48 protein-coding genes (2 of these 48 cut by a window edge) are annotated in these 57671 nt (G+C 70.2%); 32 read left to right on the top strand and 16 right to left on the bottom strand.

Annotation, left to right across the window (positions count from 1 at the left end; genetic code table 11):
* From ACFO6V_RS26195 to ACFO6V_RS26185, 3 genes are all read right to left on the bottom strand, one after another.
* Window positions 1-513, bottom strand: partial view of an alpha-amylase gene (locus tag ACFO6V_RS26195; RefSeq protein WP_377141575.1) — the beginning only. Its footprint begins 927 nt before the window's first position; 513 of the gene's 1440 nt are visible here — the first part of the coding sequence; the start codon lies at window positions 511-513; the stop codon falls past the left edge of the window.
* Between the two features lie 150 nt (window positions 514-663).
* Window positions 664-852 carry a PspC domain-containing protein gene (locus ACFO6V_RS26190; RefSeq protein WP_116677359.1) on the bottom strand — a complete coding sequence of 63 codons (189 nt, stop codon included), beginning with the start codon at window positions 850-852 and terminating at the stop codon, window positions 664-666.
* Window position 853: 1 nt separating this feature from the next.
* Window positions 854-1051 carry a PspC domain-containing protein gene (locus ACFO6V_RS26185; RefSeq protein ID WP_377141573.1) on the bottom strand — a complete coding sequence of 66 codons (198 nt, stop codon included), beginning with the start codon at window positions 1049-1051 and terminating at the stop codon, window positions 854-856.
* 285 nt (window positions 1052-1336) lie between these two features.
* Here ACFO6V_RS26185 and ACFO6V_RS26180 point away from each other — a divergent pair, with 285 nt between their 5' ends.
* On the top strand, window positions 1337-3676 hold the full coding sequence (locus ACFO6V_RS26180) for a hypothetical protein (RefSeq protein ID WP_377141570.1): 2340 nt from the start codon (window positions 1337-1339) through the stop codon (window positions 3674-3676).
* 58 nt (window positions 3677-3734) lie between these two features.
* Here the strand turns inward: ACFO6V_RS26180 and ACFO6V_RS26175 are convergent, their stop codons facing one another.
* Window positions 3735-8498: a DUF3418 domain-containing protein gene (locus tag ACFO6V_RS26175; protein ID WP_377141567.1), complete on the bottom strand. Its 4764-nt coding sequence runs from the start codon at window positions 8496-8498 to the stop codon at window positions 3735-3737.
* 108 nt (window positions 8499-8606) lie between these two features.
* Entirely contained in the window at window positions 8607-10133 is a 1527-nt protein-coding gene (locus ACFO6V_RS26170; RefSeq protein ID WP_377141564.1) for a glycoside hydrolase family 76 protein, read from the bottom strand.
* A 338-nt stretch (window positions 10134-10471) separates the two neighbouring features.
* On the opposite strand from ACFO6V_RS26170, the gene ACFO6V_RS26165 reads away from it, so the two are divergent.
* Both ACFO6V_RS26165 and ACFO6V_RS26160 read left to right on the top strand, forming a co-directional pair.
* On the top strand, window positions 10472-10933 hold the full coding sequence (locus ACFO6V_RS26165) for a hypothetical protein (RefSeq protein ID WP_377141562.1): 462 nt from the start codon (window positions 10472-10474) through the stop codon (window positions 10931-10933).
* The gene (locus tag ACFO6V_RS26160) at window positions 10930-11496 is read left to right on the top strand and encodes a hypothetical protein (RefSeq protein ID WP_377141559.1); all 567 of its coding nucleotides are present in this window, start codon (window positions 10930-10932) and stop codon (window positions 11494-11496) included. Before ACFO6V_RS26165 ends, ACFO6V_RS26160 begins: the two co-directional genes overlap by 4 nt.
* A gap of 25 nt (window positions 11497-11521) precedes the next feature.
* Here the strand turns inward: ACFO6V_RS26160 and ACFO6V_RS26155 are convergent, their stop codons facing one another.
* The 3 genes from ACFO6V_RS26155 to ACFO6V_RS26145 all read right to left on the bottom strand — a co-directional run bounded on the left by ACFO6V_RS26155 (window position 11522) and on the right by ACFO6V_RS26145 (window position 13390).
* A complete protein-coding gene (locus ACFO6V_RS26155; RefSeq protein ID WP_377141556.1) occupies window positions 11522-12199 on the bottom strand; it encodes an HNH endonuclease family protein in 678 nt (225 codons plus the stop codon).
* Between the two features lie 235 nt (window positions 12200-12434).
* Window positions 12435-12920 carry a hypothetical protein gene (locus ACFO6V_RS26150; protein WP_377141553.1) on the bottom strand — a complete coding sequence of 162 codons (486 nt, stop codon included), beginning with the start codon at window positions 12918-12920 and terminating at the stop codon, window positions 12435-12437.
* 200 nt (window positions 12921-13120) lie between these two features.
* Window positions 13121-13390: a hypothetical protein gene (locus ACFO6V_RS26145; protein WP_377141551.1), complete on the bottom strand. Its 270-nt coding sequence runs from the start codon at window positions 13388-13390 to the stop codon at window positions 13121-13123.
* A gap of 314 nt (window positions 13391-13704) precedes the next feature.
* Between ACFO6V_RS26145 and ACFO6V_RS26140 the strand changes: the two genes are divergently transcribed.
* From ACFO6V_RS26140 to ACFO6V_RS26095, 10 genes are all read left to right on the top strand, one after another.
* Entirely contained in the window at window positions 13705-15582 is a 1878-nt protein-coding gene (locus tag ACFO6V_RS26140; protein ID WP_377141548.1) for a D-alanyl-D-alanine carboxypeptidase family protein, read from the top strand.
* Window positions 15579-15908 (top strand): DUF2087 domain-containing protein, encoded by a 330-nt coding sequence (locus ACFO6V_RS26135; protein WP_377141545.1) that lies wholly within the window; start codon window positions 15579-15581, stop codon window positions 15906-15908. The genes ACFO6V_RS26140 and ACFO6V_RS26135 overlap by 4 nt, the downstream gene beginning before the upstream one ends.
* A gap of 71 nt (window positions 15909-15979) precedes the next feature.
* Window positions 15980-16447, top strand: coding sequence for an aminoacyl-tRNA deacylase (locus ACFO6V_RS26130; protein ID WP_116677347.1), 468 nt, complete (start codon window positions 15980-15982; stop codon window positions 16445-16447).
* A 381-nt stretch (window positions 16448-16828) separates the two neighbouring features.
* Window positions 16829-17119 carry an STAS domain-containing protein gene (locus tag ACFO6V_RS26125; RefSeq protein WP_377141542.1) on the top strand — a complete coding sequence of 97 codons (291 nt, stop codon included), beginning with the start codon at window positions 16829-16831 and terminating at the stop codon, window positions 17117-17119.
* A 63-nt stretch (window positions 17120-17182) separates the two neighbouring features.
* Window positions 17183-18457: a D-arabinono-1,4-lactone oxidase gene (locus ACFO6V_RS26120; protein WP_377141540.1), complete on the top strand. Its 1275-nt coding sequence runs from the start codon at window positions 17183-17185 to the stop codon at window positions 18455-18457.
* 43 nt (window positions 18458-18500) lie between these two features.
* Window positions 18501-20063 (top strand): sodium-dependent transporter, encoded by a 1563-nt coding sequence (locus ACFO6V_RS26115; protein WP_377141537.1) that lies wholly within the window; start codon window positions 18501-18503, stop codon window positions 20061-20063.
* A complete protein-coding gene (locus ACFO6V_RS26110) occupies window positions 20060-20236 on the top strand; it encodes a methionine/alanine import family NSS transporter small subunit (protein WP_377141535.1) in 177 nt (58 codons plus the stop codon). The genes ACFO6V_RS26115 and ACFO6V_RS26110 overlap by 4 nt, the downstream gene beginning before the upstream one ends.
* 277 nt (window positions 20237-20513) lie before the next feature.
* Window positions 20514-21440, top strand: coding sequence for an ABC transporter substrate-binding protein (locus tag ACFO6V_RS26105; RefSeq protein ID WP_377141532.1), 927 nt, complete (start codon window positions 20514-20516; stop codon window positions 21438-21440).
* A 31-nt stretch (window positions 21441-21471) separates the two neighbouring features.
* On the top strand, window positions 21472-22446 hold the full coding sequence (locus ACFO6V_RS26100) for an amino acid ABC transporter permease (protein ID WP_377141529.1): 975 nt from the start codon (window positions 21472-21474) through the stop codon (window positions 22444-22446).
* A gap of 44 nt (window positions 22447-22490) precedes the next feature.
* Window positions 22491-23258 (top strand): amino acid ABC transporter ATP-binding protein, encoded by a 768-nt coding sequence (locus ACFO6V_RS26095; protein ID WP_377141908.1) that lies wholly within the window; start codon window positions 22491-22493, stop codon window positions 23256-23258.
* Window positions 23259-23320: 62 nt separating this feature from the next.
* Here the strand turns inward: ACFO6V_RS26095 and ACFO6V_RS26090 are convergent, their stop codons facing one another.
* Window positions 23321-24364 (bottom strand): sensor histidine kinase, encoded by a 1044-nt coding sequence (locus ACFO6V_RS26090; protein WP_377141526.1) that lies wholly within the window; start codon window positions 24362-24364, stop codon window positions 23321-23323.
* Window positions 24361-25140, bottom strand: coding sequence for a response regulator transcription factor (locus ACFO6V_RS26085; protein WP_377141523.1), 780 nt, complete (start codon window positions 25138-25140; stop codon window positions 24361-24363). Before ACFO6V_RS26085 ends, ACFO6V_RS26090 begins: the two co-directional genes overlap by 4 nt.
* A 203-nt stretch (window positions 25141-25343) precedes the next feature.
* Between ACFO6V_RS26085 and ACFO6V_RS26080 the strand changes: the two genes are divergently transcribed.
* The 4 genes from ACFO6V_RS26080 (at window position 25344) to ACFO6V_RS26065 (ending at window position 29683) form a co-directional block, all read left to right on the top strand.
* Entirely contained in the window at window positions 25344-25919 is a 576-nt protein-coding gene (locus ACFO6V_RS26080; protein ID WP_377141520.1) for a SigE family RNA polymerase sigma factor, read from the top strand.
* Window positions 25916-27328 (top strand): hypothetical protein, encoded by a 1413-nt coding sequence (locus ACFO6V_RS26075; RefSeq protein WP_377141517.1) that lies wholly within the window; start codon window positions 25916-25918, stop codon window positions 27326-27328. Before ACFO6V_RS26080 ends, ACFO6V_RS26075 begins: the two co-directional genes overlap by 4 nt.
* Window positions 27329-27560: 232 nt before the next feature.
* Window positions 27561-28343, top strand: a complete 783-nt coding sequence (locus ACFO6V_RS26070) for a SigE family RNA polymerase sigma factor (protein WP_377141514.1) — start codon at window positions 27561-27563, stop codon at window positions 28341-28343.
* Window positions 28344-28345: 2 nt separating this feature from the next.
* Window positions 28346-29683, top strand: a complete 1338-nt coding sequence (locus tag ACFO6V_RS26065) for a hypothetical protein (protein ID WP_377141511.1) — start codon at window positions 28346-28348, stop codon at window positions 29681-29683.
* Window positions 29684-29843: 160 nt separating this feature from the next.
* Here ACFO6V_RS26065 and ACFO6V_RS26060 read toward each other — a convergent pair whose 3' ends face one another.
* Complete coding sequence (locus ACFO6V_RS26060; protein WP_377141509.1) at window positions 29844-30785, bottom strand: excalibur calcium-binding domain-containing protein; 942 nt, start codon at window positions 30783-30785, stop codon at window positions 29844-29846.
* 562 nt (window positions 30786-31347) lie between these two features.
* On the opposite strand from ACFO6V_RS26060, the gene ACFO6V_RS26055 reads away from it, so the two are divergent.
* Window positions 31348-35178 (top strand): TM0106 family RecB-like putative nuclease, encoded by a 3831-nt coding sequence (locus tag ACFO6V_RS26055; RefSeq protein WP_377141507.1) that lies wholly within the window; start codon window positions 31348-31350, stop codon window positions 35176-35178.
* Window positions 35179-35281: 103 nt separating this feature from the next.
* Here ACFO6V_RS26055 and ACFO6V_RS26050 read toward each other — a convergent pair whose 3' ends face one another.
* Complete coding sequence (locus ACFO6V_RS26050) at window positions 35282-36025, bottom strand: hypothetical protein (RefSeq protein ID WP_377141505.1); 744 nt, start codon at window positions 36023-36025, stop codon at window positions 35282-35284.
* 190 nt (window positions 36026-36215) lie between these two features.
* The gene (locus ACFO6V_RS26045) at window positions 36216-36419 is read right to left on the bottom strand and encodes a cold-shock protein (RefSeq protein ID WP_116677330.1); all 204 of its coding nucleotides are present in this window, start codon (window positions 36417-36419) and stop codon (window positions 36216-36218) included.
* 246 nt (window positions 36420-36665) lie between these two features.
* On the opposite strand from ACFO6V_RS26045, the gene ACFO6V_RS26040 reads away from it, so the two are divergent.
* The 8 genes from ACFO6V_RS26040 (at window position 36666) to ACFO6V_RS26005 (ending at window position 46188) form a co-directional block, all read left to right on the top strand.
* A complete protein-coding gene (locus ACFO6V_RS26040; protein ID WP_377141503.1) occupies window positions 36666-37520 on the top strand; it encodes an aldo/keto reductase in 855 nt (284 codons plus the stop codon).
* Between the two features lie 256 nt (window positions 37521-37776).
* The gene (locus ACFO6V_RS26035; RefSeq protein ID WP_377141501.1) at window positions 37777-39054 is read left to right on the top strand and encodes an ABC transporter substrate-binding protein; all 1278 of its coding nucleotides are present in this window, start codon (window positions 37777-37779) and stop codon (window positions 39052-39054) included.
* Between the two features lie 379 nt (window positions 39055-39433).
* Complete coding sequence (locus tag ACFO6V_RS26030) at window positions 39434-40837, top strand: branched-chain amino acid ABC transporter permease (protein WP_377141499.1); 1404 nt, start codon at window positions 39434-39436, stop codon at window positions 40835-40837.
* A gap of 13 nt (window positions 40838-40850) precedes the next feature.
* Window positions 40851-41837: a branched-chain amino acid ABC transporter permease gene (locus ACFO6V_RS26025; RefSeq protein WP_377141497.1), complete on the top strand. Its 987-nt coding sequence runs from the start codon at window positions 40851-40853 to the stop codon at window positions 41835-41837.
* Window positions 41827-42873, top strand: a complete 1047-nt coding sequence (locus ACFO6V_RS26020; RefSeq protein ID WP_377141494.1) for an ABC transporter ATP-binding protein — start codon at window positions 41827-41829, stop codon at window positions 42871-42873. The genes ACFO6V_RS26025 and ACFO6V_RS26020 overlap by 11 nt, the downstream gene beginning before the upstream one ends.
* Window positions 42870-43634: an ABC transporter ATP-binding protein gene (locus ACFO6V_RS26015; protein WP_377141492.1), complete on the top strand. Its 765-nt coding sequence runs from the start codon at window positions 42870-42872 to the stop codon at window positions 43632-43634. Before ACFO6V_RS26020 ends, ACFO6V_RS26015 begins: the two co-directional genes overlap by 4 nt.
* Window positions 43635-43730: 96 nt before the next feature.
* On the top strand, window positions 43731-44834 hold the full coding sequence (locus ACFO6V_RS26010) for a threonine aldolase family protein (protein ID WP_377141490.1): 1104 nt from the start codon (window positions 43731-43733) through the stop codon (window positions 44832-44834).
* Window positions 44835-44895: 61 nt separating this feature from the next.
* Window positions 44896-46188: a glycoside hydrolase family 3 N-terminal domain-containing protein gene (locus ACFO6V_RS26005; protein ID WP_377141488.1), complete on the top strand. Its 1293-nt coding sequence runs from the start codon at window positions 44896-44898 to the stop codon at window positions 46186-46188.
* A gap of 89 nt (window positions 46189-46277) precedes the next feature.
* Here the strand turns inward: ACFO6V_RS26005 and ACFO6V_RS26000 are convergent, their stop codons facing one another.
* Window positions 46278-48662, bottom strand: a complete 2385-nt coding sequence (locus ACFO6V_RS26000; RefSeq protein WP_377141486.1) for a S9 family peptidase — start codon at window positions 48660-48662, stop codon at window positions 46278-46280.
* A 90-nt stretch (window positions 48663-48752) separates the two neighbouring features.
* Complete coding sequence (locus tag ACFO6V_RS25995; protein WP_377141483.1) at window positions 48753-50051, bottom strand: endonuclease/exonuclease/phosphatase family protein; 1299 nt, start codon at window positions 50049-50051, stop codon at window positions 48753-48755.
* A 226-nt stretch (window positions 50052-50277) separates the two neighbouring features.
* Between ACFO6V_RS25995 and ACFO6V_RS25990 the strand changes: the two genes are divergently transcribed.
* Complete coding sequence (locus ACFO6V_RS25990; RefSeq protein ID WP_377141481.1) at window positions 50278-50817, top strand: septum formation family protein; 540 nt, start codon at window positions 50278-50280, stop codon at window positions 50815-50817.
* Between the two features lie 19 nt (window positions 50818-50836).
* Here ACFO6V_RS25990 and ACFO6V_RS25985 read toward each other — a convergent pair whose 3' ends face one another.
* Window positions 50837-52045, bottom strand: coding sequence for an MFS transporter (locus tag ACFO6V_RS25985; protein ID WP_377141479.1), 1209 nt, complete (start codon window positions 52043-52045; stop codon window positions 50837-50839).
* Window positions 52046-52301: 256 nt separating this feature from the next.
* Here ACFO6V_RS25985 and ACFO6V_RS25980 point away from each other — a divergent pair, with 256 nt between their 5' ends.
* The 5 genes from ACFO6V_RS25980 to ACFO6V_RS25960 form a co-directional block, all read left to right on the top strand.
* Complete coding sequence (locus tag ACFO6V_RS25980; RefSeq protein WP_377141476.1) at window positions 52302-54608, top strand: immune inhibitor A domain-containing protein; 2307 nt, start codon at window positions 52302-52304, stop codon at window positions 54606-54608.
* 124 nt (window positions 54609-54732) lie between these two features.
* Entirely contained in the window at window positions 54733-55713 is a 981-nt protein-coding gene (locus ACFO6V_RS25975; protein WP_377141473.1) for a Gfo/Idh/MocA family protein, read from the top strand.
* 270 nt (window positions 55714-55983) lie between these two features.
* Window positions 55984-56277: a thiamine-binding protein gene (locus tag ACFO6V_RS25970; RefSeq protein ID WP_377141470.1), complete on the top strand. Its 294-nt coding sequence runs from the start codon at window positions 55984-55986 to the stop codon at window positions 56275-56277.
* Entirely contained in the window at window positions 56274-57047 is a 774-nt protein-coding gene (locus tag ACFO6V_RS25965; protein WP_377141468.1) for an ABC transporter permease, read from the top strand. The genes ACFO6V_RS25970 and ACFO6V_RS25965 overlap by 4 nt, the downstream gene beginning before the upstream one ends.
* A protein-coding gene (locus ACFO6V_RS25960) for an ABC transporter substrate-binding protein (protein WP_377141465.1) crosses the window boundary here: on the top strand, window positions 57044-57671 show its 5' portion. 419 nt of this gene lie beyond the right edge of the window; only the first 628 of its 1047 coding nucleotides appear in the window; the start codon lies at window positions 57044-57046; its stop codon lies beyond the right edge, outside the window. Before ACFO6V_RS25965 ends, ACFO6V_RS25960 begins: the two co-directional genes overlap by 4 nt.

Here is a 57671-nt window from a genome sequence, read left to right as displayed (position 1 = left end):
GTCGGTGCGGCAGTCGTTGAAGTCCTGATACCCGTACGTGCCGGTGAAGTTGTCGTCCGAGTAGGGGGTTCCCGCCACGCCGGTCCCCGACCGGCCGGCGCCCGCCATGTGGTTCACGACGGCGTCCGCGATCACGCCCACACCGGCGGCGTCGCAGGCGGCGACCATGTTCGCGAACTCGGCGCGGGTGCCCAGCTTGGACTCGATCCGGTAGCTGACGGGCTGGTACGACGTCCACCACTGGGAGCCACGGACGTGCTCCATGGGCGGGGAGACCTGCACGTAGCCGAACCCGGCCGGGCCGATCACGTTCGTGCACTCCGCGGCGACGGAGTCCCAGGTCCACTGGAACAGGTTGAGGATGACGTCGCCGTCACCGTGCGCGGGAGTCGCAGCCCGGGCGGGTTCGACGGCGGGGGTGGCCGTGGTGGCGACCAGGCCAAGGGTGAGTGCGGCGGCGAAGGTCGTCAGGGTGGCGAGCAATCGTCGGGGCGCGTTCGGACGGCGCGTCATTGCGGCTCCTTGCGGCGTGGTCCCGGGCTGAGGCACGTGCGGCGCTGCACGGCCGTTTCCGGATCTTGCTGCAAGCGTTGCAGAGCATTCCGCGACACGCCAGAGGCCCGGGTGAAAGACCCGGGCCCGGCGTGTCGGAGGTGTGGACGCTCAGTCCTCGTTGGGCATGAGGATCCAGAACGCGATGTACGCGAGAAACTGCGGCCCCGGGATGAGGAACGAGGCGACGGTGAGGATCCGCACCAGCGTGGGATCCCAACCGAATCGGCGCGCGATACCGGCGCAGACGCCGGCGATCATGCGTCCCTGACGGGGACGAGAGAGTGTCTGTGTGGTCATGTCAGGCCGCCTGGCGCTCGTTCGGGATGAAGATCCAGCCGATCACGTAGGCCAGGACCTGAGGTCCCGGGATGAGGATCGACGCGACGGCGACGATGCGCACCGTCGTGGGATTCCAGCCGAAGCGGCGGGCGATACCGGCGCAGACGCCGCCGATCATGCGGCCCTGACGAGGACGGAAAAGTGTAGGTGTGCTCATGTCATCGACGGTAGTTCCGCCGTGGGTCCAGGGCTATCCGGTAATCCCCCGGCCTGTCCCTGATCAAGCCCAGGAAAAAACCAGGGACATGTGACCTGGGAAGCCCTGGTCGGGATGTCTGACCGGGCGCTGAGCGCGCCACGTCGATCCGCGAAAGGTGCGGGTGAAGTGCGGCGGAATGTGCCGGGGGCGTGCAAGACCCGCCTTAATCTTGGTCCGCTCGTTCGACGACCGGGGGTCGCTGTGGTGGTACGTCTTTCTTTCTTCGCGCGTGGCCCGGCCGTCATGGCTCGCGCCACCGCGGCACTCGCGGGCGGTGCGCTCGTCGCGTCGGTGCTGGTTCCGGTGGGCCCAGCGTTCGCTGGCATGGCGGACCTGCCGGCCGCGTCCAGCATCACCGTGGGTGGCCAGGTCTGTGGAACAGAACCGGTCGAGGTAACCCTCGATCGGGAGGGCTCCACGTCGTTGAAGTTCGGCGCGGTGTTCGACGGCGCCGACGTCACGGGTGCCGTGGCCGTCACCACTGATGCGGCGGGTGTCGAGCGGAGCCACCGCACCTACGAGCTGATCGGCGGTGTGTTGGACGGCAGTACTGGGTCGTCAGATCTCACCGACGATGCGGTCAACACGCTCACGATCCGGGCTCGGAACGAGGACGGGACGACTGGCCCCGCGGTGGCGTGCTCTTTCCTGCTGCACCGCGGACCGTCCGCCGTGCTCTCGGTGTTTCCCGTGCTCGGCGCCGAGACCGTCTATGTCTCCGATGGCAGTCGACGAGGTGGCGTCGGTGTGCCCGGCGCGTTCGCCGTGGCATCTCCTCGGACTCCGGACGCGGTCTCGTTCGCTTACGGCTACTCGATGGACCTCCGCTTCGAGCCTGAGTGGCGGACCGTACCCGCGACGGAGAACGCCGTGATTCCGTTCGTCCCGACCAGGGAGGGCGAGCAGTATCTCCGGGTGGCCGAGGTCGACTCGACGGGACTGATCGGTCAGGCGACGAGCGTGCGCGTCCGGGTGGCGGCAGACGGCGCGGCCCAGACGGTGCCGCCCGCCGTCACCGTCAGGAGGCTGGGCGACGGTCTGCCGGACGACGACCTGGCGCCTTTCCGATTCACCCTCACCGAAGACCTGCTGCCCTGGGGCAGTGGCGCCGGTCAGGTCGCGCTCTACGACGGCACTACCGAGCTCGCCCGGGTGGCATTCGACAACCGGACGGAGGACGTGCTCGTGCGGCGGAGCCTGGCCGGGGGTGGCTATCGCGATCTCCGCCTCGAGTACGTGCAGTTCCCCGGCGCGGTGACCCTGACTGACACCGCACAGTTCTGCCTCTCGTCCTGCCCGTTCACCGGCGGCAGCGCAACAGTGAAGTCGTGGTGGTCCAGTGGCCAGACCGACCCGAGCTACAACAGCGCCTACTGGGCGGTATCCCAGGGATTCTCTCCGACTCCGGCGTCGTACACGTATCAGTGGCTGCGCGACGGGGTCGCGATCGCGAACGCGACTGCCCAGAAATACCTCAGCTCGCCGGCCGACGTCGGACGCCGTGTCTCCGTGCGGATCACGGCGCACGGACCGTCCATGAGCCCGAGGTCGGTCACCTCGACACCATTCACCGTCCGGGCCCGGGACACGATGCACGTCGAGTACGGACTGAGCGCGATCGGCCACCCGTGGGAGAGCAACTACTGCTACTGCGGCGCCTCGGACGGGCAGAGCGCGGGTCTTCCGGGCAGCGGTCAGACGGTGCAGGCGCTGATCGCCGACCCGTTCTCGGAGTCGTACGGCGCAGGCACGAGCCCGCCGACCGAGACCGACGAGATGCCCTGGCCGTTCTGGTTCGAGACAGAGGGCTACGTCGCGGGCCGTGGCTGGGTGGGGCAGAAGTACAGGGACAGCACCCCGTATGTCGGCACCATCGGCGAGAGGCGTCGCCTGGAAGCGTTCCGGATCAAGCCCGGCGGCCCCCACGCGTCCTTCTACGACGTCTGGTACCGCGCCTATGTGCCCAGGTATGGCTGGCTCGGCTGGGCCAAGAACGGCGAGACCTCTGGCACCACGGGATTTGGTTACCCCATGGAAGACGTCCAGATTCGTGTGCTGCCGAAGGGCCAGGTGCCGGCGGCGTCGGTGTCCGGAAACGCGCCGTACTACTCCAAGGGAACGCAGCAGGCCGTGCAGGTCTCGGCCTATCTGCGTCCATCGGGCTGGCGGACGGCGGCGATGGGTGGGTCCACGGCGGGCCTGACCTCGACGTCCCATCGTCTCAACGCGGTGAGGCTGAACCTCGTCGATGCCCCCTACTCCGGCGGCGTCCAGGTGTCGGCCAAGGTCGAGGGCGACGGCTGGCGACCGTACGTGAGCACGGACAGGGTCGCGGGCACGTACCACCGCACCAACCGGACCGCCGCGTACCGGATGCGCCTCACCGGCGAGATGGCGGAGCAGTACGACATCTACTACCGGGTGCACGTGGCGGGCACCGGCTGGCTCGGCTGGGCAAGGAACAACGGAGCCGCCGGCACGGCGTCATACGCGTATCGCAACACGGCCGTCCAGGTGGTGCTGATGAAGAAGGGCGGGCGCCCACTGATGAGCGGTTACGGCCGGGTGGCCTACCTGGGCTGACCGACCGACGGAGGGGCCGGCCGGGCGTCCGTGGCCGGCCCCTCCGCATCTCCCGGGTTCACCAGCCGTTCGGCACCAGTACCTTGCGGATGCGCTTCTCGCTGACCGTGCCGTCCGTACCCAGCTGCTGCGCGAAGAACGAGACCCGCAGCTCTTCCAGCAGCCAGCGCACGTCCGCCAGCTCTGCGGCGCGTGCGGCGTCGGGCGAGCCCGCCGCGTAGGTGGCGAGCGCCTTCTCGTATGCCGCGGTCACGTCGCCGATCCGCCAGGCGAGGTCGGAGTCGCGTGCCGGGTTCTCCGCCGCCTTCGTCAGGCGGTGCGAGTCCGCGCGCAGATAACGCGCGAGGTGTGGCAGCCGCCGGGGCGGCGTCGCCGACACGAACCCGTCGTGGATGAGGCTCGCGCGATGCTCGCGAAGGTCCTGCAGCGTGTTCAGGAGTGCGAGGCTGCCCGACGCGCGGATCTCGGCCTCGAGCGTCCGGCTCGCCGACAGCGCGGCGACCACATGCCCGACGACGCGGTACACCTCGTCCTCCAGGTGCCGACGCACGAACGCAAGCGCGTCCGAGTAGGCAGCGGCAGACCGCACGGAAGCAGCATCCGGCCCACCCGGCGGAGTGTCATACCGCGCCGAGTCAGCACCCGAGGTCAACGACACAACGGCCGCCAGCTGCAGGTCAGCGACCAGCGCCTCGGTATTCGGATACGGCGACGCCGCCATCGTGAGCGACTGCGTCCCGGTCCACCGCGACGTCACACGCCCGGTACCGAGCGCAGCCTCGGACACCAGCAACCGCCGAACCCCCGCAGCATGCACAGACGCCTGAGCAGTCTCGTCGGCCAGGATCCGCAGCGCGACCCCCACGGACCGAGCCTGCCCCTTCACCTTGGGAGCAACCTCCTCCACCAGCGCCGGGAACCCGCGCACGACCACCCCGGCCCCCACATCGGTAGACACGGAGAGCGGCAACCCCCCGCCGTCCGCCAACCCAGAAGGCCAAGACGTCAGCCCAACCTGCTCCCCAACAACCGCACCAGCCTCAGCACCCCCGCCAACCACCCCACCACTGGAGCTGCGCGCCCCCACCTCGGAAGGTGACGGCACTACGGAGGGCGCGGAAGGCGAAGACCCTCGCGCGGACGTATTCCTTCCCGAAGTGGAGGGCCCCCCGGGGCCCGTGAACGCGTCCGCGCGAGGGACTTCGCCTTCCGCGCCCGCCCCAGCCGAAGCACCAGATGCAGCCCGAGCCTCAGCAAGAGCCGCCCCAACAGCCCCCCGCACCGCCGACCGCACAGCAGCTTCAGCGCGACCCGCCAACTTCCGCTGCAGCAACAACAGATCCTTGGACTCGTCCAGCACGATCGCCGACGCGTCCCGCCCGCGCCCGCGCTCCTCGACGACCCGGAACGTCACCCGGAGATGCCCAGGAAGGCGAGAGACCCGCTCCTCGTCCCAGACCTCCGGCGGCACCAGCACGTCGCGGAGCGCCCGGACCGCCCGCGTGAACGCGGAGACGTACGACTCCGCCATGTCGCCGGCCCGGACGATGTCCTCCCAGGCCGGGCACTCCTCACGGATCCACGCGACGACGTCGCGCGCGACGTCCGGCGCCGGCACGAGCTCGCGCCGCACCGCCTTGGGCAGCGACTTGATGGTCGCGACGGTCAGCTCCTCAAGGAGCCCGGGCACCATCCAGTCGAACCCGTCCGGCACGACGCGCGCGAGCACCGCGATGGGGATGTGCACGGTGACGCCGTCGGCGTCGGACCCGGGCTGGAACTGGTAGGTGAGCGGCAGGGAGAGCTCGCCCTGGGGCCACCTCTCGGGGAACGCGGACGTATCGACCGACGCGTCGCCCACCAGCTGTTCCATCGTGAAGGTGAGCAGGTCCGGCGTCTCCTTGCGGGCCCGCGACCACCAGCGGTCGAAGTGCGCCGCGGACACCACGGAGTCGGGGACGCGCTCGTCGTAAAACGCGAACAGGTCGTCCTCGTCCGCGACCAGGCCGCGCTGCCGGGAGCGGGCCTCGAGCTCGCCGGCCTCCTCGAGGAGCGCGCGGTTGTCGTGGAAGAACCGGTGGTGCGTGGTCCACTCGCCCTCGACGAGGGCATGCCGCACGAACATCTCGCGCGCCGCCTCGGGATCGACCTTCGCGTAGAGCACGCGCCGGTCGGACACGATGGGCACCCCGTACAGCAGCACCTTCTCGGTGCACATCGCCGCACCCTGCTTGCTGGACCAGTGCGGTTCCGAGTAGGTGCGCTTCGCGAGCGGACCGGCGAGGTCCTCGGCCCACTCCGGCTGGATCCGGGCGACGTCGCGCGCCCACAGGCGGCTGGTCTCGACGAGCTCGCCCGCCATGATCCACACCGGCGGCTTCTTGGACAGGGGAGACCCGGGGAAGATGGCGAACCGCGCCCCGCGCGCGCCGATGTACTCGTTCCGCGCCTGCTTCTTGGCACGCTTGAGTGCGATCTCCCGCTGCGCACCCCGGAGGTGCGCGACGGCGGACGCCTTCACCTCACCGCTGTCCTGCATCCCGAGCTGCGACAGCAGCCCGGCGAGCAGCGACCGGTGAATCGTGTCGTCGTCCCAGGTCTGGCGGTACGACGGCGTCGCTTGGTCGGGTTCGGCGGAGGGCGGCGATACTGCTGCGCCGCCTCGCTCACGGGCCCCAGGGGGCCCTCCGCTACGGCTTGACGGCGGCGCAGCAGTATCGCCGCCCTCCGCCTCTGCGGTTCGGTCGCCATCGTTCTGCGAGACCTGGGCGGGGTTGGCCGCGGGGCGGTGGCGGGGCTGGAAGGACATCTCTATGCCCAGCGGTCGCGACATCTCGCGGAGCTGGGCGACGACGTCCTGCCACTCGCGGATGCGCAGGAAGTTCAGGTACTCCGACTTGCACAGGCGCCGGAAGGCCGAGCTGCCCATCTGGTGCTGCTGCTCCCGGACGTACTCCCACAGGTTCAGGTACGTGAGGAAGTCGGAGCGCGGGTCGGCGAACCGGGCGTGCAGCTGGTCGGCCTGCGCACGCTGCTCCGCCGGGCGCTCGCGGGGGTCCTGGATCGACAGCGCGGCGGCGATGATCGCCACCTCGCGGGCGACGCCGTGCCGCGAGCCCTCGATGACCATGCGGGCCAGCCGCGGGTCCATCGGGAGCTGGGCGAGCGTGCGGCCCACCTCGGTGAGCCGCGTGACGTCGTCGACCTCCTCCAGCGCACCCAGCTCCGTGAGCAGCTGGACGCCGTCGCGGATCGCCCGCGTGTCCGGGGGCTCGACGAAGGGGAAGCGGGCGACGTCGTCGGGCGTGCTGACCACGCCTACCGAGATCATCTGCAGCAGCACGGACGCCAGCGACGTACGCAGGATCTCGGGCTCGGTGAACTCAGGGCGCCCGTTGAAGTCCTCCTCCGAGTAGAGGCGGATCGCGATGCCGTCGGCGACACGGCCGGACCGGCCGCTGCGCTGGTTGGCCGAGGCCTGCGAGACCGGCTCGATCGGCAGCCGCTGGACCTTGGTCTGCTTGGAGTACCGGCTGATGCGGGCCGTGCCGGGGTCGACCACGTAGTGGATGCCGGGGACGGTCAGCGAGGTCTCGGCGACGTTGGTCGCCAGCACTATGCGCCGCGACGCGTGCTGCTGGAAGACCCGGTGCTGCTCCGCGCTCGACAGTCGCGCGTACAGCGGCAGGATCTCGACGTGCTGCGGATGCTTCGGGTCCCGGACGCGCTCCTTGAGATGGCCGGCGAGCCCGTCAGCGGTGTCGTGGATCTCGCGTTCCCCCGAGAGGAACACGAGGATGTCGCCGTTGCCCTCGCGCAGCAGCTCGTCGCAGGCCTCGACGATGCCGGTGACGAGGTCCTTCTCCTCGCGCGCGTTCTTCGGCGCCCGGGCGCTGCCCCCTGGTCGGGCGCCACCCGCCGGTCGAGCGCCACGCGCGGGCTCGACCCGTGAGGCATCGGCCCCCGACGGGTCCTCGTCCGGCGACAGCGGCTGGTAGCGGATCTCGACGGGGAACGTCCGGCCGGAGACCTCGACGATCGGCGCCAGCTCGGGGAGCACGTCGGTGACGTACGCGGGCGCGCCGCCCCGCTCGGCCAGGGCCGCGGGGGAGAAGTGCGCGGCGAACCGCTCCGAGTCGATGGTGGCCGACGTGATGATCAGCTTGAGGTCGGGCCGCTGGGGGAGCAGCCGCGACAGGTAGCCGAGCAGGAAGTCGATGTTCAGGGACCGCTCGTGCGCCTCGTCGATGATGATCGTGTCGTAGGCGAGCAGCTGCGGGTCGCGCTGGATCTGGGCGAGCAGGATGCCGTCGGTCATGACCTTGACCAGCGTGTCCTCGCTGGACTGGTCGGTGAACCGGACCTGGTAGCCCACCACGCCGCCGAGCTCCGTACCGAGCTCCTCCGCGATGCGTTCGGCGACCGTACGGGCCGCGAGCCGCCGGGGCTGGGTGTGCCCGATCTGGCCCTGCCGCCCGCGGCCCAGCTCGAGCGCGATCTTCGGGATCTGGGTGGTCTTGCCGGAGCCGGTCTCGCCGGCCACGATCACCACCTGGTTGTCGCGGATCGCCGCGGCGATGTCCTCGCGGCGCGCGGAGACGGGCAGCTGCGCGGGGTAGGTGATGGGCGGCACCTCGACGGCGGCACGCTTGGCGGCCGCCGCTTCGAGCTGGGCGGTGGAGACGCGCTGCGGTCCGCCGCGGCGGGGTCGCCGGTTCTGCTTGTCCGCCTGCTTGCCCGGCCCACGGCGGCGGTTCCGGCCTCCGCCCGCGCGGCCGCGATCGCCGTCGGACACCGGGGTGGAAGAAGGCTCGGTACTCACAACCCCCCATTCTCCCAGGAACGGCAAGGTCATTTGCCACCGGGCACCCGCAACGTGTCAGACGCACAGGTCACTCGGGTGGCCTGCCCGTCTGACACGTCGTGGGTCCTAGCTCGCCTGCGCCGCGTTGAGCAGGTCGAGCGCGCCGTGCTGGCAGCCGTGTCCCGAGCTCACCAGGACCCGCGGGCCGTTCCAGTGCGGACCGTACATGTTGAGCGAGTCCCGGTCGTTGGCGTACGCGGTGTCGGCCTGCCGGTCGAGGTACGCGCTGTACGGCCGGTCGCCCAGTGCTGCGTTCAGCTTGCCCAGGCCGCGGACGTAGGCGCCCTTGAAGGAGGCGCCGTCGCTGTCGCAGTCGTCGCCCTCGTTCACCTCGCGTAGTACCCCGCCCGGATTCAGATACGTGGACGACGTCGAGGCGTTCGCCAGGCTCCGGGCGGTGGTGAGCAGCGTCGCGTCGCCGGTGGCCCGGTGCAGCTCGGCCAGGGCACCCAGGATGACGCCCTGGTTGTACGTCCACGTCGGCTGACCGTTGTTGGCGCACGAGTCGTTCAGCCCGTCGTTGACCAGGTTGCCGGAGTTGATCATGCCGCTGGCGCGGAACCAGTCCCAGCCCTCCCGGGCGCGCTGCAGGTAGGTGGTGTCACCGGGGATGCGGTTGTGCAGCGCCGCGTTGAGCTGGATGTACAGCTCGTTGGTGATGGCGTTCTTGTACGCGATGCCGGTGTTCCACTGGACGCCGCCGCCGCACTTGGACGTCCAGTAGGCGCGCATGTGGTCGGCGTCGGCCCGGGCAGTGTTCAGGTACCGGCTGTCGCCGGTCAGGTCGTAGGCGGCGATCCAGGCGAGGCCCCACCAGCCGGTGTCGTCCAGGTACTCGTTGCGGAACTGGCCGTCGCGCGCGTTGACGTTCTTGTCGTAGGTCTGTGCGATCACGTACCGGTAGCTGCCCATCCCGCTGATCCGGGCGTTGTCGATGACGGCGGTCAGCGCGTTCGCACCCGTCCACCAGCCGTTGGTCTCGAACAGGCCGGTGTTGCGGTCCCACAGCATCATCAGCGCGGTGGCGGCCGCCGTCGAGCGGCTCCCGGCGTTGCGGTCGTTACGTGCCCAGCCGGTGCAGGCGATCTCCGGCCGGTCGCCCGCCTTGCCGCAGACGCGGAGGGCGCCTATCCCTAAGTTGTTCCAGTCGTCCACGTTGTACATCTGGGTGCGCCAGCCCGCGCTGCCCGCGGGGATCGTGGTGGCGCCGAGCCTGCTGCCCGAGGCCCACGTCCGGCCGCCGTCGAAGGACCGGTCGAGCCAGACCTCGTCGCCCGCCCGGCCGCCCTCGATGGAGCCCCAGCCCATGACATCGGGGTCGGAGATGTGGAGCCGGAGCGTCCGGCCGTGGACGACGGCGCTCACCGGCGTGCGGTCGCCCGCGGCGAGCCCGGGGTCCCGGGCATCGCAGTAGATGTCGCAGATGACGGCGTCCGGCGCGACCGCCACTCGGGGCGCGGCATCGGCCCGCGTGACCGGGGTGAGCGGCACGGCCAGGAGGCAGGCAAGGGCCAGGGCCGTCGCCGAGCCGACGGCCCGGCGGCTGCCGACACGTCGGCGTGGATGGTCGGAGGGTACTGACAGCGGTGTCATCGAAACTCCCTGTGCTCGTCCTTGCTTCGTCTTTGGAGTGGTGGAGCGATGGAGCGATCAGACGCGGCACGACCCGAGTCGCGGCCCGACAAGATTCACCCGGAACGGACAGCAGGTCAATGGTGTCGGCGGCCCGGTGGCAGACCGGCGCTCGCAGGATGGGGATGGCTCCCCATATCGCGACGGGCGCCGCCTCCGTAGGCTTTCGAGATTCCTGTGACGTGCACCGGGATGCCCGAGGGGAGCGGTATGACTGACAGGTTGACGGTCGGCGAGGACGCGGTGCCGACGGCGCAGCGGATGGTGCGTGCGGGCGCTCGGGCCGGAGGCACGGAGGCATGAGTCCCGAGACCATCGCACGCTCGGTACAGCAGCTCAACGCGGCAGGAGTTACCTGGCCGACGACGCACCGGGTGGCCGTCACGGTGCGGCTGGCCGGGCTCGCCGACGTCATAGCGCTGGGCGACGGGGTGCTCGAAGGGCCGGAGGCGGCGCGGGCGGCGTTCGGGCACGTGCTGCGCACCGCGGGAAAGGACGCCGACCCTGCCGCGGCGCTCCGCGAGATCTCCAAGGTCCAGCGGGTCCTGTCGGTGATGGAGCAGGCGCCGCCGGATGTGCTGGTCCCGTCCCGCACGCGGGCCGAGGTCGGCGCGCTGGTGGAGCCGGTCGCGGCGTCGGCGACCCAGACCCCGGCGACCCAGACCACAGCGAGCCCGGTCCCCGATCCGACGGCGACGTCGGGCCCACGGGCGCTACCGGTCCGCCCCGTGCGGCGGGCAGACACCGACGGGCCGGCATGACGAACTCTGAGCTCGCCGCTCTGTGCGAGAGCCGGATCAACGGCCCGAGCCGCATCCGTCAGACATTCGAGCACAGCGAGGCGCCCGAGCACGTCGGGGGCCTGATCGACGACCTGCGGATCACGGCGTCCGACTGGGACACGGCAGTGAGCCGCCCGCCGGACGGGGACCCCGTGGCGCTCCGGGTCGGCGCCCGGACCGTCCGGGACGGGGTGCCGGGTTTCGGGGCGGTGGCCGATGCGCTCGAGTCCTACGCCTCGGCCCTCGAGTCGGGGCAGGCCAGGCACGGTGCGGGGCTGGCGCGGCTCCGGTCTGCCCGGCAGGGCGCGGCAGGCCTCGCCGCGGCTGGTGACGCGGACGGGGACGCGGACGCGGACGCCGACCCGGAACGAACGGAACCCGCCTCCTCGGCCGCGATCGCCGTGCTCGACGTCGCCTGCGCGGGCTACGCCGCCTGCCAGGACGCCTACGAGGCGGCGCGCGACGCCGAGGAGGCGCTCTACGTGGCACTGTCCTACGTCCGTGTCAGACCCTCAGGTCACCCGAGTGACCTGAGGGTCTGACAGCACGGGCGGCGGACGGGTCCGTTCAGGACGAGCAGGTGTTGAGCAGCGGCTGCAGCGCCGACTTCTCCGCGGCATCCACGGTGAGGCTCCAGCGGTACTTCGTGCGGATCCACATCTTCGCGTAGGCGCAGTGCGAGCTGGCGAGCGGCGGGACCCACTCGGCGGGGTCGTTGTCGCTCTTCGAGACGTTCACATTGTCCGTGACGGCGATCAGCTGCGGGCCGGTGAGGTCGTTCGCGAAGTCCTGCCGGCGGCTCGTCGTCCACCCGCTGGCGCCCGAATGCCAGGCCTCGGACAGTGCCACCACGTGGTCGATGTCGATGTCCCCGGGCGCTGTCTCCGTCTTGCCGTCCCACTCGCTGTACCAGCTGCCCGACGTCGGGTAACAGTCGCTGCCGACCTCTACGCCGTCGCCGTCGCGCTGCAGGACGGTCTCGCGGGTGGTGCAGCCGTTGACGGTGATCCAGTGCGGGAACAGGGTGCGGTCGTACGGGGTGGGCGCGCTCTCCGCCCGCACCGTGAGCGCGTTGAGCTCGGACTGCGCCACCGTCTTGGTGGGCAGTCCCGGCGGGTAGGCGCCTGCCTGCTGCGGGAACGCCACCATCAGCAGCGCGACGAGGGCCAGCGCCGTGACCGCGGCGATCAGGTGGCGTGGGCGAAGTTCTCGCCGAGGTTCGTGCTGGACGACGAGCTGCGACATGGGCAGACCTTTCGCGAGACCGATCAGGGCGCGTTCATCGTCGACGTGGGCGGTGTCATCCAAATGACCGCGATGTGACGGTTAGCGAAATTTCACCCGATCTGTCGTCATGGTCCGTCATGTCGCTCCACGACGCAGGGTCCGTCTCCACCCGGCCGCTCGCCGCGGGTCTGGGGAGACCGGGCGAGGGGGCCAGGCGGAGGCGGACCCTGAGGGGTCGAGCGGCTCAGGCAGCTCAGCCGGCGCTCAGCACGCCCAGGTAGTAGCCGAGGCCGACCAGGGCGAGGGCGCCGAGCGTCTCGATGATGGCGAGCGCGAGGCCCCAGCGAGCGAGCCACAGGTCGAAGCCCTCCTTGCCGGCGCGGGCGACGGCTATCGCGTTCAGGATGACGCCGATGACCGGCAGGGCTGCCAGGAAGAAGGTGAGGAGGCTGAAGACCGCGGTCTGCGGGTCCTCTTCCTCGACTGCGGCAGCCGGCGCGGCGACGGCGGTCTCGGCGGCCACGGGGGTCGCTGCGGCCACGGCTGCCTCGGTGACGGCCTCGGCAGGGGACGTCGCGGCAGCGGTCTCGACGGCGGCCGTCTCGGCTGCGGGGGCCTCTGCCTTCGCCTCGGACGTCGCCTCCGGCGCGGCAGGCTCGGTCTCCACGACCTCGGTGGCGGTGGCTGCCGCGATCTGGTCGACAGCGGCCTCGGGAGTCGTGGTGTCGGGCGTGGTCATGTCGGTAGTGCTCCCCTGGTTGCAGGTTTTAGGAAATGTCAGGCCATATTGTGGAGTATCCGAATGGTCTTGGATAGACCGGTATCAGCCATACAAGCAGCAGAGGCCGCCGCTCCTTCGGGAACGGCAGCCTCCGCGCTGCTGGTTGCGCAAGGTTGCGCTGCCGGGCACGTCGCGGCGCCCGGGTCGGTCTCGGCGGGTCAGGCCGCCTGGAGGGTGAGCGCTGCATAGCCGGCGAGGCCGAACAGCACGACGTACAGCACCGTGAAGACGATCGAGAGGCCCAGGCCCCACTTCGAGAGCTTGCTGTCGAGGCCCGCCTTGCCGGCCTTCGAGGTCGCGATCGCCGAGACGACGATCCCGATCGGGGGCGCGACGAACGCGAGGATGAAGCCCACGATCGCCAGGGTGTTGGCCTTCGGGTCCTGGACCGTGCCCTGGTCGGCGGGGGCGCTCGTGGTCTCGCTCATGAGGGACTTTCCTTTCACGGCCACTGTTCCGGCCGTTCGACTGCGGACGCAGGTGCGCCCGTTGGGACGCGGGCCAGTGTGAGGCATCACGAGATGTCCACGAAAGGTTTCATTGCGCCGTACGCCCGAATCGTTACCCTTGGCGATCATGGGGTGTCATCCATCCCAGGGTCCGCGCCTGACCCTGGGGACCGGTTCACCCTGGGCGGCCGATAATTACGCCGCTCGAGTTCACCTGGGCGTGATAGGCCTGTACAAGGACCCAGACGCACGTACCGCACCACTGAGTGGCGCACCGACCGAGGGGGCGACGCGTGAACGACGAGGCGAAGAAGCCAAGTCCGCACGACTCCCGCGCGGGTCTGCGCAAGTACCTCCGGACCGCCTGGACCGGTGCGGTCGCCGCCGTCATCGCGGTGGGTGTGCTGTTCTCCGCTTCCGCGAGCGTCCCCGCCTCGCACCTTGCCGGTGGGAACGGCGGCGAGCTGCCCATCAGGCTCTACGGGCTGCTGCAGAGCGTCACGGTCGGTGAGACCGAGACCGCCCCCGACGGCGTCACGCTCGCCCAGATCGTCGCCGTCCTCGAGCGGGCCGAGGAGCAGGCGCAGGAACAGGGGCCCAGCTTCAGCCCCACGATCGCGCAGGCTGCCGCCGAGCTCGGGATGCTCTACACGACGTACCAGATGCAGCAGCTGGCCTTCGGCGAGAACAACAAGGGCCTCCGCATCGAGGACGCGCCGGTGGCGCGCCACGCCCAGGAGGACGCAGAGGATCCGGCCGCGGATGCCGACGACGAGAGCGGCGAGCAGAGCGACGACGAGCAGGACGACGACGAGCGCGAGCCCGAGGAGCGCCCGGGGCTGGGGACCGACGACGGGACGGCCCCGCCCGCCGTGCAGGTGTCGAACGAGCACGCGTCGGCGACCCACTCGCACGACGAGGACCCGACGGCCGGCTACGTCACCTACGACGAGGTGGTGATCGCTGCGGTACGGCTCGCGAACATGCTGGACCCGTCGGTGCCCAACGCGCTCGTCGAGGTGGACGGACCCGGGCAGCGCCAGGGCTTCTCGCTGCGCGAGAGCTTGCTCGACGTCGTGAGCATGTTCGGCGGGACCACCAGCGGTTACGCGAACGGCCGCATCCCGACCGAAGTGCTGTGCCCCCTGGAGTTCGCGTCCGGCCACATGCTGCGCTGTGACGCGGCAGAACGGCTGACGGCGCTCAGCGCGTTGTTCGAGCAGGAGTTCGGCTACCCGATCCCGATCACCGACTCCTACCGCTCCTACGAGGCCCAGGTCACCCTGGCCGGTATCAAGCCGCACCTCGCCGCGATCCCCGGTACGTCGAACCACGGCTGGGGCATCGCGGTGGACCTCGGCAACCCGATCGCCGGTGGTCGCTCACCGGAGTACGTCTGGCTGCGTCTGCACGGCCCGGACTACGGCTGGGACAACCCGTCGTGGGCCCAGCTCGACGGGTCGAAGCCGGAGCCGTGGCACTTCGAGTTCTTCGCTGCCGGCTCGATCCCGAACCGCGCGATCGACCCGTCCGACGTCGGTACCTGGGTGCCGTCGGACGACACGACCCCGCGCTACAAGCCCGCGCTCGACCCGAAGCCGGGCAACGGCTCCGACGACGGCGAGAACAAGCCGCCGGCCTCGAAGCCCGACCGGCCGGGCGACAACCCGCCGTCGCAGAAGCCGCCGAAGCCGACGCCCAAGCCGACGCCGACGCCCACCCCGAAGCCGACGCCCACCCCGAAGCCGACGCCCACGCCGTCGGCGACGCCCACGCCCACGCCGACGCCGACTCCGACCCCGAGCCCGACGGAACCGACACCGACCCCGACCCCGTCGCCGTCCTCGCCGAGCCCGTCACCGAGCCCGTCGCCGTCGGTCCCGACGTGCCCGGGCGGCGAACCCGAACCGGGGCCGAGCGCTTCGCCCGAGCCGAGCGTCAGCCCCGAGCCGACGCCCGCGCCGAGCACCGGGGCCGAGGAACCGGCGGACGACCCGTGTGCGCCCGAGGAGGATTCGGAGGCCGGCAAGGCCACCGAGACCACTGAGACCGCCGGGTCCACGGACGCGAGCGGCGACGGGACCCCGGCCACGGTGACGGCGGCCGCTCTGTCGGCGACCCGTCCCGAGCGGCTCAGCCTGGTCAGGCGGCGAGGACCGATCGCTACATGACGGCGGAGCAGCCCCCGGGCGACCGGGGCGCCGCAGCTCCTCCGGGAGGCCCTGCCGGCGACCCCCAGCGGTTCCTGCGGTCCGGGCGGCTCGAGTCGATGCCGCGGAAGTGGCGCGACAAGGTGGCGGTGACGCGCTATCTGGCGTCGCGGGTCCTGCCCACCCTGCTGGAGCCGGTGACGGAACGTGAGCTGACCGACCGGCTGCACGAGGTCGCGCACGACCCGGTGGGCATGCGGCGTGCGATGGTCGACCACGGTCTGGTGCAGCGCACCCGGGACGGGGCCGAGTACTGGCGTACCGAACGGACCGAGTACGACCTCTGAGTTGCCCCCGGGCGAAGTCTTGACCATATTGCGAGACAACGAAGACTCGTCTTTTCGGGATAGGAAATTTCATGAGCGAAGAACGTGCCGTCGCGGCGCTCGAGGCGGCGGGCATCCCGTTCGAGATGACGCGACACGGTCAGGTCGCTAGCCTCGCTGAGGCCGCTGCCGCGCGCGGGGTCGAGCCGGCGAAGCTGATCAAGACGATCGTGGTCCGCCGGGCGGACGAGGACTACCTGTTCGTGCTCGTCCCGGGTGACCGGCAGATCTCGTGGCCCAAGCTGCGTGCGCTGCTCGGCGTCTCCCGGCTCTCGATGCCGAGCAAGGACGTGGCTTTCGAGGTCACGGGCTATGAGAGGGGAACCATCACACCGTTCGGGTCGTTCCACAGGTGGCCCGTCGTCGCGGACTCCCGGCTCAGCGAGCCGGGGCCGGTGTCGATCGGCGGAGGCGCTCACGGTGTGGGTGCCACGGTTGACGCCGTTGATCTCACGACGGCGCTCGACGCCACGGTTGCGGACGTGACCGACCCGGTCTGAGGGGTTCTCGGGCCGGGATCGAGCAGGCCCGCGAGGGTGCGGAGGCCAGCAGTTCGCTTCCGTGCAACGTGACCGTAACGCCTGGGGGGTGGACGGAAGCCATGTGCCGGGTGAACACTCGCCCTAGGCAATTCTTGCCCCTCCCGACCAAGGAGCGGTCAGAGAGAACCAAGAAGAGTCCAAGTCGCCAGTGCAAGGTCGCCAGTGCAAGGTCGCCGTTGAAAGTCGGTTGGTAAGTCAGTGTCTAACGAAGTCGAGGCCCGACCAATGCAGGACGGAGCGAATGACCCCATGGACCCTCTCCCGTCAGACTCAGCGCAGGACATGGTTCCCGGTCGCCCGGGATCCGGTATCGCTTGCCGGAACACCTACGAGGGCACGGTGCTGACCCTCTGGGGTGACATCGACGCGCTGCTGCGCGAGAACGCGAGCGCGGCGATGGCCACGCTCGCAGCACGACCCGATCCCGACCCCGTCATCGTCGACGCGCGGGATGTCACGTTCATCGACTCCTCCGGGGTGGCCTTCATCCTCCAGGTGTTCGTGCTCGGTGAGGAGACGGGTTCGCCCGTACTGCTCCGTGAGCCGTCTGCCGTGGTGATGGAGGTCCTGGACATGGTCGGCATCAGTCAACGGATTCCGGTGGTCCGCAGCGCTGCGGCCAGCGCCTGAGCCGGAACGGAACCCATCTGGTCGGTCGCGTCCGATCAGTCGAAGGAGTGGCACCCTTGTCCGGTGAAGAACTGGGCAGCGAACCTCACCTACTCCTCCGAGCGCATCGAACGCCCCAGGACCCTCGCGGAGCTCGCCGGCATCGTCGCCGGTGAGCCCCGCGTCCGGGCCCTTGGCTCGCGTCACTCGTTCTGCGACGTCGCCGACACGACGGGCGTGCACGTCCAGCTCGACCTGCTCGACGACGGCAGGCCGCCCCTCGAGGTAGACCCGGGGACGGGCGTCGCGTCGGTCCGTGCGGGCCTGCGCTACGGCGAGGTCGCGGCCGGCCTGCACGCCGAGGGCCGCGCCCTGGGGGCCATGGCCTCGCTGCCCCACATCTCGGTGGCCGGTGCGGTCGCCACGGGTACCCACGGCTCGGGTGACGGGACGCGCTCGCTCGCGGGCGACGTCGTCGGGGTGGAGCTCATGACCGCCTCTGGCGAGGTGCTGATCCTGCGCCGCGGCGACGCCGACTTCCCCGGCTCCGTGGTGGCGCTCGGTGCCCTCGGCATCGTGACGCGCGTGGAGCTGGCGACGGCACCGACGTTCGACGTGCGCCAGGACGTCTTCACCGGCCTGCCCTGGGACGCGTTGTTCGAGAACCTCGACGCCGTCATGGGCAGCGCGTACTCCGTCAGCATCTTCACGAGCTGGTTCGAGCCGGACGTCCGGATGGTCTGGTGCAAGTCGAAGGTCTCGACGGGCTCGACCCGCGGCGAGACCGGCGGCGAGGCACCCACGCTCCTGGTCGAGCTGGGGGCCGCGCCGGCGACCGAGCCGATGCACCCCCTGCCGGACGTCGCGGCGGTCGCCTGCACCGAGCAGGGCGGGGTGCCGGGGCCCTGGTTCGAGCGGCTGCCGCACTTCCGGCTCGACTTCACGCCGTCGCTGGGCGAGGAGCTGCAGTCGGAGTACCTCCTGCCGCGTGCGGCAGGGCCCGACGCCGTCCGCGCGCTGCGGGCGCTCGGGGACCGGATCGGGCCGCTGCTGCTGACCTCGGAGATCCGCACGATCGCCGGCGACGACCAGTGGCTCAGCACCACCGGGGAGGACAGCATCGCGTTCCACTTCACGTGGCGGCAGGACTGGCCGGCCGTCCGGGCGCTGCTGCCCGAGCTGGAGGCGGCGCTCCTGCCGCTGGGCGCACGCCCGCACTGGGGCAAGCTGTTCACGGTCCCTGTGGCCGACCTCCCTGGCCTGTACCCGCACTTCGAGGACTTCGCGGACCTGGCCGCGCGCCTCGATCCGACGGGCAAGTTCCGCGGCGGATACGTCGAGGAGCTGCTCGCCCGATGAGCCCGATTTCGCGTTCGAGCCGATTTTCTCGGAGGATCAACGTATGAGCGACGCGCAGAGAGCAACCGCGGAGCCCGAGACGCGGGAGGAGTTCAGCGGACAGCTGGGATTCATCCTGTCCGCTATCGGCTCCGCTGTCGGGCTGGGGAACATCTGGCGCTTCCCGGGGGTGGCATACGAGAACGGTGGGGGCGCGTTCATGGTGCCCTACCTGGTGGCGCTGCTGACGGCCGGTATCCCGATCCTGTTGCTGGACTACGCGATCGGGCACCGATTCCGTGGCGCGGCACCGCTGGCCTTTCGCCGGCTGAAGCGCTGGCTGGAGGGCCTCGGCTGGTTCCAGGTCATGATCTGCTTCGTGATCGCCGTCTACTACGCGGTGATCATCGCCTGGGCGCTCAGCTACTTCGTGTACTCGTTCGACCTGAGCTGGGGTGACGACACCGCCGGCTTCTTCACCGGCAGCTACCTCCAGCTGGCCGACGTCGGCGGCGCCGACCCGTGGTTCACCCTCGACTTCGTGTCGGCGGTGCTGATCCCGCTGGTCCTCGTGTGGGTGGCGACGATCGTCGTGCTGGCCGCCGGCGTGGCGAAGGGGGTGGAGAAGGTCAACTTCATCTTCATCCCGCTGCTGTTCGTCGCCTTCGGCGCCCTCGTCATCCGGTCCCTGACGCTGCCCGGTGCTACCGACGGGCTCAACGCGCTGTTCACCCCGGACTGGGGCGCGATCGCCGATCCGGCCGTGTGGATCGCCGCCTACGGTCAGATCTTCTTCTCGCTGTCCATCGCGTTCGGGATCATGATCACCTACGCCTCCTACCGGAAGCGCCGCGCCAACCTGACCTCGCCGGGTCTGGTGGTCGCGTTCGCCAACTCCGGTTTCGAGGTCTTTGCGGGCATCGGCGTGTTCGCCGCGCTCGGTTTCCTCGCGAACCAGCAGGCACTGGCAATCGCCGAGCTCGAGGGCATCTCCGGCCCGATCCTGGCGTTCGTCACCTTCCCGGCCATCGTGTCCCAGATGCCGGCCGGGCCGCTCTTCGGCGCACTGTTCTTCGGTTCCCTGGTGATGGCCGGATTCACGTCGCTGATCTCGATCCTGCAGGTCGTCTCGGCGTCCTTCCAGGAGAAGTTCGGCTGGACGCGCGTGCAGGCCGTGATCCGGATCGGCGTCGTGGCGGCGGTGATCTCGGTGGTGGGCTTCTCGACGACCACCGGCCTGATCGCACTCGACACCGTCGACAACTGGGCGAACAACATCGGCATCGTCGCCTCCGCCGTGGTGACCACCGTGGTCGTCGGGTGGATCCTGCGGCGTACCGGGGAGATGCGGTTCCACCTGAACTCGGTCTCCACGCTCCAGGTGGGCCGCTGGTGGTCCTTCTGCATCATCGTGCTCGGGCCAGTGGTGCTCACCTACATGCTCGTCTCGCGCATCGTCAGCCTGATCCAGGACGGGTACGAGGGCTACGCGGAGACCTACCTCGGCGTAGCCGGATGGGGCACCGTCGTCGTCCTCCTGGTCGGGGCCGCAGTACTCACCCTGATGCGGTGGCGGGTCGAGCCCGACAAGTTCGATGCGTGGCCCACCTACGGAGGTAAGTCATGACCGGCGAAGCAATCGCACTCCTGGTCGTCTCGCTCGTCATCGTGTGGGGCGGGCTCGTCGCGAGCATCATCGCCCTCGCCAGGCGGCCCGAGCGGACCGAATGGCCGCACGGCTGGCAGCACGAGGGCGGTCCGGAGGATCGGCCGGACGAGCCCGTCGAGCACGACACCTGATCGGCACCCGGCAAGTCGGCCAGCGGCCGGCTTGCCGGGGTCTTTACGCAGGCCAGACGACATGGACGTGGATTAATCGTTAACGAGCCGCGCAAAACATCACAATGTGACATCGGTCTCGATCTTCCGGGTTTACGCCAGGAGGGCGTCACGGTTAGGTGAGACTCGCACACGAGGCGCCCAGTGCGCCGTCGGGTCCTCTGCTCCCCTGATGACGGAGATCTGCCGGGTCGTAGCGCCTCGTGACACACCAACGATCCGACCCAGGAGACCCCTGATGCGCAGGCTTCCCGCCTTCACTGCTGCCACGGCACTTACCGCTGCCGCCCTCGTCCTCACCGCATGCACCGACGCGTCACAGCAGACCGCTGGTGGTGCCGCGAGCGACGAGGCCAGTGCCGAGGCATCGTTCGACCCGTCGGCCATCGAGGCCGACGCGGAGATCGCCGCGATGCTCCCGAAGGAGATCGCCGACAAGGGCACGCTGTCCGTCGGCTCCGACACGGCGTACGCGCCGGCCGAGTTCATCGACGTGGACGGCAAGACGCCCGTCGGGTTCGACATCGACACGATCAACGCCGTGGCCGCGGTGCTCGGCCTCGAGGCCGACGTCCAGACGGCCGCGTTCGACGGGATCATCCCCGCCATCGGCTCCAAGTACGACGTGGGCATCTCGGCGTTCACCATCACGGACGAGCGCACCGCCGCGGCCAACATGATCAGCTACGCCGTCGCCGGCTCGCAGTTCGGCGTCGCCGCGGACAACACCGAGGGCTTCGACCCCGAGAACCTGTGCGGCGCCACCATCGGCGTGCAGACCTCGACCATCCAGGACGAGGAGCTCACCGAGGCCGCCAAGGACTGCGAGGACGAGGGCGAGGAGCCCATCGACGTCGTGCGCTACGAGTCGCAGGCCGACGTCACCACCAACCTCGTGGGCGGCAAGCTCCAGGCCATGTACGCCGACTCGCCGATCACGGCCTACGCCGTCGAGCAGACCTCCGGCGAGGTCGAGACCATCGGCGAGATCAACGACGCGGCGCCGTACGGCATCGTCGTCGCGCAGGACGACGACGAGCTGACCGAGGCCGTGCAGGCCGCGCTGCAGAAGCTCATCGACGACGGCACGCTCGAGGAGATCTTCGCCGGCTGGGGCAGCGAGGGCGTCGTCGTGGACGAGGCCGAGCTCAACCCCGCCGAGTGACCAGCGCCCCCGGACAGAGAAGAGGGGCGAGATGAGCTCCAGCAAGATTCTGGCATCGGGTAACGACCCGGTGCCCAACCGGATCCGTGCGCGGCCGGTGCCGCGACCCGGCCGCTTCGTCGCGGCGGCGGTCGTGCTGGTGCTGGCTGCCATGGCGGCCAACGCCCTGATCACGAACGACAACTTCCGCTGGGACGTGGTCTGGCTCTACCTGCGGGACACCCTCGTCGTCCGCAGCGTCATGTGGACGCTGATCCTCACGTTCGGGTCCATGGCCATCGCCGTGGTCCTGGCGGTGACGCTCGCGATGATGCGCCGGTCGGACAACCCGGTGATGCGCTGGGTGAGCTGGCTCTGGATCTGGTTCTTCCGCGGCACGCCGATCTACACGCAGCTCATCTTCTGGGGGCTGCTCGCCGTTCTGTATCCGCGGCTGTCGCTGGGCATCCCGTTCGGTCCGGAGTTCTTCTCGTTCCGTACCGAGGACGTCCTCACGGTCTTCTGGCTGGCGCTGTTCGGCCTGGCGTTCAACGAGTCGGCGTACCTCGCCGAGATCATGCGTGCGGGGCTGACGTCCGTGGACCCGGGCCAGGCCGAGGCCGCCAAGGCGCTCGGGATGAAGGACGGCAAGATCATGCGCCGCGTGATCCTGCCGCAGGCCATGCGCGTGATCGTGCCCCCGACGGGCAACGAGACCATCTCGATGCTGAAGACGACCTCCCTGGTGGTCGCCGTCCCGCTCACCCTCGAGCTGACGTACGCGACCTCCGCCATGGGCAACCGGCAGTTCCTGACCATCCCGTTCCTGGTCATCGCCGCGATCTGGTACCTGCTCATCACCTCGATCCTGATGGTGGGCCAGCACTACCTGGAGCAGTACTACGGGCGCGGGTTCGGCACCGCCACCGGGCGGCGCGGGCGTGGCAAGGGCCCCGGCGGCCGGCAGGCCGCGATCGCGGCCGCAGGAACCGTGAAGGAAGACGTCAACAGGGAGGTCACGCCATGAGCGTCGGCGCAGACTCCACGACCGCTCCGGCGGACGCCACGGACATGGTCTCCGTACGTGCGGTGCACAAGGTGTTCGGCCACGGCCACGACGCCGTGCACGTCCTGAAGGGCGTCGACCTCGACGTCGCGCGGGGCGAGGTCACGGTGATCCTCGGCCCGTCCGGGTCCGGCAAGTCCACCCTCCTGCGCTGCATCAACGAGCTGGAGGAGATCACGGGCGGCTCTGTCATCGTCGGCGGTGACCTCATGGGCTACCGCAAGGACGCCAAGGGGACCCTCCACAGGCTGCACCCGAAGGCGGTCGCGAAGCAGCGCTCGCGCATCGGGATGGTCTTCCAGCGGTTCCACCTGTTCCCGCACATGACGGCGCTCGAGAACATCATGGAAGCGCCCGTGCAGGTCCGGGGGATGTCGAAGAAGGCGGCGAAGGACCGCGCGCTCGAGCTCATCGAGCGTGTGGGCCTGACCGACCGGATGGACCACTACCCGGCGCAGCTCTCGGGTGGCCAGCAGCAGCGGGTCGCGATCGCCCGGGCGCTCGCGATGGACCCGGAGCTCATGCTGTTCGACGAGCCGACGTCGGCCCTCGACCCCGAGCTGGTGGGCGAGGTGCTGTCGGTGATGCAGGACCTGGCGAAGTCCGGCATGACGATGATCGTGGTGACGCACGAGATCGGGTTCGCCCGTGAGGTGGCCGACCACGTCGTCTTCATGGACGACGGCGTGATCGTAGAAAGCGGTCCGCCGACGGAGGTCCTGGACAACCCGAAGGAAGACCGAACGCAGGACTTCCTCTCCCACGTCCTCTGACCCACCGTTGAGTGCTGGATATTCGCCCTGGAAACGCGCTTTCGAGGGCGAATATCCAGCACTCAACGAGCGGTCGGGAGGTGGAGGGTGAAGCGGCAGCCGCGCGACGTGTTGGCGGCCGACGCCGTTCCGCCGTGGGCCTCGGCCACTCCACGAACTATGGAGAGGCCGAGGCCCGCGCCGCCTCCCGGCACGTTCCCCCGTTCCGGGGTGCGCGCCCCGGAGCTGCGCCAGCCCGCCTCGAAGACGCGGTCGAGGTCCGCCTCGGGGATGCCGCCGCACTCGTCCTCCACGGTGATCGTCACGGTGCCCGGCGCCTCCGCGCTGGCGGCCGCGCTTCCCGCGCAGGTCACGGCCACCCGGACCGTGCCGCCCGGCGCCGTGTGCCGGATCGCGTTCACCAGCAGGTTCTCCAGCGCGCGTCCGACCTGCTGCGCGTCGAGCGAGGTCACCACCGGGTCTGTGACGTCCCACGCCAGCCGCACCCCTCCGGAGTCGGCAAGGGGCTGGGCGGCCGCTATCGCGTCGGAGGCTAGGTCGGCGACGGCCACCGGCTCGCGCCGCAGCGTCGCCGTGGGGGACTGGAGGCGGGAGAGGGCGAGCAGGTCGTCGACCATCGCGGCCATCCGCCGGTTCTCGGCGAGGATCCGGGGCACGTGCTCGTCCACCGGGCCGACGCCGTCCTCCAGCGCCTCCGCCAGCGCCCGCACCGCTGCCAGGGGCGTGCGCAGGTCGTGCGACACCCAGGCCACCATCTCCCGTCGGCGTACCTCGATCTCCCGGTCGCGCTCGCGGGCCGCCTTCTCGGCGGCCGCCTCGGTGGTGACCCTGCGGATCCGCGCGGTCAGCACGAGGCCGACGCCGAGTGCCACCGGCACCGTAGCGAGCAGGAGCAGCAGGACGGTCGTCGAGTCGGCGTCGGACAGGAACATCGCCCGGGCGCTCGCGTAGACGCCCGCAGCCACGGATCCCACGACCACGAGCGGCGCGAGGGTCGCCGCGAGCCCCACCCGGCGACGGGCCAGGGCGAACAGCGCGACGGCGCCCACCACGCCGACCGCCGCCGCCACGGAGACGGACAGGACGACACCCTCGAGATCGTTCACGCGCCGTCCTCCCGTCCGGCAGCGGGCGGCGTGGCGTCCCACCGGTAGCCGACGCCGAACACCGTCACGAGGCGTGTCGGTCTGGACGGATCGGCCTCCACCTTCTCGCGCAGCCGTCGCACGTGGACCGTCACGGTGGACCGGTCGCCGTACTCCCAGCCCCAGACGCCCCGCATGAGCGCCTCCCGGCCGTGCACCTGACCCGGGTGGGTGAGGAACCAGCGCAGCAGCTCGAACTCGCGCACGGTCAGCTGCAGCTCGGCCCCGGAACGAAGGACGCGGTGCGCGGCCGGGTCGAGGCGCAGATCGCCGTCGTACAGGGTGCTGGGCGCCTCGCGGGCGGGCGCAGGGTCCACGACGGGAGGCAGAGGCGCCGGCGCCGCCGCGGTACCCGCCGCCGGCCCGACGGCGACCCCCGCGCGCCGGAGCAGCGACTGCACCCGCAGCACCAGCTCGCGCGGGCTGAAGGGCTTGACCACGTAGTCGTCGGCGCCTGTCTCGAGGCCAAGCACCCGGTCCTCCTCCTCGCCCCGCGCGGTCAGCATGAGCACCGGCAGGTCGGCACGGGCGGCACGCAGGCGCCTGCACACCTCCAGGCCGTCGATGCCGGGCAGCATGAGGTCGAGCACCACCGCGTCGGGCGGGTTCTCGACGGCGGCCGCCAGCGCGGCCGGGCCGTCGGCGGCGTGCTCGGCCACGACACCGGCGCGTTCGAGGTAGGCGACGACCACCTGTGCGACGGTGGCGTCGTCGTCGATCACGAGGACTCGGGCCACCTCTGAAGGGTACGGTCGGTCGTCGCGCGGACCTGGGTTCCTGGCGCCGTCGTGAGGAACTCGTAAGAACCCGTTTCGAAATTGAGCAACCCCGGCGGTCCCGGCCTGCGTCTATGGTGCATGACGCAGACGAAGCGACGCGGACCGCGCCGCACTCCAGCGCCGGGGCAGGTTTCCGGACACGGCTCCGGGCGGTGCTCGGGATGAGCGAGGTAGCGGTGAGTCCTGGGGTGCAGCCGAGCACCGGCGAGATGGTCGTCGTCCGGAGCGGTGTGGACCCCGTCGCGGACTTCACGGCCTTCGCGCAGGTGAACACTCCTGCGCTGTACCGGATCGCCTACCTGCTCTGCGGTGACCAGCACCGCGCGCAGGACCTCGTGCAGCTCGCCCTCGAGCGGACGTTCAAGGCCTGGAAGAAGGTGGGCGACGGCGACCCGTTCGCCTATGCGCGCCGCGTGCTCGCCACCGCGCGCATCGACACCTGGCGCCGCACCCGTCGCGAGGTGCTCACCGACGACCCGACGAGCAGCACCCAGGTGCGGAGCGCACCGGCGTCGGACGCCCAGCTGGCCGAGCGTGACCGACTCGTCCGTGCGTTGATGTCACTGTCGGTCAAGCAGCGCAGGGTGGTGGTCCTGCGTTACCTCCTGGACCGTTCCGAGTCCGACACCGCCGCCGAGCTGGGCGTCACCACCGGCACGGTCAAGTCCACCGCCTCACGCGCCTTGGCGCGGCTGCGCACCCTCGTGGTGTCCGACGGCGAAGGGAGCCGATCATGAACGTGCACGACATCCACTCGAAGCAGGATGCAGCGATGATGGCCGGCCTCCGCGCGGCCGGCTCGGCCATCGAGCCGCCCACCTCGCTGGACCCGACGACCATGGCGGTGCGCGCGGTGCGGAACGTCCGCCGACGCCGGGTGGTGGTCGCGGCGACGGCGAGCGTGGCGGCGCTCGCGCTCACCGGTGCGGGTATCGGTGCGGTCGGCGCGATCTATGCCGACCAGCAGCCCTTGCCCGGCACGGTCAAGACGACCTCAGAGTCGACCCGGGCGAGCGAACCGCCGGCCAGCGCGAGCCCTTCACCGAGCCCGAGCGGTGAGTCGGACGCCGCCCCCACGGAGTACCTGGAGACCGGCGGCGGGACGCTGCCGGTGCTGCCGGTCGAGCGCGGGGTGGTCGACGGTGACGGGCACCACCCCTACATCCTCGGCGGTCTCTGGTACGAGGTCCCGCCGGGCGGCTGGTACGCGGTCGGCGATGTCAACGCGGGCGGCGTGGCCGGGTTCCTCGAACCCGAGCACCCGATGGCGATGAGCTTCGACCCGGACCCGCTCGACATGAGCATCGACGACCTGGACGCGACGCTCGAGCTGCGGAACGTCACCGACGTCGCGGACTGGACGGCGCCGGAGAAGGACTCCGGCGCCACCACCCTGGACATCGAGGGTGCCGATCTTGTCGTCATCGAGCAGCACCGCAAGGAGGGGAAGGTCCGCCCCGCGACGATCCGGATCCGCAGTGGCGCCGAGGGCTGGATCATCGAGACCCGCTTCTCCGCGGATGCGGCAGGCGACACCATGCTGCGGAACTTCGTCGGCAACCTCTGGCTCAAGGACGCGGGTGAGCCCGACTGGTACAAACCGCAGTTCGAGCACCCGACCCTGGCGAAGATCGAGCGGGGCATTCCCGCCGGCTGGCAGAAGACCGAGCACAACGACCTGACGTTCGGCGTGCCGGAGGGCTGGACGTCCGCGCCGACCGAGGGCCAGTTCTCACCGGGCGTCGAGTGGACGGGAACGACCGTCACGCACGTCGAGCCGGGCATCGACGCCGCGACGCTCGAGCTGTGGACGGACGCCTCAGAGGAGGAGAAGAAGCGTGCGGCCGAGGAGATGACCTCGTTCGAACGGGTCTACGTCCAGGGTGGCAAGCCCGGTGGCAACTGGTGGAGCCAGACGATGTCGGCGCCCGAGTCACAGCTGATCGACGTGCCCGGCGCCGACTACGCCGAGGTCCAGCTGACGCTCAACAACGTGGACGGCGAGCCCGACTACTACTCGGCGAGCATCTACCTCCACCAGGAGGGTCAGGGCGAGAACCTGTTCCTGGTGGTCGACTTCGACGGTGGCAAGCAGGGTTGGCAGGATCTCCACGCCTTCCTGGGGTCGCTCGACTTCCGGCGCTGACCCGCTCTCTCCCCGAAGCACGTGTCTGATGCGCAGGTCACCGTGGTGATCCGCATGTCTGGCACGTGCTTCGTCGTCCGCCGGAGCGCCTGGATCACGACAGCTCCGAGAAATTCCGCGAAACTCGATGGAACCTTCGCCCTCGCCGGCCCGTGTTCCGTTCGTGACAGTCACGAGTCCGCGCGTACTAGCGCCAGAGTCCCGGGTCCCCAAGCCCGTGACCCTGCGCGTCGTGCGCGCCGACTCCAGCTCTGCGGACGACCTGGAGACCGTGACCACCGAGCAGAACACCCCAGACTCCCTATCCACGACGACGCCGGACCCGGTGTCGGGCGGCGCCCCCGTGCAGACCGACACCGTGAAGACCGGTACAGCCCCGGCCACCCGGCCGCTCACGGTGGTCCGAGGTGGGGCGGCGGACGTCGATGACGTAGCCTCGCTGCCCGTGCGGACAGACCGGCCTACGGCCACTCACGCGCGCAGGAACGCACAGATCTCGAAGAACGAAGAGTTCACCGCGTTCATGCGAGAGGCCAGAGATCCCCTCCACCGGATGGCCTTCCTCCTGAGCGGTGATGCGCACCGCGCGGAGGAGCTCACCCAGCAGACCTTCGAGCGGTGCTACCGGCACTGGCACAAGGCCAGGGCGGGTGACCCGCTGGTCTATGCCCGGCGTGTCCTGGCCAACCTGCGCATCGACGCCTGGCGCCGCACCCGGCGCGAGGTACTGACCGGCCCCGACGACCTGCCCCAGGACGACGTGCGCGTCGCCCGCGCGGCAGCCCGGACGCCCACGCGCACGGTGGACGACCGCGACGCCGTCGTGCGCGCCCTCCTGCGCCTACCCCTGAAGCAGCGCCGTGTAGTGGTGCTGCGTCACCTGCTGGACCTGTCGGAGTCCGAGGTGTCGAGCGAGCTCGGTATACCTCTCGGCACCGTCAAGTCCACCGCCTCGCGCGGCCTCGCCCACCTGCGCGCGATCCTCGACATCGATTCACTGGGCGGGACCCGATGAACATGAACTCCTCCCACGGTGCCCCCGACGACGACTTCGTCGCACGGGTCCGCGAGTCGGCGCACGCTGCGGTACCCGCGTCGACGCTGGACCTGAACAGCGTCCTGCGGTCGAGCCGTCGTAAGCAGGCGACCCGGCGCGCGAGCGTGACGCTGGCGTCGACGCTGGCGCTCGCCACGGTGGGTGCGGGGGCCGCGGGTGCGCTTCCCGGCATCCCGGGCCTCTGGAGCAGTGCCCCGGTTCAGGTCGCGCCCAGCAGTGCGGGTCCGACGGCGGAGGGTGAGGTCATGGTCGACCCGCCCGCGCCGTCGCCCACCGACCTGCCGGATCCGGAGGCGAGGCTCGCCTACCTAGCACCCGGCGTGCGCACGGTGGCAGAACCCGCGGCCTACCCCGTCGACAGGAACACCGTGGTGCTCGACCTCGGTCTGGACGCCGGGGGCGGCGACCGCTATCTCGCGGTGGTGACCCTGGCGAAGATCGACGGGCGCCACAGCGCCACCGACCTGGAGCTGATCGCGGGCGGCGACACGGCCCTCGAGAACCTCCGTGCGGGGAACCTCGGTGGGACTCTGCTGTGGCGAGGCGTCACGTCCGACGCGATGATCCTGCCGACCGACGGCGGACCGGCGCTCGTGTTCGGCTTCTCCGGCGCGGTCGAAGGGAACCAGTTCCTGGTCTTCGACGACCCGGCGACCGGTGGTGCCGCGGGCGCGCAGGGGGCGCCCGCGTCACCGGAGCCCGACGACGCGGCCTCGGGTGCGCCAGAAGCGGGCACGTCGCTCCGGGTCACGCCGTTCGACGTGCTCGGCGACGGCAGTGTGTGGATGCGGGTCCTGCAGGTCGACCGTTCGACGGCGGAGCCACGCGGGTTCGTCTACTCGAACCAGGACACGTGGAGCGCCTCGTGGTGCCACAGCACGTCGCCCGAGTGCGCGGTCATCCACGACGTGGCGGGCGAGTCCGTGAAGTCGCCCAAGGCCGCCGCACCAGCGCCGATGGTCGCCCGGCTCGCCCCGATGCTGACCGAGGACGCGGCGGCGAACGAGGTGCCCGCGATGGAGACCTGCGTCACGCAGCGCACCGGCAACGAGTGGGCAGCGCCGCCGCGGCTCACCGGCAAGTCGTTCGGTCAGGCGCCGAGGGGTGTGGACGCCGACGTCTGGCGGCTGTGCCTGATCGACATGAGCGAGGCACTGCAGGTCGCCTCGACGAGCGAGGCTCCGCCGCCCGGCGGCGTGACGCCGCGCCCGGCTCCGGACAAGGAGCCGACACAAGCTCCCGAGGACGAGGATCCCCTCGGCCTCGGCGCACTCCTGGAGGGACTCTTCGGGGGTTAGACTTCCCGGTCCGCGTCTCGTCTGGGGAGATGGCGTGGGCCGGGAACACACGAGCGGGCCGAGGCAGAGTCTGGGGATCTGCCTCGGCCCGTTCCATGTCTACTTCGCGGCCATGTCTCCGGCCGGAGACATGGCCGGCCGCTACCTGGCTTCGTCCGGCCTACTCGCCGTCCTCGCAGGCAGTGCCGTTGCCGTTGCCGTCGAGGTGGGGCATGTAGCCCGGCTGCCCGTTCTGGAGCGGGGCGGCTCCGGCCGCGCGGACCGCGTCGCAGTTCCAGTAGAAGACGGTGCCCGGGTTTCCTCCACCGTTCCCGTTGTCGTCGTCCTCCTGCTCCTGCTGCTCCTGCTCTAGCTGTTGCTGTTGCTGCTCCTGTTGTTGCTCCTGTTGCTTGAGCGCCGTCTCGCGCTCCTTGAGCTGCGCCTCGCGGTCGCCCAGCGCCTGCTCGCGCTCCGCAACCTCGTCGCGCTGCTTGTCGATCTGGGTGCGCTGCTCCTCGATCTCGGCCTGGTTCGCCTCCATCTCGGAACGGATGTTCTGGGCGTCGGCGATCGCCTGGTTCGCGTCGGCCTGCTGGCCGGCGGTGACGATCACGCCGATGATCACACCGAGCGCGATACCCGCGACGGCGACGGCGATCATGATGCCGACTCCTGGCGGACGCGGACCTCGGCGTCCGGGCGCGCCGGGGTGCGGTCCAGCGGGCGCGACCGCGACCGGCGCGGAGATCACCGGTCCGCCGGGTCCGGTGCGGTTCGCGTCGTCGATGCTGAGCGGGCCGGGGCCCGGTCGGGACGAGGGCGCCGATGGGCTGACGGCCGTGGCGGCACCCTTGCCGCCCAGACCCTTGAGCGTGGCGAGCACACCTGTCGTCGGGCCCTTCTTCGGCCCTTCCGGGGGTGGTGGCGGTGGCGCCATCCCGGGATGCGGCGGGTAGACCGGCTGCGGGCCGGAGCCGGGGCGGGGGGCAGCCGGGGGAGCGCTGATCGGCGCCATCGTCATGGTCGAGCCCATCGCCTCCGCCGCCGACAGGCCGGGTGCGGACGGCGCCGCTGACGCCGGGCGGGCCGGCGGGGCGCTGACCACCTGGATCGCGACGGTCATCGTTTCCCCGCCGGCGCCCGCCGGGACGACGGCCGGCGGGGTCGAGCCGGAGGAAACCGGGGGCGCGGGTGGCCCAGGTGGTACGGGTGGCGCTGTTACGCGGGTCTCGGCGTCGGGCTGCGGGGCATCGGGTCGGTCGACCCAGTAGTTCCAACCGGGCGGGGCCGGGGGCCACGACGGGTCGGGAGCCCAGGCGGAATCGGGCCGGAATCCCGGGGGCACCTGCCAACCCGGAGGCGGGTTGAAGCGCACGGGCATGGTTGCTCCTTCGATACGGTCGGCCCCACTATCGGCCATCCAGGCGGTCCGGCGCCAGAACCAGGCGCCACGACTAGGGGTCTAACCGGACATATCTACCGCCTGCGAGGGTGAGAGTAGCGCGCTTGTGTCAGGGGTCACTGGTAGACCTGGGGGCATGTTCCTCCTGGAGCGAGACGACGCAGGCACTCTCGTGCACTCCGCAAGCGACCTCGTGATCGCCGGCGAGTGCGAGTTTCGCCTGCTGAGACGCCTTGACGAGCTCCTCGGTCGCAGCCGGAGGCGGCCACGGGAAGAGGACGAGATGCTGGCCCGCACCGCGGCACTCGGTGAGGACCACGAACGGCGGGTCCTCGACGGTCACCTCCGTACCTTCGGCCCGGCCGAAGCCGGACGCCCGGGCGGCGTCCTCGAGGTGCCGGCCGCACGGCGCATGGCCCGTGACGAGCTGATCGAGGCGCACGCGCGCACGCTGGCCGCGATGGAGCAGGGCGCCGACGTCGTCTACCAGGCCTCGTTCTTCGACGGCCGGTTCCACGGCCGCGCCGACTTCCTGGTGCGCGACCCGCTCGGCGAGATGGTGCAGGGGGGCGGGACGCCTCAGCCGCGTTATGCGGTCCATGACTCCAAGCTCGCACGCCGCACCAAGGTGCGCGCCCTGCTCCAGCTCGCCGCGTATGCCGACCAGCTCACGGACGCTCGGATCGACCCGACCGACGAGGTCCACCTCGTGCTCGGCACGGGGGAGACGACGTCGCACCGGCTGGCCGACCTGCTGCCCGTCTTTCGTAAGCGCCGCACCCGGCTCGTCGAGGTCCTGGACACCCATGTGGCCGACGACGCCCCGGTGACCTGGGACGACGGCCGCTACCTTGCCTGTGGCAAGCTCCGCAGCTGCCCCGACTGCGCAGAGGCCGCCGCTCAGGCCCGCGACGTCCTGCTGGTGGGCGGGGTGTACGGCGTGCAGCGGTCGAAGCTGTCGGAGGCCGGGATCTCCACCATCGACGCCCTGGCGACCGCCGAGGAGCCGCCCGACGGCATGGCCGCCGCCCGCTTCGAGAACCTGCGCGCCCAGGCCCGCCTCCAGCTCGGGCTCGACGACGGCGACGGCTCGGTAGCGCTCGACCACCTGCCCGACGGCGTCGAACCGGACGGGCCCGACGCACGGCTTCGCTGGCAGCTCACCGCGACGGAGGCCATCGACCGGCTCCCGCCACCGAGTGCTGGCGACGTGTTCTTCGACTTCGAGGGCGACCCCCTGTGGGAGGAGGCCCGCCTGCCCGGGGACGACCAGGCGCGGGCCATGGGGCTCGACTACCTGTTCGGCTGGGTCGAACGTCCTGGTCCGGGCGACGCGACCCCGCCGTTCCACGGCCTCTGGGCCGACGACCTGGCGGGCGAGCGTGCTGCGCTGGTCGAGTTCGTGGACTATCTCAATGCACGCCGCCAGACCTATCCTGACCTGCACGTCTACCACTACGCGGCCTACGAGAAGACGCATCTGCTCTCGATCGCGGCACGGCACGGGGTGTACGAGGACGAGGTGGACCAGCTCCTGCGCGACGGTGTGCTGGTCGACCTCTACGCGGTGGTCCGGTCGTGCCTGCGCATCTCGAACCGGTCGAAGTCGATCAAGAAGCTCGAACCGCTCTACATGCAGGACGACCCTGCACGGGAGGGGGTCACGAGTGCTACCGCCTCGGTCACGGAGTACGCGGAGTACGCGAAGCTGGCCGCTGAGGGGGCGGAGCGGGCTGTCGAGCTGAAGCAGCGGATCCTGGACTACAACGAGTACGACTGTCGGTCTACGTTGCGGCTCCTCCAGTGGTTGAGGGGTGCGCGGGCCTCGGTCTCGGTCTCGGTGGTCGAGGCCGGGTCGGCCGGGGCGGCCGTGGGGAGCGAGAACGCGCGCGCGGATGCGTTCACGGGCCCCAGGGGGCCCTCCACTTCGGGAAGGAATACATCCGCGCGCGCATTCTCGCTCCCCACGACCTTCGCTGCCGACTCGCCTTCTGAGGGTGGCGTGGCCGGGTCGGGTGGGGAGATCGGGGCGCGTGCGGGTGGGGTTGCGGGGGCTGTGCCGGTGGCGGGGGCAGCGCCGTTGGCTGGGGCTGTCGGGGGCTCGGCTGGGCATGGTGAGGAGAGCGCTCGGGCTTCGGCTCGGAGGGAGGGGCGGGAGAGGCGGCTGGCGTTGGCCGCCGAGATCTCCGCTCGGGCGGGGGAGAACCGTGGGGAGCGGTCGCTCGAGGTGCAGGCGCTCGCGTTGCTGGGGGCCGCTGTCGGGTACTACCAGCGGGAGGACAAGCCGTTCTGGCAGGAGCACTACGCACGACTTGAGCTTCCGCTCGACGAATGGCCCGGCCGGAGGTCGACGTTCCACGTGGAACGTTCGACCGTGCTGCGCGACTGGGAGGTCGTGGGGCGTGATCGGCTGCCCTCGCGGGAGATCGAGCTGGTGGGGCGCATGCTCGACGGTTCGCGGGTCGACGGGTCCGATCTCGGTGTCGGGAACACGGTGCACGTGCTGTACGACCAGCCGGTGCCGGCCGTCGTCGGCGAGCTGGAGGCGCGGGCCGTGCGCGGGGAGCATTCCGGCGGCGTGATCCAGGAGGTCCGGGAACCTGGTGAGCGGGACGACGTGCCCCGGGGACGCGACGTCGTCGTGCTGCGGGAGCGGCTTTCCGGGGGAGCGGAGCCGCACGAGCAGGCGCCCGTCGCTCTCGCACCGCAGTGCGGACCCGCACGCGACGCGCAGGAGCGGGCGGTAGAGAACGCCGCCCGGGTAGCGCTCGCCTCGTGGGACACGGACCGGACGTTGCCCGACGGGGCAGCGGTCGACCTGCTGCGCAGACGGCAGCCGCGGCTGGTCGGCGGGGCACTGCCCGAGCTCGGCGACGAACGGGATGGCGGTCTCGGCGGCGGTCTCGATCTCGAGGCGGCGGTGCACGCGGCCGTCGAGCGGCTCGACCGTTCCTACCTCGCGGTGCAGGGACCGCCCGGCACCGGCAAGACCCATGTCGGCTCGCACGTCATCGCCAAGCTGGTGGGCGCGGGCTGGCGGGTGGGCGTGGTGGCCCAGTCGCATGCGGCGGTCGAGAACATGCTGAGCGCCGTGGTCGACAAGGCAGACGTACCTGCCGAGCTCGTGGCGAAGAAACAGCGGGCGAAGGGCGCCGAGCAGGTCAGCGGTCAGCCGTGGGAGGAGCTGTCGAGCACCCAGCTCGCGGACTTCGCGGCGAACAGTTCCAACGGCTGCGTGGTGGGCGGCACCGCGTGGGACTTCGCGCACGAGCGCTGGCCCGACGAAGGGCTCGACCTGCTGGTCATCGACGAGGCCGGCCAGTTCTCGCTCGCCGACACGATCGCCGTCGGCAGGTCCGCTCAGCGGCTCCTGCTGCTCGGTGACCCGCAACAGCTGCCGCAGGTCAGTCAGGGCAAGCACCCCGAACCCGTTGACGAGTCGGCGCTCGCCTGGCTCGCGGCCGGCAGCGCCGTGCTTCCGGACGGGCTCGGCTACCTGCTGCCCGAGTCGTGGCGCATGCATCCCGACGTCTGCGCCGCGGTGTCCCAGCTCTCGTACGCCGGACGCCTCTCGGCCCACCCGGTCACGACCACGCGATCGCTCGACGGGGTGACCCCCGGAGTGCTGCACGTCCCGGTGGTGCACGAGGGGCGCTCGACGTCGTCCCCCGAGGAGGCCGCCGAGGTGGTGCGCCAGGTGCAGAGCGTGCTCGGGCGCACGTGGACGCCGGGCAGCGGTGGGCCGCCTCGCCCGCTCGGGGCCGACGACGTCGTGGTGGTCGCCGCGTACAACGCGCAGGTCCACCTGGTCCGCCAGGCGCTGCGCGACGCCGGTCTCGACGGGGTGCCGGTCGGAACGGTCGACATGTTCCAGGGGCGGGAGGCGCCGGTCGCGATCCTGACGCTCGCCGCCTCGACGCCCGACGATGTCTCTCGGGGCATGGGCTTCCTGCTGTCGCGCAACCGCATCAACGTGGCGGTCTCGCGCGCGCAGTGGAACGCGGTGGTCATCTCGTCGCCCCGGCTCACCGACTACCTTCCGGGAGACCTGGAGGCCGACGGCGTCCGCCGCCTCATGGAGCTAGGTGGATTCCTGCGCCTCATCGGCGGCTGATCGCCACCGGGCCAAAACCAAGGACCCGCCGGTCGAGCTTGTCGAGACCTGCAAGGGGTCTCGACAAGCTCGACCGGCGGGGTGGCGCCCGTCCAGCGGAGCGTCAGAACTCGCCGCCGCCGAAGTCGCCCCCGCCGAAGTCGCCGCCGCCACCGAAGTCCCCGAAGAAGCCGCCGCCGGCGTCGCCACCCACATCACCGCCGGCGTCGCCGGAAGCCTCGACCGGCTCCGCGCCGGCCTCGCCGCCCTCGGCGCCCGCTTCCTCCGCGCCGCCGGCCTCGCCGCCGCCTTCCTCGCCCCCGGCGAAGTCCTGCCCGGGGTCGCCGAAGGAGTTACCGAACATCATGTCCGCGACTGCCGAGCCGATGACCATGCCACCGATCGTGCCGAGCATGCTCGCGCCGAGCATCGAGCCGAAGCCCGGGCCGCGGCTCTGTCCGAAGTTGCGCTCCAGAGTGCCCGGGTTGCGCATCTCCGCGCGGGTGGCCATGCGGGCCAGGTCCCGCGGGTCGTCCGACGTCGCACGCTCGTTCGGCGGGACGGTCTCGCTGAGCTGGGCCAGGACCTGGCTGCGCTGCTCAGGCGTGAGCTGGGCGAACGCCTCGGCGTGCGCCTCCTCCACGCGGTCCGGCGGCGCGGTGCGGAGCAGGTAGCGATAGCGCTCGATCGCCACCTCGTCCTCGCTGCGCCCGGTGCTCGCGGCCGAGCCGTAGACGGGTGCGGTGCCGTACTCGGGAGTCTGGCCCGACGTCTGCCGGTACTGCTGCTGCGGCATTCTGCCGCCCTGATACATGCCCGGGGTCTGCTCGCGCGGCTCGCGGCCAAGCAGTCGGTCGAGGAAGCCCATGATCTCGTCCTTCGTAGGTGACGGTCCAGGTGGGAAACGCCCGGCGCGGCCCGACGGTTCCAGATCGAGCCGTCGGTCCACGGGCTGAAATGGCGAAGGCCCGGTCACCTCGAAAGGTGGCCGGGCCGACGTCGTACAACCTGCGACGAACTCAGATGAGCTCAGCGCGACGGTTGCGAAGTCTGAGGGATCAGATCGGGCGGATGTTCTCCGCCTGCAGGCCCTTGGGGCCCTGCTTCACGTCGAACTCGACGCGCTGGTTCTCCTCCAGTGAACGGTAGCCGTCCGACTGGATCGCGCTGAAGTGAGCGAACACGTCCTGCCCACCGTCCTCGGGTGCGATGAACCCGAAGCCCTTCTCGGCGTTGAACCACTTGACGGTTCCGAATGCCATGTACTGCTCCTTGCATGAGGCGACGACCCCGACCGTCGGGATCGCATAATCACGGTGTCGTCGTCATCTCACGGAAGAACGATCGAGGCACTGCAACGCTCCTACCCTACCCGCCAGACGCAAGGAAAGCCCGATCAATCTTGAGTGACTTGCATCTGAGTTGTCTCCGAGGGGTCCGAAGCCCGGTTTTCGGGGCCTCGTCGAAGGCGGTCGACGGTGTCAGGGGCGGATGTTAGAACGGTTGGCATGAACGCAGCCATCGACATCCCGTCCGTCAAGCTCAACAACGGCGTCGAGATCCCGCAGGTGGGACTTGGCGTGTTCCAGGTGCCCGGCAACGGCACGCAGGCGTGTGTCGAGACAGCCCTCGAGCTCGGCTACCGGCACATCGACACGGCTGCCGCCTACTACAACGAGGAGGGAGTCGGCGCCGCGATCCGGGCCACCGGCGTCCCGCGCGAGGAAATCTTCGTCACCACCAAGCTGCGCAACGGCGACCAGGGCTACGAGAGCACGCTGCGGGCCTTCGAGGACAGCCGCCAGGCGCTCGGCCTCGACGTCGTCGACCTGTACCTCATCCACTGGCCGGTCCCCGGCCGCGGCCTGTACGGAGAGACGTGGCGAGCATTCGAGAAGCTGCTGGCCGACGGCGCGGTGCGGGCCGTCGGGGTCTCCAACTTCCTGCCCGAACATATAGATCGGCTGGTCAGCGAGTCGAACGTGGTGCCGGCGGTGAACCAGGTGGAGCTGCACCCGACCTTCCGCCAGCCCGCCACCGTCGAGCGGAGCCGGGCCCACGGCATCGTCCCGGAGGCGTACTCGCCCCTGGGGCAGGGTGCCGACCTGGAGGCACCGGCGGTGGTCGGCATCGCGAACGAGCTCGGCGTGACGCCCGGTCAGGTGGTGCTGCGCTGGCAGGTGCAGCACGGCGTGATCCTGATCCCGAAGTCCGTGAATCCGGAGCGCATGGCGACCAACCTCGACCTGTTCTCGTTCTCGCTGACCGAGGCGCAGATGGCCGACATCGACGCCCTCGACTCGCCGGACGGCCGGATCGGCGCGGACCCGGCGACTGCCTCGTTCACGCAGTTCCGAAGCTGACCCGAGCCGCCCTCGGCGGCGTGGGCGGGGCACGGAAATGACCTCTCAACGCGGCCGACGTCATGCCTCTTTCCCGTTCGAATCCCGTTTTCGCCCCTGCTCTTGGGGCACTGTGCGACCCGGGTAACATCCTCGTAACGATCGAGTCGGTGTGACGGACTAGACACATTGGTGACACAGAGTGTGACTACGTTCATCGCCACGACGAGGCAAGTCGCCGCGTCAGGTTCACTCCCGCTCGAAGGGGAACAGCAGAATGATTCGACGTTCCACGGCGGCGCGCGGTCTTGCGATCGCCGCTGTCCTCAGCGTGGGCCTCGCGGCCTGCTCCACCACCTCCGGAGGCGGCGAGGGGGAGGGTTCGTCCGATCCGCTGAAGATCGGAACCCTGCTCCCGCTCACCGGTAACCTCGCCTACCTGGGTCCGCCCGAGGTCGCGGGCGTCGGCCAGGCAGTCGACGACATCAACGCCGCGGGCGGCGTCCTCGGCAACGACGTCGTCGTCGAGAATGCGGACTCCGGCGACGGTGACAACCTGCAGGTCTCGACCAACTCGGTCAGCGAGCTGCTCGGCAAGGACGTCAACGCCATCATCGGCGCGGCGTCATCGACGGTGACCCTGAACGTCGTCGACTCGGTCACCGAGGCCGGCGTCATCCAGGTCTCGCCCGCCAACACCTCCACGACGCTGTCGGGCTACGACCCGCTCTTCGCGCGGACCGCACCGCCGGACACCGTGCAGGGTCAGGCGCTCGGCTCGCTCATGCTGGACGACGGGCACCAGAAGGTCGCCTTCCTCACGATGCAGGACGACTACGCGACCGGTCTGCGCGACAACGTGCAGAAGGCCGTCGAGGCCGGCGGCGGCGAGGTCGTGTACGGCGCCACCGGCGACGGCACGGAATTCGGTCAGGCCGAGACCAACTTCTCGAACGTGGTTGCGGACGCACTGGCCGCGAAGCCGGACGCGATCGCGATCTTCGCCTTCGTGGAGACCAAGGCGGTCATCGCCGAGCTGATCACCCAGGACTGGGACTTCGCCGGCAAGACGTACCTGTGCGACGGCAACACGGCGGACTACTCGGCGGACTTCGACCCGGGCACGCTCGAGGGCGTCAAGGGCACCATCCCCGGCGCCGACGCTCCCGAGGAGTTCAAGCAGCGCCTGAATGACTGGTACGTGGCGGAGAACGACGAGGAGCTGAGCGACTACGCGTATGCGGCGGAGTCGTACGACGCCGCAATCCTCGTCGCGCTCGCAGCCGTTCGCGGTGAGGGCACCGACGGCCAGACGATCGCGGACAACATCCGTGCCGTCTCGGGCTCGGAAGAGGGCGCCACCGAGGTCTCGACGTTCGAGGAGGGCGTCGCGGCGCTCGAGGCGGGCGACGAGATCGCGTACCAGGGTGTCTCCGGCATCGGCCCGCTGAACGAGGACAACGACCCGTCGTCCGCGTTCATCGGCGTCTACGAGTACGACGGCGACAACAAGAACATCTGGACCAAGGTCGTCGAGGGTTCGGTCGCAGGCTGACCTGATCGCTCCCGATCGCTGAATGACAGCACTGAAAGACGGCCGGCCCGGTCACCTCTCTGGGTGACCGGGCCGATCGTTGCCGAACTGCGGCCCAAACGGGTGTCGAAGCGGACATGGCACCCGTCACCAGCCGCGCTACCGCCGGCCAGCCCCCGGTCTGCAACGGTGCAGATCGCCTTGGTGGCCCACCTGCGGCCGGCGAAACCCTGTGTGACACGACACGTGTAATCCGTGACACACGGTGCGGCTACACTTCCGGCACGCTGATGCCATCAGTTTGATGCAGGCCTGGTTAAGCAGGGCTAAATCATCCTGGCATCGTGCGGCACCGAGACCTCGGAGCACTACCCACCAGAACCGACGGAGGACCCGGCAGATGACAGCCGACCGACCGAACCTCGCGACAGCCGCGCGCAGGCTCGTGGCCACGCTCGCGGCAGCGGCCTTCCCGGCCTTGCTCGCCGCGGCGCCAGCCATGGCCGCCACAGCGCCTGTCGCGACAGACTGCACAACCGACGCCTCGACGGCCTGCGTCGCGGCGATCGTCATGGACGAGGACAACAACTTCGTCCCGGACGTCGGCGTCACCATCTCCGGCGCCGGGTTCGAGGCCCAAGTGACCACTACCGACGAGGGGCCGGTGTCCGTGGAGGTGCCGGAGGTCGGCACGTACACGATCACGCTCGACGAGGCGACCCTCCCCGAGGGGTTGTTCCCCGACCCCGCCGAGCGCGAGGTGACAGCGCAGACAGGCTCGACCGCTCGCGGTGCGATCACGCTCGGCGACGAACCGGTGGGCAGCACACCGTCGGCCGAGCCAGGCGCGACCGGGGGCACGGAGACACCCGCCGCCGGCGAGCAGGGCTCCGAAGAGGCGACCTCTGGCGGGTTCTCGTGGTCGAACGCGTGGCAGAAGTTCGGGCTGGGTGTCCGCCTCGGCCTGCTCCTTGCTCTGGCGTCGGTGGGCATCAGCCTGATCTACGGAACCACCGGCCTGTCGACCTTCGCGCACGGCGAGCAGTTCACCCTCGGGGCCGTGCTGGCCTTCATGGGGGTCAACATGTGGGGTCTGCCCTTCTGGGCGGCGGCAGCCCTCGCGCTGGCCATCTGCACGGCCACCGGATTCGTGCAGGACGTCGTGCTGTGGAAGCCGCTGCGACAGCGCTCCACACCGCTGACGCAGCTCATGATCATCACCATCGGGCTCTCGCTCGTCCTGCAGTTCTCGATCCAGCTCATGATCGGCAACGGCTCGGAGCGCATCCTGAGCAGCAACCCGACGTCGATGACCATCGCGGGCATCACGCTCTCGTCGTGGTCCTGGACGTCGATGGCAGTCGCGGTGCTGGCGATCCTGTTCATCGGCTGGTTCCTCACCCGGACGCGGATCGGTCGGGCCACGCGCGCCGTCTCGGACAACCTGGCGCTCGCCTCCGCCACCGGCATCAACCCGGACAAGATCATCCGCATCGTCTGGACCATGTCCACCGGCTTCGCCGGCCTGGCGGGCCTGATGTACGGCCTTTCCGTGGGCACGTTCAGCTGGAACACCGGCATGCAGATCCTCCTGCTGATGTTCGCGGCCGTCACGCTGGGTGGCCTCGGGACGGCGTTCGGCGCACTGGCCGGGTCCATGGTCATCGGCATCGTCGTCGAGATGTCGCCGCTCATCCCCGGCATGCCGAACGACCTTCGCTACGCCTCCGCGCTCGCGATCCTGATTCTCGTCCTCCTGCTGCGCCCGCAAGGCTTGCTCGGCCGGCGCGAGCGGATCGGCTGAAAGGACTACTCCCATGGAAGAACTGAGCCGAATCCTCACGCAGTCGGCCGAAGAGCTGATCGCGCCGACCACTGCCGCCTTCGTCCTGGCCGCCATCGGCCTCAACCTGCACTTTGGGTACACCGGTCTGCTCAACATGGGCCAGGCGGGCTTCATGCTGCTCGGTGCCTATGGCTTCGCGATCTCGACGATCGCGGGGGCGCCCATCTACCTCGCGGTGATCGTCGCGCTGGTCGCCAGCATCCTGTTCGCACTGATCCTGGGTATGCCCACCCTGAAGCTGCGCGGTGACTACCTGGCGATCGTCACCATCGCGGCGGCCGAGATCGTGCGCATGCTCGGCCGGTCCAGCGGCCTCGCCGAGTGGACCGGTGGTCAGGCCGGTCTGCGCGGCAACGAGTTCAAGGAAACGTTCGCCGCCCTGTCGCCCCTGCCCGACGGGACCACGGCTATCGGCCCGTTCGAGCACCTCAACAACGGCTCGGACTCGTGGTGGGTGCGGATCGTCGGCTGGAGCCTCGTGGCACTGGCCCTCGTGGTCGTCTGGCTGCTCACCCGTAGCCCGTGGGGCCGCCTGCTGAAGGGGGTCCGCGAGGACGAGGACGCCGTACGCGCCCTGGGCAAGAACGTCTATGCCATCAAGATGCAGGCCCTGGTGCTGGGTGGCGTCTTCGGATCCCTCGGCGGCGTGCTGTACGTGCTGCCCCGCGCCGTCCAGCCTGACGGCATGGCCCGGTCGATGACGTTCTTCGTCTGGATCGTGCTGCTGCTCGGCGGTGCGGCCACCCTGTTCGGGCCGGTGCTGGGCTCGATGTTGTTCTGGGCGGTCTTCATGCTGCTGCGTGCAGGCATGCGTGAGGGGCTGGCCGACTCGCTCTCCCCCAGCCAGGTGGAGACCATCGGTGGCCTCGTTGTGGGTGTGGCCCTGATGCTGCTGGTGATCTTCCGCCCGCAAGGGATATTGGGGAACAAGAAGGAGCTCGCCTTCGATGCCCGATAAGACGACGGAGCCCGACAAGACAGCGGAGCCCGACGAGACGACGGAGCCCGACGAGACGACGGAGAACGAAGTGACTGAGGTGACCGAGCCCGAGAGCACCGTCGAGGCGCTGGACGCCGTCGAGCGCAGCGACTCCGCGGCAGCCAGAGCGGCCGAGCACGTCCTCGCCGCCGTCGAGCCGAAGGTGGGTGTCAGCAAGCCGGACGCGATCCTGGTGGCAGACGGCGTCCAGCGCCGGTTCGGCGGTATGACCGCCGTCGACGTCGAGCACCTGGAGGTGCAGCGGGGCGTCATCACCGCCCTGATCGGCCCGAACGGTGCGGGCAAGACGACGTTCTTCAACCTGCTCACCGGGTTCGACAAGCCCAACCAGGGCTCCTGGTCCTTCGAGGGCAAGTCGCTCGACGGGATGGGCGCCGCCAAGGTGGCGCGCAACGGTATGGTCCGCACGTTCCAGCTCACCAAGGCGCTGTCGCGCCTCACGGTGATGCAGAACATGCTGCTCGCCGCGATGGACAATCCCGGAGAGAACCTGCTCCGGTCCCTGGTCAAGCCGCTGTGGTCCGGCACGGAGAAGCGGAACACCGAGAAGGCGCTCGAGATCCTCTCGCGGTTCAAGCTCGACACCAAGAAGGACGACTTCGCGGGTTCGCTCTCGGGCGGCCAGCGCAAGCTGCTCGAGATGGCCAGGGCCCTGATGACGGACCCGACCATGATCATGCTCGACGAGCCCATGGCCGGCGTGAACCCCGCTCTCGTGCAGTCCCTGCTGCACCACGTCCAGGCACTGCGCGACGACGGCATGACGGTGCTGTTCGTCGAGCACGACATGCACGCCGTCCGGCACATCTCGGACTGGGTGGTCGTGATGGCGGAGGGCAGGATCGTCGCCGAGGGACCGCCCGCGGCCGTCATGCAGGACCAGGCCGTCGTGGACGCCTACCTCGGCGCCCACCACGACACCGACCTCGGGGACGACTCGCTGCTCGACCCCGCAGTGCTGGCCCGGCTCGAGGCCGAGGAGGAGAAGCGATGAGCGACGTGGCAACGATCGCCAAGGGGGAGCCCCTGCTCAAGGCGACCGACATCGTGGCGGGGTACCTGCCTGGCGTGAACATCCTGAACGGGTGCAACCTCGAGGTGGCCAAGGGCGAGCTCGTCGGCATCATCGGCCCGAACGGCGCCGGCAAGTCGACGCTGCTCAAGTCCCTGTTCGGTCTGGTGAACGTGCGCTCCGGCTCCGTCACCCTGGCCGGCCAGGACATCACGAACCAGAAGGCCAACACGCTCGTCTCGCAGGGTGTGGGCTTCGTGCCCCAGAACAACAACGTGTTCCCCTCGCTCACCGTCGAGGAGAACATGCGCATGGGCGTGTACCTGCGGCCCAAGACGTTCAGCGAGCGGTTCGAGTTCATCACCGACCTCTTCCCCACGCTGGGCGAGCGGCGCGGGCAGCGGGCGGGCGCCATGTCGGGTGGTGAGCGCCAGATGGTCGCGATGGCCCGCGCGCTCATGATGAACCCGTCGGTGCTGCTGCTCGACGAGCCGTCCGCCGGCCTGTCCCCGGTGCGTCAGGACGAGACGTTCCTGCGTACCCGCATGATCAACAAGGCCGGCGTGTCCGTCGTGATGGTGGAGCAGAACGCGCGGCGCTGCCTGCAGATCTGCGACCGCGGCTACGTGCTCGACCAGGGCAAGGACGCGCACACCGGGACCGGCCGGGAGCTCCAGGCCGACCCCAAGGTGATCTCGCTGTACCTGGGCACGCTCGCGGAGGACGTCGACAAGGCCTCCTGAAGGTTGCCGAAGTAGAGCGCCTGTCCGGGTCTCCCTCGTACCTTGAGGGAGACCCGGACAGGCGCTCTACTTCGGCAACGGGAGGAGAATGGCCGGGTGCAGCAGTTCGCCTCTGACAACTACGCCCCCGTCCACCCCGAGGTCATGGCCGCGATCGTCGCGGCGAACGACGGTCCCGCCGTGTCCTACGGCGACGATCCCGTGTCCGCCCGGCTCCAGGACCGGGCAGCCGAGGTGTTCGGTGAGCGCGCCCGCATCTTCCCGGTGCTGAACGGCACCGGTGCGAACGTCATCAGCCTCATGGCCGCAGCACCACGCTGGGGCGCCGTGATCGCGAGCGACGTCGCGCACGTCCACACGGACGAGAACGGCGCTCCGGAACGCGTCGGCGGCCTCAAGATCCTGGCGGTTCCCAGTGTGGCGGGCCGCATCGGGCCCGACGCCGTGGACCGCTACGCCGGCGACCTCGGCAACGTCCACCGTGCCCAGCCGGCGGTCCTGAGCCTCACGCAGGTCACCGAGCTCGGCACCGTCTACTCGCCTGCTGACCTCAAGCTCCTCGCCGACGCCGCCCACGCGGCGGGCCTGCTGGTCCACGTCGACGGGTCCCGCCTCGCGAACGCGGCGACCACGCTCGGCGTCGGCCTGCGGGAGATCACCACCGACGTCGGAGTCGACGTCCTGTCCTTCGGGGCCGCGAAGAACGGCGGCATGCTGGGCGAGGCGGTGGTGGTGCTGTCCGACGGCGGCAGCGTGGCCGGCGCATCGGCGGACCTGGGCGAGGCCGTCCCGTACCTGCGCAAGGCAACGATGCAGCTCGCGTCGAAGACCCGGTTCGTGTCGGCGCAGCTCCTGGCGCTGCTCGGTGAGCCAGGCACGCCGACGTCGGGCACGGGGGAGGGTGCGCCGCTGTGGCTGCGGAACGCCGCGCACTCGAACGGGATGGCCACGCGCCTGCGGGCGGGTATCGACGCGGCGGGGCTGACCGAGACGGTCCGCATCACCTGCCCCACCGACGCGAACGTCGTGTTCGCGACGCTGCCCCGCGCCGCGGCCGACCGGCTGCGTACCCACGCGCGGTTCTACGACTGGGCGCCGGGCGAGACGGCGGACCGCGTGGAGGTCCGCTGGATGTGCGCGTGGGACACCACGGAGGCGGACGTCGACGGGTTCGTGCGGGCGCTCGTCGGCGCGGTCTGAGCAGACCGGTCCGGGAACCCTCACTGCACACACCGCCCCCGATGGGGTGAGACTGAGGGCCATGACCCGTTCTCGCCCGCGCGACTCCGTCGTCGCCGCGGTTCTCACGCTTGCGGTCCTGACTGCCGGCTGCTCCGGCCTGACGGGGGAGCCTGATCCGACGTCGCTCCCCGGACCTGCCCAGACGGATGCGCAGCCGAGCAGTGCGCCGAGCCCTGGGCCGAGCAGTGCGTCGCCGGGGGAGCCGACGACCAGTGCCACGCCGACGCCACTACCCACGCCGACGCCAGTACCCACGCCGACCGCGCGGTCCACGCCGGAGCCGACCCCGGGCGAGCCCGACCTCTCGCTGGTGGACGGCTGGACCCTGGAGGAGAAGGTAGGCCAGATCCTCATGGTCGGCCTGCCCGTCGCCGGCCCGTTCCAGCCGACGTTCGACATGCTCCGCGACGACAAGATCGGTGGCGTGTTCCTGCACGGCCGCACCAAGGCGGGCCGGCAGCCGGTGAAGAACCTGGTGGACGCCGCCGTCGACGCGGCGGCCCGGGAACGGGAGCCGATCTTCGTGGCCACCGACCAGGAGGGTGGCGCCGTACAGGTGCTGCGCGGCCCTGGCTTCAGCGACATCCCGAGCGCGCTCGACCAGGCCACGCTTGCGGCGGCCGATCTCCGGAAGCGGTCAGAGGTCTGGGGCGACGAGCTCGCCGCCGCAGGCGTGAACCTCAACCTCGCGCCGGTGCTGGACCTCGTGCCGCAGGCCGACGCGTCGTCGAACGCGCCCATCGGCTTCTTCGGACGGAACTACGGGTACACCGCGGAGTCCGTCATCACGCACGGAAACGCGTTCGCGCAGGGTCAGCGCGATGCGGGCGTCCAGACGTCGATCAAGCACTTCCCCGGGCTGGGCCGGGTCGCGGGCAACACCGATGACACGGCGGGGGTGACCGACACGGTCACGGGCCCGGACGCTCCGTCGGTCGCTGTGTTCGACGCCGGGATCGAGGCGGGATCAGGCCTGGTCATGATGTCGTCGGCGATCTACTCGCGGATCGATCCCGAGGTTCCCGCGGTGTTCAGCCCCACCGTGGTGGGCCTGGTGCGCGAGCTGGGGTTCGACGGCGTCATCGTCTCCGACGACCTGTCGGCGGCGGTGCAGGTCGCACGTGTGCCGGCGGGCGAGCGTGCGGTCCGCGCGGTGGACGCCGGGGTGGACCTGGTGCTCGCCTCGGCGCGGCCGTCGGTCGCCCCGGCGATGGTGGACGCGCTGATCAAGGCGGCGCGCGACGACCCGGACTTCGCCGCGAAGGTGGACGCGGCGGCGGCCCGAGTAGTGGCGGCCAAGGCGAACCTCTGAGCCAGGCCGCCGAAGTAGAGCGCCTGTCCGAGGCTCCCTGACGACACCAGGGAGCCTCGGACAGGCGCTCTACTTCGGCAGTCCTTCGGTCAGTGGTTCGCCAGGTTGAGGACGTCCAGGACCCATGCGTGCTCGAACGCGATCTGCTCCCACGCCGAGTAGCGCCCCGAGACGCCGCCGTGCCCTGCCGACATCTCGATCTTCAGCATCGCCGGCGCGCCCGCCGCCTGCAGCCGGGCCACCCACTTCGCCGGCTCCACGTACAGCACGCGGGTGTCGTTGAAGCTGGTGGTGGCGAGGATCCGGGGGTAGTGCGATGCGTCGTCGGCCACGTTCTCGTACGGCGTGTACGAGCGCATGTACGCGTACACCTCGGGGTCGTGCAGGGGGTCGCCCCACTCGTCCCACTCGGTGACCGTCAGGGGGAGGGTGGGGTCGAGCATCGACGTCAGCGCGTCCACGAACGGCACACCGGCCAGCACACCCGCGAACAGCTCGGGCGCCAGGTTGGTGGCGGCCCCGACGAGCAGCCCGCCCGCGCTGCCACCGTCGGCCACCATGCGGTCGGACGCCGTCCAGCCGGTGTCGGCGAGATGCCGGCCGCAGGCCACGAAGTCGGTGAACGTGTTGCGCTTGGCCGTCAGCTTGCCGTCGTCGTACCAGACACGGCCCATCTCGCCGCCGCCTCGCACGTGGGCGATCGCGAAGACGACGCCGCGGTCGAGCAGGCTCAGGCGCGGAACCGAGAAGTACGGGTCGATCGAGGACTCGTACGCGCCGTACCCGTACAGGAGAAGGGGCGCTGGCTCCGCCGGCGCACCCGCCTCGCCGGCCGCACCCACCTCGGTGGTCGAGCCTGTCGAGACCCCGAACCGCACCTTGTCCTTGCGCCAGACGAGGGAGATCGGGATGCGGGTCCCGTCCTCGGCCGTCGCCCACTCGCGGCGCTGGTCGTAGTCGCCGGGGTCGTAGCCGCCGAGCACCGGCTGCTGCTTGAGCAGGACGCGCTCGCCGGAGGCGACGTCGTACAGGTAGAGCGACTGCGGCGTGACGAACGACGTGTAGCCGACCTTGAGGTTGGGCTGCTCCCACACACCGACGCCCGCGCCGACCGACTCCAGCGGCTGGCCGAACGAGATCTCCTGGAAGCTCCAGGTGGCCTGGGGCGTCCTGAGCTGGGGGGTCTCGACAGGCTCGACCTGAGAGGCACCGGCGGGCTCGACCAACGACAGGACCGCCGAGCGGGAGATCGCCCCGCGGCGGTAGTAGAGCACCAGGTAGCGCTCGCTCGCGCTCACGCCCTCCAGCCGCACGTCCGGGTCGTGTGCCACGACGACGGTCGCCGCCTCCGGCGTCACCGTGTCGCCGGGCGCGGGAACGGGTGAGCTGACCAGCTCGAAGTTCAGCGCGTCCTTGTTGTGCAGGATCAGGAGGACATCCCGGGTCTCGACAGGCTCGACCGGCGAGGAGAGCCCGACCAGCGAAGGGGGCGCGTCCGCCGAGGGCGGGTCGATCAGCGAGGGCGGCTCGGACAGCGAGGACGGCTCGACCATCGAGGCGGGCAGCACCGCGTGCTCCACCGTGTACTCCACGCCCTCGCGGCGCGGCCACACGACGCGGAAGTCGCCGGTCGGGTTGTCGGACTCCAGCAGCCACGACTCGCTCGTCACCTTGGAGCCGAGCTCGATCTGGAGGTACTTCTTCGACCGGGAGAGCCCTACACCCACCCAGTAGCGCTCGTCCGGCTCCTCGAACACGAGCACGTCGTCGGACGACGGAGTGCCGAGCCGGTGCCGCCACACCCGCCACGGCCGCCAGGCGTCGTCGACGGTGAGGTAGAAGATGTGCTCGCCGTCGGGCGAGAACATGGCGCCCGGAGCGGTGTCCCGCACCTCGTCCGGGAGGTCCTCGCCGGTCGCCAGGTCGCGGACCCGCAGCGTGTAGCGCTCGTCGCCCGCGGTGTCGGTGGCGTGGAGCAGCCGGGCGCCGTCGTCGGACACGTCGAGCGAACCGAGCGCGAAGAAGTCGTGGCCCTCGGCCTGGACGTTCTGGTCCAGCAGCAGCTGCTCGCCAGGGACCGGCTGGCCGGGTTCGAGCACGCGGGGCGTCCAGTCGTCCGGTCCCGCGGCGCGGTAGCGCGCGTGGATCGGGTACTGCTGGCCCTCGACCGTGCGGGCGTAGTACCACCAGTCACCGTCGCGCGACGGGACGGAGAGGTCGGTCTCGAGGGTGCGGCCCTTGATCTCGTCGAACAGGGTCTGCCGCAGCGGCGCGAGGTGTTCCTGCTGGGCAAGCGTCCAGGTGTTCTGCGCCTCCAGGTGCGCGACGACGTCCGGGTCGTCCTTGCGGCGCAGCCACTCGTAGTCGTCGATGAAGGTGTCGCCGTGGAAGGTGCGCTCGATCGGGCGGCGCGCCGTCAGGGGGGACTCTGCGGTAGAGGGGGCGGTCTCTGAAGGAGTCAGGGCGTCAGGCACCGCGCAAGCGTATCCGCGCAAACTTTGTTGAGTGCGGGATATTCGCCGTCCGGACAGGGCCGGAGGGGCGAAAATCCCGCACTCAACGGGTCAGAGCTTCAGGTCGGTCCAGGTGAGGCGGTGGTCGCTGCTCGGGAACGGGTAGACGCCCGTCAGCCGCGACAGCGGGTCCGCGGCTACCGGCCAGAAGACGCCGGCGTCCCGGACGCGCAGGTCACGCGACGGCAGCACGTAGTCGACGCGCAGGTTGCCGGGCGTCGTGTCGGCGAAGTCGGCGGTGTCGAACGCCGGGTCGCCCTGGTGCGTCAGGTTCGCGCCGGCCTGGAGCGCGGAGGCCTCGGGCCCGCCTGCCGACGTCGCCTTCGGGTCAGTGATCCGCGGGTGGCGCAGCAGCTGGTCGATCGCCGCGTCGACGGAGTCGCCGTCGACGGGGTCGGCGTTGTAGTCGCCGACGATCACGAACGACGAGCCGGGACGCAGCCCGCCGTGCCGGCCCTCGTCGTCGTACTGGTACCAGGAGCGCCAGCCGCCGCGCACGTAGTCGGCCCAGAACCGGATCTCGTCGTGGTTGCGCAGCCCGTTGCGGTCCTCGGCACCGTCGAACGACGGCGGGGTCGGGTGCGCGGCCAGCACGTGCACCGTCTCGCGGCCGACCCGCACCGGCACGTCCCAGTGGGACTTGCTCGAGAGCGGCAGCACCGCGAGCTCCTCGGCCGAGTACCAGTCGGCGGGTGCGGCGGTCGCCGGGTCGTCCGGCAGGAGCGCGCCCGGCATGTCCTGCCACTTGAAGTTCTGGAACGTCCGCACGCGGTCGTGCTGGATGGGGTACTTCGAGAGCACGACCATGCCGTACTGCCCCGGGAACAGGCCGAAGCCGAGCGCGTCGTCGCCCCCGCCGACCGACCCGTTGTTGTTCAGGTCGAACCCGCTCGGGATGCCCGTGTTCGACGGTGCGACGAACGCGTACGGGTATTCCACCGGCTTGCCCGTGCCCTGCGGCACCTCGAGGTAGTTCTCGCGGAACAGGTCCGCCGCGGCGTACGGGTCGGCGTCGCCCGAGTAGTCGAACTCGTTGAGCAGCACGATGTCGGGGTTCGCGTGCTGGATGACCTCTGCGACGGTCGCCGCCTGGACGTCGTCGCCGGTGGACAGGTCGGCGGCGAGCTCACCCTCCGTCGCCCGGTTGAGCGACAGGTTGTACGTGGCGGCGCGCAGGGTCCGGTGGCCGGCGCCGGGGTGGCCGGCGCTGGTCCGGTCCGTGTCTGCCGCGGGCGCACCCACGGTGGCCGTGCCTGCCGACGCTGTGCCCGCCGAGGCGAGAAACGCTCCGGCCAGCAGTGCCGCTGCTGCGGCCGCGCTGGTCAGGCGCACTGGGGTACTGGCTCGCATGACTGCTCCTTCTTCGGGTGCCGTGCTCCGCGATGTCACGGTTGCCGTGCATGGGGGTGCTGTGCGGGTGGTCCGCGTCAGCCACCGTAGGGCCGAGTCGGTTCGACCGGGTGAACTGTGTATGAACAGCCCTGCACAGGGGGTTCATAACGGTAGTTTTCCCGGGCGGCCAGTTGGCCGCGCGGCGACGGCGTTCGCCGTCGCGCAGCTTCTTGAGGAAGAGTCGATGAACCGAGCTTTCCGCTTCGCCGCCGCCACCGCCGTCGTGACCATCTCCGTCACGATGCTCACTGGCTGCGGAGCGATCCTGGACGAGATCACGTCGGGCGGTGACGCCCCGCGCGACGAGCCCGGCGGCGAGATCACCGCCTCCGCGGAGGCGGACGCCTTCGAGATCCTGAAGGGCGACTGCATCGACCTGCTGGCGCTCCCCGGCTACGGCGACTCCTCCGAGGGCGACGAGTTCGAGGTCGAGTCGGTGCCGGTGGTGCCCTGCGCCGAGCCGCACACCGGTGAGGTCTACGCCGAGCTGATCATGGAGGGCAACGAGTTCCCGGGCGCTGAGGCCGTGACGAAGAAGTTCGACGAGTGGTGCTACGCCGAGTTCGAGAAGTTCGTCGGCCTGTCCTACGACGAGTCGGTGTACGGGTACACCGGATTCTTCCCGACCAAGGACACCTGGGACCAGCTCGACGACCGCACCCTGCAGTGCGTGGTCAGCTCCGAGGAGCCGGTCACGGGCAGCCTCAAGGGCGTAGCGGAGTAGGGCCCGGCGAAGTAGGGCGCTACGCAGCGGCGTCTCGCGCCGTCAGCCGCAGGTCCGTCGCGACCACCGCCAGTGCGGCCAGCACGAACACCGCCCCGACCAGGGGCACCGTGCTGACTCCGACGGTGGCGACCACCAACGCCCCGAGCGCCGCCCCGCCGCCGATCCCGAGGTTGAACACGGAGCTCGAGATCGCGGTCGCCGACTCGGTGGCGCCCGGGGCGACCCGCATGGAGAGGAACGACAGGGCGGGCGGGAGCGCGCTGAACGCGAGCCCGAACAGGGCAAGCCCGACCAGGGCGAGCGCCGGGACGTGGCCGAGGCCCCACAGGAGCACCAGCGACCCGGTCAGCAGGCCGAGCGCGACGAGCATCGTCTGCCACGGCCGCTTGTCGAGCACCTGGCCGGTCAGCAGCGTCCCCGCCATGCCCGCGACCCCTTGGCCCAGCAGCAGCACGCTCAGGTACCGGTCGGGGAAGCCCGCCGTCTCCAGCACGAACTGGGTGACGAACGTGATCATCATGAACCCGCCGGTCACGAGCAGCACCGTGACCACCATGAGCACGACGAAGCCGCGCGTGCTGGGGTGCGTGCCGCGGGCGGTGCCGCTCTCCTCGGCGTCGACGTTCGGCATGGCGATGACCATCGCGAGGCACGCGAGGAGGCTCACCACCGAGAACATCAGGAAGGCGGTGCGCCAGCTCGTCTGCTGGCCCACCCAGGTGCCGAGCGGCACGCCGAGCAGCGGTGCGAGCGAGTTGCCGATGGCGAGCCGCGCGATCATCTTGCCGCGGACGGCGGGTGCGAACAGGCTCGCTGCGGCCGGCGTCACCACCGACCAGAACAGTGCCTGCCCCAGCGCCGTGACCATGCGAGCGGCCATCAGGTCGGCGTAGCCGAGCGCCACCGCCGACCACAGGGTCCCGACCGTGCACACCGCGGTGGTCGCCGCGAGCACGTAGCGGCGCGGGAACCGGCGCGTGAGACGCGAGAGCGGCAGCGACGCGAGGACGACGACGGCCGCGTAGGCGCTGACCAGCAGCCCGATCTCGGAGGTGCTGCGGCCCAGGTCAGGGGCGATGAGGGTGAGCAGGCCGCCCGGCAGGTTCTCCGCGGTGACGAAGGTGAAGGCGCTCGTGGAGAGCGCGAAGAGGGCGATGACCGCCCGGCGCTGGTCCACGGGCGGTGCGGCGAAGCGCGCTGCGGCGACGGGTCTGCTCGAGGTCATGCTGTACTCCGGCTGCTCGGTGGGCGTGGGTGCACCCGGACGACGAACGAGCCCGGCCAACGGCGACCAACCTACGCGGCGTCGGACCGATTCGATGTACCAATATCAGACGTGGATCGTGAGCCATTCGTGTGTCCCAGGCAACATTGTCGTAATATTTCCCTGGTTTCCTCCTCCAGGGACAAAGGTGTCCCGCAGGTCCGGCGACCCGAATCACCTCCTCGTCCCGGACGCCGCAACTCTTCACGGAGGAAATATGAACCAACGCATCTGTGCCGTCGGCGTGGGAGCTGCCCTGCTGCTCTCCGCGGCCCTGGTACCGATCACCGCCTCGGCAGCGCCATCCGCCGAGGAGGTGCCGCCGCAGGCGGCGCCCGCGAAGGAGGACAACCGTCCCGACCCGCTCGCGGAGAAGCAGACCGAGAAGCGGCAGCGCGCGGTCGACCTGGTCGCCACCGGTGAGGCCAAGGTCGAGATCCGCGGCAAGGGCGACCGTGCGTCGAAGGTCGTGGAGATCTCGCCGCGCGAGTACGTGGAGTACGGCGTCGAGGAGACCGCGCAGCTCTTCAGCATCCTCGTCGAGTTCGGTGACCAGGCCGACGAGCGCTACCCGGACGCCCCTGCGGGCCCGGTGCACAACGAGATCCCGGAGCCGGTGCGCAGCGACAACTCCAGCTACTGGGAGCCCGACTTCTCCAGCGAGCACTACAAGGAGATGTTCTTCACCGGCCTGGAGGACCAGGACGGCGAGTCGTTCGCAGGCATCTACGACGAGATGTCGTCCGGCCGGTTCGACCTGCAGGGCGACGTGTCCGACTGGGTCACCGTGCCGCACAGCACCGCGTCCTACGGCACCACCGAGTCCGGCGAGGACATGACGCGGTTCATCCAGGACACCGCTGACGCCTGGTACGAGCAGCAGGTCGCGGCGGGCAAGACCGCCGAGGAGATCGACGCGTACCTCAAGTCGTTCGACGTCTGGGACCGCTACGACCTGGACGGCGACGGCATCACATCGGAGCCGGACGGCTACATCGACCACTTCCAGGCGATCCACGCCGGTGAGGGCGAGGAGGCCGGCGCACCCGAGTCGGCGATCTGGTCCCACCGCTGGGCGGTCAACCAGGGCGGCGTCGGCACCGACGGTCCTGCCGACTTCGCGAAGGTCGGCGGCATCAAGATCGGTGACTCCGACCTCTGGATCCGCGACTACACCACGGAGCCGGAGAACGGTGGCCTCGGTGTGTTCGCGCACGAGTTCGGCCACGACCTCGGCCTGCCGGACTACTACGACACCGACGGCGGCGAGAACGGCACCGGCTTCTGGACCCTCATGAGCAACGGCTCGTGGATGGGCCACGGTGACGGCACCATCGGCACGACGCCGAACCACATGGGCGCCACCGAGAAGCTGTTCCTGGGCTGGCTCGACTACGAGGTGGTGGAGCCGGGTGACACCGAGCGCGTCAAGCTCGGCCCGTCGTACCACGCCACCACGCGCGAGCAGGCGGCGATCGTGAACCTGCCGGACGGCGTCTCGAAGGAGGACCTGGGGGTCGCTCCGGTCGACGGCCAGTTCGTCTACTCCGGCAAGGCCGACGACCTGAATAACACGATCGCGTCGCCGTCGTTCACCGTGCCGGCGGGCGGCTCGCTGACCGCCAAGGTCCAGTACGCCATCGAGGCGGACTTCGACTACGCGTTCGCGGAGGTCTCCACCGACGGCGGCGGCTCGTGGACGTCTCTGCCGACCAACCTCTCGACGGACGAGGACCCGAACGGGACCAACCCCGGTAACGGCATCACCGGCAGCTCGGACGGCGCCTGGGTCGACCTGACGGCCGACCTCTCCGCGTACGCCGGCGAGACGGCGTCGGTCCGGTTCCGCTACTCGACCGACGGCGGGACCACCGAGACTGGCTTCCTGGTGGACACCGTCGCAGTGGGTACGGCGCTGAGCGAGGACTTCGAGGACTCGTCGGACTGGACCGTCGACGGCTTCCAGACGGTCGGTGCCGACGGCACCTACGAGGTCGAGTTCTCCCACTACTACGTCGCCGAGAACCGGGTGTACGGCGGGTACGACGCGACGCTGAAGGAAGGCCCGTACAACTTCGGCTGGACCTTCAGCAACAGCAACCGGGTGGAGCACCACCCCTACCAGGACGGCCTGCTGATCTGGTACGTGAACAGCCGGTACAGCGACAACAACGTGTCGCAGCACCCGGGCCACGGCCAGGCGCTCCCGGTCGACGCGCGTCCGCAGGTGATGAAGTGGTCGGACGGCACGATCGCCCGCCCCCGGATCCAGTCCTTCGACGCGACGTTCGGCCTGCAGCGGACCGACAAGATCTCGCTGCACCGCGAGGTGTCGGAGACCGAGCTGACCCGCCTGGTCAAGGACAAGCAGGTTCCGGTGTGGACGTTCGACGACACCAACCCCCAGGCGTACTGGAAGAAGAGCAGCCCGGGTAACTCGGTGATCGTCGGTGGCACCGGCACCACGATCAAGGTCCTCACGCAGGACACCAAGAGGGGTCACATGACCATCCAGGTCAACTGACCCAGGGTCTCGCGAAGTAGAGCGCCTGTCCGAGTCTCCCCAGTATCGCCGGGGAACCCGGACAGGCGCTCTACTTCGCGGACCTCCACCTCGGCGTCTCGGTGAGGGCACTACGCTCGAACGCATGACACACCTGCGATGGGGCATCCTGGCAGCCGGCTGGATCGCCGAGAGCTTCACATCAGACCTGAACGACAACGGCTTCACCGTGCAGGCGGTGGGGTCCCGGTCTTTGGAGAAGGCGCGTGCCTTCGCCGACCGCTTCGGCATCCGGACGGCACACGGCTCGTACGAGAACCTCGTGAACGACCCCGAGGTCGACATCGTCTACATCGCCACGCCGCACCCGTTCCACGCCGAGGCCGCGAAGCTGGCCCTGGAGGCCGGCAAGCACGTGCTGGTCGAGAAGCCGTTCACGCTCAACGCGGCCGAGGCCCAGGAGGTCATGGACCTCGCTGAGGAGAAGGGCCTCGTCGCGCTCGAGGCCATGTGGACCCGGTTCCTGCCGCACATGGCGCGCGTGCGCGAGGTCATAGCGTCGGGTGTGCTCGGCGAGGTCCGCACCCTGATGGTGGACCACACCCAGGACCTGCCGGACGACCCGGCGCACCGCATCAACGACCTGGCGCTCGGCGGCGGTTCGCTGCTCGACCTGGGCATCTACCCCGTCTCGTTCGCCTGGGACCTGTTCGGTGAGCCGCTCACCGTGCAGTCGCACGCGACGTTCAAGGAGACGGGCGCGGACGCCACCATCGCCACGATCTTCGGGTACGACGGCGCCCGGGTCGCCACCACCGTCTCGGCGTCCGACACCAGGGGCCCCAACCGGGCCTCGATCCTGGGCACCGAGGGACGCATCGAGATCGACGCCGTCTGGTACAGCCAGACGACGGTCCGCGTGTACGACGTCGAGGGCACCGAGACCGAGACGTTCACCGCCGAGATCACCGGCCGAGGCATGCAGTTCCAGGCCGCCGAGGCCGAGCGCTTGGTCGCGGCCGGCGAGCTCGACAGCCCGCTCCTCCCGCGCGCGGAGACGGTAGCGATCATGGCCACGCTGGACACGATCCGCGAGCAGATCGGCCTGAGGTACCCGGGGGAGTAGTCCCTGTCGTGACGGCGGTTTTCCTCCCCGCGAGCCGGAGCTGTACGGTGTGCTGGCCAACGCGGGGAGCTCGGGGTAGCCGGGCTGAGAGGTATGGCCTGGGCATCGCGCCCGACGCCGTCGACCCGATCACTTGAACTGGGTAATGCCAGCGGAAGGACGTGCCTGACGGCGCGGGCGTTCGGTCGATGCTGTCCCCGAAGGGGGACGCGGCGGCGCCCCCCGTCAGGAACCGGCGACCTCTGGCGTGCCCGTGCACGGAGGTCGCACATGCTCGCCGAGATCCAGGTCTCTCCCCGCCCCAGCGGCACGCCCGACGCGAAGTACGCGTACGTCGACGCCGCCATCGCCGTCATCCAGGCGTCCGGACTCACCTACGAGGTGGGCGCCATGGGCACGTTCGTGCAGGGCAACCCCGATGAGGTGTGGGCGCTGCTGCGTGCCGTCCACGAGGCGACGATCGAGGCGGGCGCCGACGGCGTCCAGTCCAACATCAAGGTCAGCGAGACCGCCGACTCCGGTGGTCCCAGCATCTCGGAGCTCATCTCCAAGTTCCGGGCGTGAGCAAGGGCGTCCGACGGCGGGGGGCCGGGCGGGTGATCGCCCCGCTCCTCACCGTCGTCGTTCTCGTGGCCGTCTGGGAGGCGGCGGTGCGCCTGACCGGCGTGCCCAAGTTCGTGCTGCCGGCGCCGTCGCAGGTGGCGCGGACCGCCGTCGAGGTGGCGCCCCTGCTCGGCCCGCACGTCCTGACGACGCTCACCGAGGCGGTCGCCGGGCTCGTGCTCGGTACCGTCGCGGGCCTCGTCCTGAGCATCCTGGTCACCGCCTCGCGTGTGACCGGTGACGCCGTGTACCCGCTGGTCGTGCTGACGCAGACCGTGCCGGTGGTGGTGCTCGCGCCGCTGATGATCCTGTGGACGGGCTTCGGCCTGCTGCCCAAGATCATCCTGGTGGCGCTCACCGTCTTCTTCCCCGTGCTCGTCTCGGCGGTGGCAGCCATGCGCGCGGTCGACGCCGAGCACGCCGACATGGTGGCCGGTCTCGGCGGTACCCGTCTGGACCAGTTCCTGCTGGTCCGGCTGCCGGCGTCGATCCCGGGGGCGCTCGCTGGCCTGCGGGTCGCCGCGACGTACGCGGTGGGCGCGGCAGTCGTCGCCGAGTACCTCGCCGGGCAGTCCGGGCTCGGCGTGTTCGTGCAGCGGTCCCGCAAGGCCTACGCCGTGGACCAGATCTTCGTGGGCGTCGTCCTGATCGCCCTGCTGTCCGGCCTGTTCTTCGCCCTCGTCGCCGTGCTCACGCGCGTCGCGACGCCGTGGCAGAGAGGAAAATCATGAAGTCCTCCCCGACCTTCCTTCTCCGTTCTACCGCTCTCGCGGCGGTGGTGCCCCTGGCGCTCGCCGGCTGCGGCGCCGGCCTCCCGAACGACCCGCAGTTCCTGGTCGACGACGACGGTGACAGCCTCCGCAAGGTCACCGTCGTCCTCGACTGGACGCCCAACACCAACCACTCCGGCCTCTATCTCGCGCAGGCCGAGGGCTGGTTCGAGGACGAGGGGCTCACCGTCGAGATCATCGAGCCCGGCGAGACGTCCGGGCTGCAGCTCGTCGCGGCCGGCCAGGCCGACTTCGCCTACTCCGTCGCGGAGGGCCTGGTCCCGGCACGCGCGGCGGGGGCCGACGTCGTCTCGGTGGCAACGGTCATCGAGCACAACACGTCGTCGCTGATCAGCTTGTCCGAGGACGGCATCACCCGGCCCCGCGACCTCGAGGGCAAGCGCTACGGCTCGTACGAGTCGGACCTGGAGAAGGCGCTGATCAGCAAGCTCGTGGAGTGCGACGGCGGTGATCCCGCCAAGGTCGAGTTCACGCCTCTGGTCAGCGACGACTTCCGGATCGGCCTCACCGAGGACCAGTTCGACACGGCATGGGTCTTCGACGCGTGGGACACCGTCCGGCTCG

It is taken from the genome of Promicromonospora alba (assembly GCF_042654905.1).
In the GTDB taxonomy this organism is placed as follows: domain Bacteria; phylum Actinomycetota; class Actinomycetes; order Actinomycetales; family Cellulomonadaceae; genus Promicromonospora; species Promicromonospora alba.
This window is presented reverse-complemented; position numbering and strand designations above follow the sequence as displayed.

Coding starts and splice junctions, on each gene's coding strand:
- ACFO6V_RS26025 (WP_377141497.1), top strand. CDS start 40,851: ATGGAAGAACTGAGCCGAATCCTCACGCAGTCGGCCGAAGAGCTGATC.
- ACFO6V_RS26035 (WP_377141501.1), top strand. CDS start 37,777: ATGATTCGACGTTCCACGGCGGCGCGCGGTCTTGCGATCGCCGCTGTC.
- ACFO6V_RS26015 (WP_377141492.1), top strand. CDS start 42,870: ATGAGCGACGTGGCAACGATCGCCAAGGGGGAGCCCCTGCTCAAGGCG.
- ACFO6V_RS26020 (WP_377141494.1), top strand. CDS start 41,827: ATGCCCGATAAGACGACGGAGCCCGACAAGACAGCGGAGCCCGACGAG.
- ACFO6V_RS25980 (WP_377141476.1), top strand. CDS start 52,302: ATGAACCAACGCATCTGTGCCGTCGGCGTGGGAGCTGCCCTGCTGCTC.
- ACFO6V_RS26075 (WP_377141517.1), top strand. CDS start 25,916: ATGAACGTGCACGACATCCACTCGAAGCAGGATGCAGCGATGATGGCC.
- ACFO6V_RS26185 (WP_377141573.1), bottom strand. CDS start 1,051: ATGAGCACACCTACACTTTTCCGTCCTCGTCAGGGCCGCATGATCGGC.
- ACFO6V_RS26065 (WP_377141511.1), top strand. CDS start 28,346: ATGAACTCCTCCCACGGTGCCCCCGACGACGACTTCGTCGCACGGGTC.
- ACFO6V_RS26160 (WP_377141559.1), top strand. CDS start 10,930: ATGACGAACTCTGAGCTCGCCGCTCTGTGCGAGAGCCGGATCAACGGC.
- ACFO6V_RS26135 (WP_377141545.1), top strand. CDS start 15,579: ATGACGGCGGAGCAGCCCCCGGGCGACCGGGGCGCCGCAGCTCCTCCG.
- ACFO6V_RS26100 (WP_377141529.1), top strand. CDS start 21,472: ATGAGCTCCAGCAAGATTCTGGCATCGGGTAACGACCCGGTGCCCAAC.
- ACFO6V_RS26155 (WP_377141556.1), bottom strand. CDS start 12,199: ATGTCGCAGCTCGTCGTCCAGCACGAACCTCGGCGAGAACTTCGCCCA.
- ACFO6V_RS26060 (WP_377141509.1), bottom strand. CDS start 30,785: ATGACCGTCGCGATCCAGGTGGTCAGCGCCCCGCCGGCCCGCCCGGCG.
- ACFO6V_RS26055 (WP_377141507.1), top strand. CDS start 31,348: ATGCTGGCCCGCACCGCGGCACTCGGTGAGGACCACGAACGGCGGGTC.
- ACFO6V_RS25985 (WP_377141479.1), bottom strand. CDS start 52,045: ATGACCTCGAGCAGACCCGTCGCCGCAGCGCGCTTCGCCGCACCGCCC.
- ACFO6V_RS26050 (WP_377141505.1), bottom strand. CDS start 36,025: ATGGGCTTCCTCGACCGACTGCTTGGCCGCGAGCCGCGCGAGCAGACC.
- ACFO6V_RS26165 (WP_377141562.1), top strand. CDS start 10,472: ATGAGTCCCGAGACCATCGCACGCTCGGTACAGCAGCTCAACGCGGCA.
- ACFO6V_RS26080 (WP_377141520.1), top strand. CDS start 25,344: ATGAGCGAGGTAGCGGTGAGTCCTGGGGTGCAGCCGAGCACCGGCGAG.
- ACFO6V_RS25970 (WP_377141470.1), top strand. CDS start 55,984: ATGCTCGCCGAGATCCAGGTCTCTCCCCGCCCCAGCGGCACGCCCGAC.
- ACFO6V_RS26145 (WP_377141551.1), bottom strand. CDS start 13,390: ATGAGCGAGACCACGAGCGCCCCCGCCGACCAGGGCACGGTCCAGGAC.
- ACFO6V_RS26130 (WP_116677347.1), top strand. CDS start 15,980: ATGAGCGAAGAACGTGCCGTCGCGGCGCTCGAGGCGGCGGGCATCCCG.
- ACFO6V_RS26190 (WP_116677359.1), bottom strand. CDS start 852: ATGACCACACAGACACTCTCTCGTCCCCGTCAGGGACGCATGATCGCC.
- ACFO6V_RS26040 (WP_377141503.1), top strand. CDS start 36,666: ATGAACGCAGCCATCGACATCCCGTCCGTCAAGCTCAACAACGGCGTC.
- ACFO6V_RS26045 (WP_116677330.1), bottom strand. CDS start 36,419: ATGGCATTCGGAACCGTCAAGTGGTTCAACGCCGAGAAGGGCTTCGGG.
- ACFO6V_RS26170 (WP_377141564.1), bottom strand. CDS start 10,133: ATGACACCGCTGTCAGTACCCTCCGACCATCCACGCCGACGTGTCGGC.
- ACFO6V_RS26110 (WP_377141535.1), top strand. CDS start 20,060: ATGACCGGCGAAGCAATCGCACTCCTGGTCGTCTCGCTCGTCATCGTG.
- ACFO6V_RS25995 (WP_377141483.1), bottom strand. CDS start 50,051: ATGCGAGCCAGTACCCCAGTGCGCCTGACCAGCGCGGCCGCAGCAGCG.
- ACFO6V_RS26095 (WP_377141908.1), top strand. CDS start 22,491: ATGGTCTCCGTACGTGCGGTGCACAAGGTGTTCGGCCACGGCCACGAC.
- ACFO6V_RS26150 (WP_377141553.1), bottom strand. CDS start 12,920: ATGACCACGCCCGACACCACGACTCCCGAGGCCGCTGTCGACCAGATC.
- ACFO6V_RS26105 (WP_377141532.1), top strand. CDS start 20,514: ATGCGCAGGCTTCCCGCCTTCACTGCTGCCACGGCACTTACCGCTGCC.
- ACFO6V_RS26115 (WP_377141537.1), top strand. CDS start 18,501: ATGAGCGACGCGCAGAGAGCAACCGCGGAGCCCGAGACGCGGGAGGAG.
- ACFO6V_RS25975 (WP_377141473.1), top strand. CDS start 54,733: ATGACACACCTGCGATGGGGCATCCTGGCAGCCGGCTGGATCGCCGAG.
- ACFO6V_RS26030 (WP_377141499.1), top strand. CDS start 39,434: ATGACAGCCGACCGACCGAACCTCGCGACAGCCGCGCGCAGGCTCGTG.
- ACFO6V_RS26180 (WP_377141570.1), top strand. CDS start 1,337: ATGGCTCGCGCCACCGCGGCACTCGCGGGCGGTGCGCTCGTCGCGTCG.
- ACFO6V_RS26005 (WP_377141488.1), top strand. CDS start 44,896: ATGACCCGTTCTCGCCCGCGCGACTCCGTCGTCGCCGCGGTTCTCACG.
- ACFO6V_RS25990 (WP_377141481.1), top strand. CDS start 50,278: ATGAACCGAGCTTTCCGCTTCGCCGCCGCCACCGCCGTCGTGACCATC.